The organism is Halorubrum sp. CGM5_25_10-8B, from assembly GCF_005435095.1.
Lineage (GTDB): Archaea > Halobacteriota > Halobacteria > Halobacteriales > Haloferacaceae > Halorubrum > Halorubrum ezzemoulense.
Genome location: NZ_SGTY01000010.1, coordinates 1 through 53,830 on the forward strand (window position 1 = coordinate 1; position 53,830 = coordinate 53,830).

Genomic DNA, 53,830 nt, shown 5'->3' on the forward strand with positions numbered 1-53,830 from the left:
GGCGAGGGCGGCGGGGGCGAGGGCGGCGAGACGGGCGACGAACCGGACGCGGTCGAGACGTTCTCGATCGTCACCACCGAGCCGAACGACCTCGTGGCGGACCTCCACCACCGGATGGCGGTGATACTCGACCCCGACGCGGGCGAGGAGGAGACGTGGCTCCACGGGGGCCCCGACGAGGCCGCAGCGCTGCTCGACCCGTACCCGAGCGACGACCTCACCGCGCACCCGGTGTCGACGCGGGTGAACTCGCCGAGCGTCGACGCGCCCGACCTGATCGAACCGGTGGCCAGCGACTGAACCGTACGCCAACGGCTGAGCCGGAGCGGTCCGGCTCGTCGGACCCGGCGCCCGCGACCGCTCAGGGCGCGACGAGGTCGACCACCGTCTCGTCGTCGACGACGACGTTGTACGCGCCCTCGTCCTCGTTCCAGAGGACGAGCCCGTTCTCGACGAAGACCACCGACCCGTAGTCGGCCTCGCGGAGGTCGCGGTTCAGCGCGGTCTCGCGGGTACAGACGAGGTAGTGGTCGGTCGCCTGCGAGCCGTCGCCGACACGGTAGAGCGCGTTGTCCCCCTCGCTCAGGTCGTGGCTCAGCTTCACCGCGAGCAGGTTCACCCGGTCGGTGACGTGGCGCTCGGACTCGGCCATGCGCGCGCACCGCTCCGCGCTCGCCTCGATGTCGACCCGTCGCCGCCCGTCGGGGCGGAGTATCGAGTAAGCGAACTGGACATCGACGTTGACGAACTCGCCCGGCTCGTCGGTCTCGCCGCGCGCCGTCGCCTCGTCGAGCCGGCGCTGGAAGGGCGGGACCGCGAGGTCCGGGGCCACGTCGAACGACCACCCCGGATCGCTCGGGACCGCGTCGGGCCACAGTCGGAGCGCCGGCGAGTACATTTCGGCGTCGCGTCCCGGTCCGGCGCCGTCCCCGTCGCCCGCGACGAGCGCGCGTTCGACCCGCCGGAGCCCGACCGCGGTGTTCCGGTCGGCGGGCGCGAACGCCACGAGGCTCCCGTCGGGAGCGAGCGCGTCGAGGGCGGCGTCGGCGACCGTGACCGGGTCGGCGAGCTCCGAGAGCACGTTACCGAATATCACGATGTCGAAGGGGTCGTCGGTCGCTGCGGCGGGCGATTCGCCCTCGTCGAGACCGAGGAACGCCTCGGCCGTCGCCTCGTGGAGCGTCGTCCGGAAGTTGCGGCCAGTCTCCTCCAAGAGCCGGTCGAGCACGTCGGTCGCGGCGCTCGGCTCGACGGCGTGGTACTCGACGATCGCGTCGTCGGGGAGGTAGTCGTGGAGGCCGAGCGCGGGGCTGCCCACGCCGGCTCCCACGTCGAGGACGCGGAGCGTCCGGTCGAGCAGGCCGTTCTCGGTGAGGTCGTCGAGGACGTGGCCGACCGTGGCGTAGTACGCGGGGAGGTGGTAGATCGCGTAGCCGAGCGCCGCGACGCGGTCGTACTCGACCTCGTTCTCGTAGAGGTAGTCCGTCTTCAGCTGGCGGACCCGCTCGCGGAGCTCGTCCCCGGACTCGCCGCGGTGCCAGTTGGCGCCGTACTCGCGGACGAGCAGGTCCTCAACCGCGAACGCGTACGCCTCCGGAAGTGCCTCCGGGGCCCAGCCCGGTGGGTCGACGGGCGACTCCTCGACGGGGACGAACGCCCCGTCTTCGCGCTCGCGGAGCCGGAGGTCGAACGCCTCCTCGCGGAGCGTCTCGCGGACGACCGCCGGGTGCGGCGTCCCCTCGATGTACTCGGCGATCTCCTCGGGGTCGATCGGTCTGACGTTGCGCAGGTAGTTCGCGTTGTTCCGGACCGCGGTTCTGTCGATCATGGTTTCTCGTCTGCTTCGCGTCGGCTCACTCCAGCCGGTCTCGCTCCTCGAGGTCGCCGCGGGCGCGCTCGTAGAGGGCGGCGAACGCCTCGTCGTCGGCCGCCGCGATCTCTGCCGCGGCGTCGGCCACCTCGTCCGCGCCGTCGAAGGCGCGCTGAATCTCCGCGTACACCGCGGGCGAGCCCTCGGTGACCGTGTCGGCGACCTCCTCCAGCGCGGCCGACACCGGCGTGTGGAACTCCTCGCGGACCGGGTCCGCGGCGAGCCGCCACGCGAGCACCGCGGCGTGCGCGCCCGCTTGGACCGTCTCCATCGCCGCATCGTGTTCGTCCGCGGTCGTCTCGAACACGTCGTTGCCCCCCGCCTGGACCGAGTCGGTGAGCCCGTCGACCGTCGGGCCGCCCTCGTCGACGACGACCGCGACGTTCCCCGGAACGCGCGGCGGGGCAAACAGCGGGTGGTAGCTCGCGCGTTCGAGGCCGGGGGCGTGCTCGCGCATCGCCGCGAGCGCGTCGGTCATCTCGCCGGAGACGTCGACGATCGCCCGCTCCGCGCGGGGCGCGTACGCCTCGACCGCCGCGGGGACCGCCGACATCGGCACCGCGAGGCAGACGGCGTCGTGGGCGGTGTCCCCGTCGGCGTCGACCGCTCTCGCGTCGCGGTCCGCGGCGGCGTCGGCCGCGACGGCCGGGTCGCGGTCGGCGAACGCGACGGTCGCGTCGACCGGCGCGGCGTCGGCCGAGACGGTGTCGGCGACCCAGCGACCGATCTCGCCGGCGCCGACCACGAGGAGGTCCATCGGTTACGCGAACGGAGGTGACGCGCCGGTTAAAAGGACTCGCCTCGGGGCGGGCGAGGGATCGGACGCGCCGGAGGCTTAGACGCGACGGAAGCTCGGACGCGACGGAGATTGGGGCGCGGTGGGATCCGACTCGGCAGGACTCCCGACGCGACGCTCCGGGCCGGGGGGGTCGGTCGGTCTCACCCCTCCGCGCCGAGTCGACCGATCACGCCCGCGCCGGGCGAGAGAGACCGGACCGCCGGGAGCAGCGCGAGCGCGATGGCCAGTTCCAGTCCGCCGACCGCGAGGAACGCGGGCGTGTACCCGAACGCGCCCGTGGCGCTCCCGCCGACGAGGAAACCGGCGAGGAAGCCGAGCGAGCCGAACACGTTGAACAGCCCCATCGCCGCGCCCCGCACTTCCGGCTCGACGAGGTCGGTGACGAGCGCCATCGTCGCCGGGGCCATCAGCGCGCCGCAGACGCCGACGAGGACCATCAGCGCCGCGGCGATTGGGTACGCGGGCGCCACGCCGACGCCGACCGTTGCGACGCCGTACGCGAGCGACCCGGCCACCACAGGGAGGAAGCGGCCGATCCGGTCCGAGAGCGCGCCGAATGGCGACTGGAGGAGCGCGAACGGGACGAAGAAGAGCGCGAGGGTCGCGCCCGCGCCGGCCGCTGACAGCCCGAACGTCGCCGGGTCCTGGAAGTAGTAGACGCCGACCAAAGCGAAGAAGCCCGCCGTCAGTCGGTCGACGAAGCCGAACGCGAGCGGGACGAGGAGGCCGGGCGTCGTCCGGGCGCGGGCGAGAACGTCCCGGAAGCCGCCCCCGTCGGTCTCACTCGCCGAGTCGCTCGCCCCCGAGTCGCTCGCCGCCGCGGTCGCCGCTCGGTCGTCGACCGTCGCCGCCAACAGCCCCGCCGCCGCCAGCACGACCGCCCCGGCGTACACCGGGTACAGCGCGCCGAGGCCAGCGAGCGAACCGCCGACGACGGAGCCGACCGCGGCACCGAGGCCGATGGCGAACCCGGCGGTCCCCATGTTCCGGCCGTTGCCGCCGCGAAGGTCCATCAACAGCGTGATCGACAGCGAGAACGCGCCGATAGTGAGGGCGCCCCCGACGACCCTGACGAGGAGCGCGGCCCCGAAGCCGAGCCCGAGTCCCGGCAGCGACGCGAGCGCGACGTAGGAGGCCGCGCCGCCGAGCGCGCCGGTGACGATCAGCGGAACTCGCGTCCCGAGCGCGTCCGAGAGCGCGCCCCAGACGACCGCGAACGTCACGAACGCGCCGAACTCCGCGACGAGGAACCACATCCCGGCGTCGATGCCGGCCGGGGCGCCGAGCGCGACCACGAGGTCCGGCACGCCCGGGTAGAGGAGGACCTGCGAGATCAGCACCGCGAGGACGACCGCGCCGAGCCGGCGGCGGTCGGTCGCGTCGGCCGCGGCTCCGGCGGTGTCGATCTCGGCCGCGCGGTCGCCGCCGGCCGCGGTCGCGGCGGAGGAATCGCCGTCGCTCATCTGCGGGTACGACGGGACGAACGGGCAAAAGACCGACGCTCCGCAGAGTATCGGCCGGAGAATCCCCTCACGACTCGGGTCCGGTCGGGGCCGTCACGCGCCTCAGAGTTCGGCGTCGATCGCCGCGGCGACCGTCTCGGCGGCGTACCCGCCCTCTACCGGCTCGCCGTTCACGAAGATCGTCGGCGTCCCCTCGACGCCCATCGACGAGCCCTCCGACCTGTCGTCCTGCGTAGCCGCCTCGTACGTGGAGAACTCCGCGTCGGACAACACCGCACAAGGGTCCGCGCCGGCGGTCTCGGCGGCGGCCCCGAGCGCCTCGCCGCTGTAGTTCCCCTGCGACTCGTAGGCCGCCTTCGCGAACTCGAAGAACGCCTCGTCGTCGTGACGGATCCCGACCCCGCGGGCCGCGCTGGCGACCGGGACAGCCCACCGCTCGTTGACCGGGATCGGGAAATCCCAGTGCTCGTAGCGGACCCGTCCGGGGTCGACGTACTCCTCTCGGATCGTCGGGAAGTGGTCGAGGTTGTACGTCGCGCAGTGCCCGCAGGTGAAGTCCTCGAACGCCCGGACGACCACGTCCGCGTCCGGGTCCCCGAGCGTCGGCCGGTAGTCGAGGTTGGGGTCCGTCGGCTCAGAGAGCGAGCAGTCGTACGACCCCGTGTCGAGGCTGAGTTCGCCGCCGTTTCCGTCGCCGCCTCCGCCGCCGAGACAGCCGGCGACACCGACGACGCCGGCCGTGGCCCCGGCCGCGAGCAGGGACCGCCGCGTACGTTCCATGCCTATCGCTGGGGTCGGTGCGTACTTAACCACTCCGCGACCGGACGGCGGCTCGGAGCGGAGACGCGGCGCGCGTCCGAACGTTTTTGCCGCCGCCTGTCGACGACCACGTATGAGCGACTGGGACCTCGACCTGCGGGACGCCGAGGAGAAGATGGACGAGGCGTTCGCGGCGGCCGGCGACGTCGTCCTCGGCGTGCTGGACGGCACGACCGACCCGGAGGAGTGGGTCCGCAGCGTCGACTACGGGAACACGCTGGTGCTGTCGATCGAGGGCGACCTCAACGAGCTCGCCGCCCCCTTCGCGCGCGACGTGAAGGAGATGGACGGCGAGCTGATGCACTTCCGCGGCTTCCTCGTGGTGACTCCTCCGGGCGTCAGCATCGACACGGACCGACTGGGCGACTCCGGCGGCGCCGAGGCGGAGACCGGCGAAGCGGACGACGCCGACGAAGCAGAGCCGAAAGGCGTCGAAGAGGTCTGAACGGTTTCTTTTCTCGTACGACCGCGGGAGAGGCGCCGGTTATCCCTCGCCGACCATCCGGTCCTCCTCGTCCCACTCGCGCTCGCGCAGTTCGTACTTCTGGATCTTGCCGGTCGCGGTGGTCGGGAGTTCGGCGACGAACTCCACCTCGCCCGGCGTCTTGTAGTCCGCGACGCGCTCGCGGACGAACGTCTTCAGCTCCTCGGGCGTCGCGCCCGCGTCGTCGGGGTCACCGCCCTCGGGGACGACGAAGGCCTTCGGGGTCTCGCCCCACCGCTCGTCGGGCGCGGGGATCACGGCCACGTCGGAGACGACGTCGTGCTCGAAGAGTGTGTCCTCCAGTTCGATCGAGGAGATGTTCTCCCCGCCGGAGATGATGATGTCCTTCTTGCGGTCCTGTATCGAGACGAACCCGTCCTCGTCGACGACGGCCAGATCGCCCATGTGGTAGTACCCTTCCAACCGCTCGGAGAACGCCTCATCGGTGGCCTCGGGCTTGTTCCAGTAGCGGTCCATCACTTGATTACCGCGGACGACGATCTCGCCGATCGTCTCGCCGTCCGCGGCCACGTCCTCACCGTTCTCGTCGACGACGCGTACGTCGGTGCCGAGGTAGCCGATCCCCTGCGTCTTCTTCACGGCGAAGCGGTCGTCCGAGTCCGCCTCGAAGTGGCGCTTCGCGTCGGAGGTGGTGATCAGCGGCCCCGTCTCGGTCGCGCCGTACACGTGTTTGAGATCCCAGCCGAACTCCTCCTCGACGGTGCGGATCGTCGCCTCCGGCGGCGCCGCGCCCGCGGTGGCGACCCGCACGTCGTTGTCGCCGGCCGTCGCGCCGCCGTGTTCGGCGTGGTGGTCGCCGAGCATGTTGAGGACGGTCGGCGCCGCACAGAAGTACGACACGTCCTCGCTCCGGATCCGGTCGAACGTCTCGGCGACGTCGACCCCGCGGGTACAGACGTGGCGAGCGCCGGCCCCGGTGATCGCGTAGATGTGGCCCCAGCCGTTGACGTGGAACATCGGTAGCGTCCAGAGGTACACGTCGTCGTCCGTTATTTCCTGATGGATGGAGATGAGGTACGCGTGGAGCGTCTCGGCCCGGTGGGTCCGACACACGCCCTTCGGGTCGCCGGTGGTGCCGGAGGTGTAGTTGATCGTGATCACGTCGTCCTCGTCCATTGCCGGCCGTTCGTAGGCGTCCGGGTCCGCGTCGTCGAGCGCCGCGTCGAACGACTCCCAGTCGCCTTCGACCGCGTCGGCGTCGTTCGTGAGGAACGTCTCCGTGGGCACCTCGTCGCGGATCGCCTCGACGTTCGGGGCGTACTCGGCGTCGGCGTAGATGGCGTCGACTCCGGCGTCGGAGAGCATGTACGAGAAGTCGTCCGGCGTAAGCCGGTAGTTCAGCGGGGCGTGGATCGCCCCGACCTGCATCGCGCCGTAGGCGGCCTCCAAGTGGTAGTGCGTGTTCGGGTCCAACACCGCGACCCGGTCGCCCTTCTCGATCCCGCGCGCCTGAAGCGCGGCGGAGAAGCGGTCGGCGCGGTCGCCGAGTTCGCCGTACGTGTACCGCGTCCCGTCGACCGCGAGGACGGCCTCCTCGTCGGCGTAGTGGCGTCGCGCCCGGTCCAGAAAGTCCGTCGTCAACAGCGGCTTGTACATCGTCTATCACTATCTATGATGTGTGAAATTGTTTGCGGCCGACGCAATGGAGGGGCGGTCGCGGGATCATTTTTACGCTCGGCCGCGGACCGTCGGGAAGTGATCGACGGGTCAGTCGGATCGGTGTTCAGCGATGGATATGCGGTTCTCGCGCTGCGAGTACGGATCAGGGCCATCGCGGCGCGAGCGGAGGACGGCGAAGCCGCGAGCGAGGAGTGATCGAACGTCCCCGCGGCACCGATTCGGGGGAACGCGAACGGCGCAGACGCGTGGACGAATCGCACACCGGCGGCGGGATCAGAACCCTTAACAGTCACACGCGATTGTGCTACGATAGCGGGATGGGATAGCCAGGAGATTCCGCCGGGCTCATAACCCGGAGATCGGTAGTTCAAATCTACCTCCCGCTACTTCTGGCCGACTGCCACTCTCCTAGTACCGGGTCCATTCCGGGCCGCCGCTTCGAACCCGGAAGCGATTTCCGTCGCGCTGTCGTTCCATCGCGTATGGATTACGAATCGAGCCTCGACCGCGCGATGGAGGAGGTGCCGGACCTCGGCGGCTCCGACGAGCGGCTGTCGGTACCCGACCCCGAAACGCAGAAGGACGGGGCGTTCACGCGACTGACGAACCTCTCCGCGATCGCCGACGCGCTGAGTCGCGACCCCGAACACGTCCACTCGAAGATACAGCAGGAGCTCGGGACGGCCGGGCAGTACGAGGACGGCCGCGCGCGCTACAGCGGGAACTTCCGCGAGCGCGACTTCCAGGCCGCGATCGACTCGTACATCGAGTCGTTCGTCACCTGCTCGGAGTGCGGCCTCCCCGACACGCGACTGGAGACCGAGAACCGGACGCCGATGCTCCGCTGTGAGGCCTGCGGGGCCTTCCGCCCGGTGGCGAAGCAGAACACCTCCGACACCCAGCGGCAGGAGGACGCCGTCGAGTCGGGCAACACCTACGAGCTCGAGATCGTCGGCACCGGCCGCAAGGGCGACGGGGTCGCCGAGCGCGGCGAGTACACCATCTTCGTCCCCGGCGCGCAGGAGGGCGAGACCGTGACCGCCTACATCAAGAACGTCTCCGGCAACCTCGCCTTCGCTCGCCGCGAGAGCTGAGCCGGCGCCGAAGACGCCCGTACTTCGCGTTCCGCTACCCGACTTTTTATGCGCGCGTTCGCACATCCCTGAGCCATGGCCACGCGACTTCCCGAGTCGGCCTTCGACGACCGGCTCGCCGCCGTCCGAGACCGGCTCGCCGACACCGACGCCGACGCCGCGACGTGGGTCGGCGCGACGGCGATAGAGTACCTCACCGGCTTCCACCACATCCAGACGGAGCGGCCGGTCGTCCTCGCGGTCACCGACGACCGCGTCGAGATAACCGTTCCGAGGCTGGAGGTCGAGCGCGTCGAGCCCAACCCGCGGATCGACGCCATCCACCACTACTTCGACTATCCCGGTGGCGAGCCCGTCTCGGTCGCCGTCGAGATGCTGCGCGACCTCGGCGCCGAGACGATAGCCGCCGACGCCGACGGCCCACCGGGCGTGATGGGGTACGAGGGGCCCGCGTTTTCCGACTCGGTCGACGTCAGGGCCCAAGCGTGGGTCGACCGGATGCGCTGGGCGAAGTCCGACGCGGAGGTCGACCTGATTCGCGAGTCCGCGAAGTGGGCGAACCTCGGCCACCGCTACCTCGCCGACTTCTCCGAACCGGGCGCGCACCCGGCGACCGTCTCGCAGCGCGCGTCCACGGAGGCGTCGCGCGCTATGCTCGACGCGCTCGGCGACGCCTACAGCGTCCGCGTCCGCGGCGACGGGCCGGTCCACGCGGGCTACATCTCCGGCGAGGAGACCGCGCTCCCGCACGGGCACACCCCGAACGAGCGGCTCTCCGAGGGCGACGTGCTCGTTACGGGCGCGACCGCGAACGTCGACGGCTACCGCTCGGAGTTAGAACGGACGATGTTCGTCGGCGATTACACCGACGAACAGGAGCACTACTTCGAGCTCATGCTGGAAGCGCAGACGCTCGCGATCGACGCCTTGGGTCCCGGCGTGCCGGTCGCCGAGGTCGATCGGGTCGTCTGGGACTACCTCGAGGAACAGGGCGTGACCGACCTGGCGCAACACCACGTCGGCCACAACATCGGGCTCGGCGCCCACGAGCCGCCGTACATCGACCGCGGCTGGGACGAGCGCTACGACGGCGACGACGCCGTGATGGCGCCCGGCCACGTGTACACGATCGAGCCCGGGCTGTACACCGACGAGTACGGCTACCGACACTCCGACACGGTGGTGATCACCGAGTCGGGGACCGAGCGGCTCACGAACTTCCCGCGCGACATCGACTCGAACGTCGTCTGAGGGTCGTTCAAACGCTTTGGCCGGGGTGACCGGGCCCGCTCGAGACCGTCGGGCCGGGCGAGCCGAGACTCACTCGACCCGGTCGATCACCACTCGATGACCGGTGTCTGCGGCGTGGTTGCGGCCGTAGTCGTCCGCGTCTCCCGCGATTCCGATCAGCCGTTCGAAGGGGCACTCGCGACAGACGACGTGGTACAGTTCACCGGGAGATGGTGGTTCCATACGTTGACACACGTTCCCCGGAGACGTAGTTACGCGCTGCCTACTCGCATTGAACGCGCTGCCTACTCGCATTGAACGCGCTGTTAGTCACCGGCTACCGGCGCGACTCGAACCGGTCGAGCGCGACATCCAGCATGTCCGGACTCACCGGCTGGTACTCCTCCCGCTCGTGATCGGGCAGGTACTCCCTGACCGCGTTCCACGAGTCGCGGGCGTACCGGGCGTCGAGGAGGACGCGGACGCCTCGCTCGTCCGGTCCGCGGATGACGCGGCCGACCGCCTGCCGCGCCTTTCTGACGGCGGGCACCGTCAGGGCCGTCTCGAAGCCGGACTCGAACCGGCAGTCGTAGGCGGTGATTACCGCCCGCGTCTGCGGTCGCGCCGTGTTGATGATCGGGACGCCGCAGACGACGGCCGCCGAGAGCCGGTCCCCGCGGTAGTCGACGCCCTCCGTGAGGGTGCCGCGGAGGCTCGTCACCAGCACCTTGCCGTCGCCGGCGAAGAAGTCGTCCTTCAGCGACTCCGTCTCTCGGTCGCCGGAGGACTCGTCTAAGAGGACAGGCTTGTCGAGCCGCGCCGAGAGCGACTCCGCCATCCACGTCGCCTCTGCGTAGCTCGGGGTGCCGACGAGGACGTTCCCGTCGCGGCGCGCGACCGCGGCCGTCGCGTCGAGGTGCGCGAGCCGCGTCGGGTTCTCCTCCCCCGGCGCGCCGCGGTTCTGGTGGGTGAACTTCGGCGCGTCGACCGCGAGGCTCGCGCGGTTCTCCTCGGGGAACGAGAGGCCGTACGTCCGCTCGATGACCGGGCGGCCGCGCTCGGCCAGGTGATCGAGTCCGGTCACCTCGCGGAAGAGGTCCATCGGCTCCAGCGTCGCGCTCATGAGGACGCCGCCGCCGAACTCGGCGAGCCGGTCGCCGATCGGTTCGCTCGGAAGGCAGTTGTGGAGCGCGAGGCGGGCGTTGTACGCGCGCCGCCACGAGTCCGGCGGCTCCGTCTCGTCGAACGTGCGTTCGAGCTCGATCGCGCGGAAGAAGTCGGTGTGTCCCTGGCGATACCAAGCGTTGAGGGTGCGGCCGACCCCGGGCGCGGCGCGCTGCTTGTCCTCGTCTTCGAGCGAGTCGAGGACGCGCTTGACGACCGCGCCGACCTGCTCGGCGCGCGCCCAGACGCGCTCGCCGTACCCCTCGCCGTCGGCCCACTCGGTGATCGCGTCTTCGCCCGGCTCCTCGGGGTCGCGGAGCGGGATCTCCTCGTCGTCGAGGTCGCGCATCGACGCCCGCCAGTCGGGGCGCTCGCGGTCGAGGTGCGCGGTCACGCGGCGGTCGAGCTCGCCGCGGAGGTCGGCGTAGAACTCTCGGACCGCCTCGATCTCCTCGACGGTCACGTCCGCGTCCTCCAGCTCGCCGCGGACGAGGGCGGCGTCGTCCGACTCGGCGCCCGCGCTCTCGAACGAGAGGGGCTGAACGACGCGCGTGAGCTCGTTCTCGGCGTCGCGGAGGCTCGCGTCCGCGACGGCGTCGCTCACGAGGTCCCGGACGCGCGGTTCGAGCATGTGCGCCTCGTCGCAGACGACGAACGTCGAGTCGTCGAGGAGCGCGCCGGTGAACGTCCCCGTCGTCACCGGATCGAACGCGTGATAGTAGTTGCCGATGACGACCTCGACCTCGGGGACGAGCGCGCCCATGATCGAGTGCGGACACGAGCCGTGGCCCGCCGCGAGCCGGACGAGTTCGTCGGCGTCGACGTGGCCGAGCTCGGTCACGTCGAACGGGACTGCCTCGGCGGGCTCGCCGTCCTCCGGCAGGTCGTCGAGGAAGCCGGCGTAGAACGGGCAGAACTCCACGTCGTCGTACTCCTCCGTGTCGGGGCGATACGGCGTCGGCTCGCCGTCGACGGAGAGGTAGTCGGCGTCGGGCGCGCCCGAGTCGGCGGCGGCAGTCCCGCCGGCGGGTCCCGCCGACCCCGAGTCCATGAGTCCCACCTGCTGGCTCCGCGCCTCGCTCACGAGGTTCGCGGTCGTCGTCGCGCCGCCGTCGCCGACGAGGTTCCGGGTCCGCTCGCGGAGCCCCTCGCAGCGCTCGTACACGTTCTCGCGGTCGATCCCGCCCCGGTTCTCGCGGGCGTACGGACAGACGTCGGCCTTCCCGACGAGGGTGAGACCCGAGACGGGGTCGTAGTCGCTCGGCAGGTTCTCGTTCACCGCCCGGAGATCCGTCTCGAACTGGCGCAGCTGCTGTTTGACGCTGGTGAGGACGAAGACCCGCTCGAAGTCGGAGTCGGGGTCGCGGACGCGGTCGAGCCCGGCGGTGAGCGCGAGCATCGTCTTCCCCGTCCCGCAGGCGCCTTCGAGGGCGAGGAAGCCGCCGTCCGCGGCGGCGTCGACGGCGGCGTCGATGCCGTCGGCCTGCTCGGGGTACGGTTCGGGATGGCCGAAGAGGTCGGCCCACGGGGGCGAGTCGGTCACGGAGGCGAGTTACGCACCATGCGATTTAAACGCTTCATCGCCGGACGCGGCCCGCGGTCGTCGTCGACGCGTCGCTGCCGGAAAGCGGACGCTCGGAAGGGGCTCGGCCTCACTCCACGATGTCGTGGAGGTCGGAGAGCCGGTCGATCTCCCACGTCGGCCAGACGTTCAGTTCCCAGTCGCGGCGGTGGGGACGGCGGATAAACGCGGAGTCGATCCCGGCGTTCTCGGCGGCGCGCACGTCGGACTCGTTGTCGCCGACGAACAGGGCGTTGTCCGCGTCGAGGTCGCCGAGCGCCTGCTCGATGTAGTGGGGGTTCGGCTTGCGGAGCTGGAGCGAGTGGATCGTCGGCTCGCGACCGTACGCGGCGCCGATCCGGTCGAACCCGTCGAAGTGATCGACGAGGAAGTCGACGGTTGCCTGCTGGTTCGACGAGACGATCCCCATCTGGACGTCGAGGTCCTGGAGCTCGTCGAGGTCGTCGTACGGCGTCTTGCGTCCCTGACGGGCCTCCTGCTGTTGGGCCCGCGACACCACGTCGTCGCGCGTCCGCCAGAACGACCCCGGGTCGAGGTCGTACGTCTGACAGACGGTGCCGACGCTACCGGGGGTCGCACCGATGGTCATCTGCTCTACGTCGTCCGGATCGGGCTCCTCGACGCCGCACTCCTCGAACGCGTTCCGGGTCGCATCCCGGAGCACGTCGAAGCGCGTGCGGCCCACGAGGACACCGTCGTTGTCGAACACGACGGTATCGTACGTCATAGCCCTCATTCACGGCCGGCAGGGATAAGGGTTTCAGTGGGCGTCTCGACGACGAGAATCGGCGGGGAGCCCGTCTCGACGCCCCTCCCGCCCGCGACCGACCGATTTTACCCGGCGCCGGACCCACCGACGGGCCATGCGCGTCAGCGTCATCGGTGGGAGTACGATCGGTCCGGAGACGGCGGCGGTCGCGGAGGCCCTCGGCGAGCGGCTCGCCGAGCGGGGCCACGCCGTGGTCTGCGGGGGCCTCGGCGGCGTCATGGCGGCTGTCTGTCGCGGGGCCCGGGCGGCCGACGGCGAGACGATCGGGATCCTCCCGACCGACGACCGGAGAGACGCCAACCCCCACGTCACGACGCCGATCGCGACGGGGCTCGGTCACGCGCGTAACGCCCTCGTCGTCATGAACGGGGATGCCGCGGTCGCGGTCGACGGGGCGGGGGGCACGCTCTCCGAGATCGGGCTCGCACTCGCGCAGGGCCGTCCGGTGGCCGGAATCGACACGCACGACGTGGACGGCGTCGAGGCCGTCGACTCGCCAACGGCGGCGGTCACGTACGTCGAGCGGGCCGCGGGTGCGGACTGAAGCCGGTCAGTCGTCGAACTCGACGCCGGTCACGTCGAACCTGGCACCGCCTCGCGCCCCCTCGGAGACGGTGACCTCCCACCCGTGGGCCCTGGCGACCTCGCTGACGATGTTCAGTCCGAAGCCGGTCCCGTTCGCGCCCGTCGTGTACCCCACCTCGAACACGCGGTCGCGCGCTTCCGGCGAGATGCCCGGGCCGTCGTCCGCCACGAAGAACCCCGCCGGCAGGACCGCGCCGGCGCGCGTTGTCGTGTACATCGGGGAGATGTCGCCGATAACGACGACCACGTCGTCGCCGCCGTGTTCCACGCTGTTCCGGAACAGGTTCTCCAACAGCCGCTTCAGCCGCCCGCTGTCGGCGAGGATACGCCGGTCGGTGTCGACGGTCAGCGTGGCGTCGCCGGTCGCGACGTTCGCCCAACACTCGTCGGCGAGGGCCGCCAGTTCGACCGGATCGAGGTCTTCCGGCCGCTCGCCCTGTTCCGCGAGCGTCAACAGGTCGGAGAGCAGTTCCAGCGTCCGGTCGACCGCTGACGCCGCGTCGTCGACGTGTTCGCCGCCGCCCTCCGCTTGCGCCATCGCGAGCCGACCCTGCGCGACGTTGAGCGGGCTCCGCAGGTCGTGAGAGACGCCCTGGACGAACTCCTCGAACCGGTCGCGCTGCCGCTCCGCCTCCGCGACGGCGCGGGCGGACGCGACGGCGTTCGATATCCGGTGAACGAGGACGGGCGTCCGGTCCGAATCGGGACACGCCCTCGCGACGTCGGTGGCGCCCGCGTCGAACGCCGCGGACACGGCGGGCGCGTCGAGCGTCTGGTCGGGGCAAACCAGGATCGGAAGCTCCGGGTGCCGATCGCGGGCCGTCGAAACGAGGGAGAGGCCGGTCCGTTCCGCCGGGTCGCCGACCGTGACCAGACAATCGACGGGCGAGTCCTCGATTATCTCCGCGGCCGCGTCGGCCCCCGCGACCGGCTCGACGGCGAGGCGGTCGTCCGCGCGCTCAAGCGAGTCCTTCAGCTCCGCGGCTCGGTCGGGCGTTCCCGCGGCGAGGACGACGGTGATCGAACCGCTGGGTGTGGACATCACGGAGAACCTTACCCTCAACGCCCGTCCGCTCGGCAGATAAACGTTGTTCCGACGCGCGCCGGCAGGGCCGCTCCCATCGAATGTTGGTCTTTCGCCGCTCGGCGCTCGCCGAGCCGATCGCTCGCGAGGCCGGCCCCTTCGACGAACGCTCACCGATCGAGCGTGTCGGGCCGCGGAACGGCCTAATTAGATATAATTAAATTTTTGTCGGCGGAGCGGGAGATGTTTGCCAATGAGCGAGTACACCACGATTTCGCTGCGGAAGGAGTTCGTCGCGGACGTGGAGGAGTACATCGAAGACGAACCGTTCGGCTCCGTCAAGGAGTTCGTGAAACACGTCGTTGTTCAGGAGATGGAGTCGGACGACGGGGTCTCCGAGGCGGAGGCGAAGCAGATCGCACAGAAGCTCCGCGACCTCGGGTACATGGAATGAGCGGGAGCCACCGCGGACAGGGGGCGGTCCTCGACGGCCTCGACCGCGCCGACCTCGTCCTGCTCGCGATCCCGCTCGCGTTCTGCGCCGTGTACGCGGTCGGGTCGCTCCTCGCGCAAGGGAACGCGGTTCCCGTCGCTGGCGCGTCGCTCGCGGCCGGGGCCCTCGTGGTCGACGGGCTCTTTTTCCATCCGCCGAACGAAGCGTGACGGCGATTCCCCTCCGAGGACGGTACCCAAAAAATAGCGTCTCCTGCTTCCGTGCGCCGCCCTACCAGGTGTCGTGGAACGTGTCGAACTCGATCGAGTCGAGCGGCTTCTCCCCGATCGCGGCCTCGTACTCGCCCGGCGTCAGCATCGGCTTGTGGAACCGCGGGCCGTCGTCGGTCGTGATCCGCGGGCAGCCGGTGTTGACGAACGCGTCCATGTCGAAGTTCCGGAGGCGGTCCGGCGTCACCTCGTCCATCGTGATCAGGTAGGCGTTGTCGTTGTTGTCGACGATCTCCTGGGCCTTCTCCCAGCGGCCCTGCCCGATCTTCGTACAGAAGATGACGCCCCACTTCTCGGCGTCCATCGCCTTGTGGACCGCGGCGTAGCGCTGCTTGAGGAACTGGTCGTGTTCGGCGACCGAGACAGCGTTGTTGACCGGGTCCGCGATGACGACGCGCTTGTCCGGGTGCTCCATCGCCAGCCCGACCGGGTGGAACTTCCCGCCGCCGACGTACAGCACCTGCTCGGCGTCGATGTCCGCGGAGGCGTAGTTACAGCCGAGCACCTGCCCCTCCTTCGTGAGGCGGTCGTCGCCCCGGCGGGTGTGGACCTCGTAGCCGCGCTCCTCCAGCCAGTCCGTCATCTCCTCGAACCGGTTCATGTGCTGGGCGGTCGTGACGAGGCCCACGTCGGCGTCCTCTTCGGGGGGCGCGAGTTCCTCCTCCAGCGCGTCCTCCATGATCGGGAACGGGTCGACGTTCGAGAACAGCGGGACGTAAACGATGCTGTCGGACTCCTTCATCGGCGTGTGGCCGAAGTGAACGAACACGTCCGTCCGCCGCATCAGGTACGTGTCGAGGTCGCAGGCCCCGTAGCAGGGCTGCCCCGAGAGCATGAACGTGACGTCGTCGGGTGCGACCTCGCGGAGGTCGTCCGCGACCTTCGGACCGCGGCGCTTGAGCCCCTCGGGGAACTGTAAGCCGACCTTCGAAGCGTCGCGCTCCTCGATGGCCTCCAAGATTCGGTCGAGCTCGTAGTCCCACTCGCGGTCGTGCTTGAGGGCCATCCCCGTCTTCGTCAGGTCGCCCTCGGTGGAGCCGCTCATGTCGACCGGATTGTGCGGCAGGACGGTTAAACGGCGCGTTCGACCCCGAGTTTCGTCCCAGACGTTCGTGATCGTCGGAATCCCTCGCCCCGCGCCGGGGTCGTCACGGCGTCTCGACGCGTCGCACTCGGCGTCCAAGTCGGCCGATCCTGAGACGACGAGCGGCCCGCCGAACCGACGCGCTGCCGCGGTCGACGGACCTAACAGCCGCCCTCGCTAACCCCGCACCGATGACCGAGATTCCGCTCGAACACGTTCACGTCGCCCCCGACGAGGAGTCCGGCGGCGAGCCCGCGCCCGCCGTCTTCGTCCTCCACGGGCGCGGCGCCGACGAGGAGGACCTCCTCCCGGTCGCGGCCGAACTGCCCGACGAGCTCCACGTCGTCAGCCTTCGCGCTCCCGACCCGCTTCAGGGCGGGTACACGTGGTACGAACTGGACCTCTCGGCGGGCGGGCTGGAGTCCAGCCAACCAGACGCCGACGACTTCCGGCGGAGCCTCGACCTGATCGGTGAGAGCGTCGAGCGCGCGGTCGACGCCTACGGACTCGACGCCGACCGGATCGGGCTGCTCGGGTTCAGTCAGGGCGCGATAACGAGCCTCTCGCTCCTCTTGGAGGACCCTGACCGCTACGCGTGGGTCGTCGCCCTCCACGGGTACCTCGCGGAGTCGCACGCCGACCTCGACCCGGACGGGATCGAGGGGAAGCCGGTCTTCGTCGGCGCTGGCGCCGGCGACCGGGTGATTCCCGAGTCGCGGACGACCGCGGCCGTCGAACGGTTCGAAACTCTCGACGCCGATGTCGCGAGCGGGAGCTTCCCGGGCGGCCACGGCATCGGCCCGCAAGAGCTCGATGCCGTCGTCGAGTTCGTCGCGTCTCGGACGGCGTAGCGAACCCCGAACGTCGCCGCCGAGCCCCGGCTCCGGCAGGTTCAAACCGCTCGGCCACGATGTCAGAACATGAGCGTCGAACAGGTCTCCATCGAGGACCTCGGTCGAGAGCTCGGCGAACGCATCGCCGAAACCCCGGAGTACGAGCGCTTCGAGGAGACGAGGGCCGCGGTCCAGCGAGACGAGGAGGTACAAGCGGCGATCGACGAGTTCGAGCAGCTTCGCGCGGAGTTCATGCAGGCCCGCCAGACCGGGCAGGCGACGAACGCCGAACTTCAGCGCGTTCAGGAGGCGCAGGACGAGCTCCACTCGATGCCGGTGATGAGCGAGTACCTCGACGCACAAGACGAGCTGAACGAGACCCTCGAAGCGATCAACGAAGCCATCTCGGAGCCCCTCGCGGTCGACTTCGGCGGGGAAGCCGGCGGCTGCTGTCAGGACTGACTCGCGGACTACGCCCGTCGTTCCGGCGAGCCGAACGCCCGCACCCCCGGCGACCGGCCCGCTCCTTATGACGAATACCGACGCACCACCCCCGTGATAGCCGTCGCCGGCGGCAAGGGCGGAAGCGGAAAGACGACGACCACCCTCGGGCTCGCGCGCGCACTCTCGCGGCGCGGCGCGCGGACCATCGCGGCCGACGCCGACTGGGATCTGCCGAACCTCGCGCGGCTCGCAGCGGAGACCGCGACCGACGGCGGTCCGGCCGATCCCGATCTCCCTGGCGGTCCAGGGGACGAGACGACGGTCCGCGACGCGGTCCGCGGGACCGTTCCGGTCCGTCCCGACCGCTCCGAGCCGATCGTTCTCGCCGCCCCGGACGCGCCGCGATCGGTCGACGCGTTCGGAGCGCTCGCGGCGCTCGACGGCGCGACGCCCGACGGCGCGCCGGTGTTGCTCGACTGCCCGGCGGGCGCCTCGGCGGACGCGGCCGCGCCGCTTCGGGCCGCGGACCGCGCGCTGATCGCGACGCCGCTCCGCCGCGCCGCGCTCCGTGACGCCGCGAAGACGGCGGCGATCGCTCGCCGCCTCGACTGCCCGCCGGTCGGGGCGGTCGCCGTCGGCGAGGCGAGCGTACCGGACTCGGTTGCGACGCTGCTCGGCTGTCCCGTCCTCGGTGCGGTTCCCGACGGCGGAGCCGAGCCGCTGTCCGACCCCGCGGTCCGGAGCGCGTACGACGAACTCGCTCGGCGACTCGGCGAGACGGCGGCGGCGGACGGGTGGCAGATCGCGTGAGAATCACGGACGCGGCCGACTCCGGGGCGGCGGATTTCGGTGGCGAGACCGGTCGAGAGAGCCGCCACCGACAGACCCAAACCTCCACGGGCGGCAGCGATCGTATGGAGACGCTTCCGACCGGGGTCTCGGTGCTGGACCGACAGTTCGGCGGGGGGTTCCCGAGCGGTAGCGTCGTCGTGTTGAAGGCGAACCCCGACAGCCAGTCCGAGCTCATCTTGGACCGGTTCGCCCGCGTTCGGAGGTGCCGCTACCTCACGACCGTCCGATCGGCCGGGGCGGTGGAGGCGGCGCTCAGCCGCGACGGGGACGGGGAGACGACGGTGGAGGCCACCGACGAGGTCGGCGACCTCGACGAGGCGGCGTCGCTCACGACCGATCTCCCGGAGGAGGGAACGCTGATCGTCGACTCCGTGGAGCCGCTGGAGCGCGGCGCGTCTCCGGCGGCGTACGCCGAGTTCCTCGACGGCGTGCGCGCTCGGGTCGACGACGCCGACGGCGTCGCGCTGCTCCACGCGCTCCGCGGCGGGGAGGACCCGCAGGCGCGCCGGATCACGGAACAGGTCGCGGACATCGTGTTCGACCTCCGGACGACGGTCACCGGGACCGAGATCGCGAACCGGCTCGTCGTCGCCAAGTTCCGCGGCGGCGCCGCCTTGGAGGAGCCGCTGAAGCTGAAACTCACCGACGAGGTTGCCGTCGACACGAGCCGCGACATCGCCTGACGCGGCCGATCGCTTGATTCGGCTACGACACGACGGACGCGAGAAGTGTCAGCGCGCCGACGACGGCCGAAGCGATCGCCCAGTTTCGCGCGGTGTCGAACGCTCCGTACGGCCCGCCCTTCCGCGAGAAGAGGTACGACGCGTACACGGCGAGCGGCGCCAGCGTCGGGAGCGTCGCAACCGAGACGACGGCGGTGAAGCTCGACAACAACGCGACCGCGACGGTCGTCGCGCCCGCGACCGCGGCGACGAGCGCGTCCTCGCGTGCCCGTTCGATCTCCATACCGGTGTGGGCGCGGCGTCGGGCAAAAGCGATCCGTTCGTCGGTCGGCCTGACGCTGCGGACTGAGTCACCGGAGCGAGTGGCGGCGTAGCGCGGCCGCTCGAGGCATCAGCGTCTTGAAGAAGCGAAACTCGGCAGCGACGGGGTCCGTTACTCCTCGTCGATCTCGTCGACGATCTCGTCGGCGTCGACGTCGACGTCCTCGAGCGCCTCCTCGATGTCGACATCGCCGGCGCCGGCGCCGCCCATGCCGCCCATCATGCCGCCGAGGCCACCCATGCCGCCGCCCTCGATGACCTCCTCGATCACGACGCGGTCGAGGTCGAGGCGGTCCATGAGGTCCTGCGCGATCTGCTGTTTCTGGAACATCCACTGCTGGTTCATCTGCATCGCCTGCGTCGCGGTGACGTAGAGGATGTCCTTCTCGACCTCCTCGGTCTCGACGGTCTCCTCGCCGTCCTCGTCCTCCGTGACGGTCTCCTCCTCCTCGGTCTCCGTCTCGATGCGGACCTCGGGCGCCTCCTGGAGGTACATCCCGAGCATGCCGGCGGCCTGCTCCTCGCGGTCGTCGATGGCTTCGAGGATCTCGTACTCGTACTCGAGGTCCTCGCCGGCGAGCGGGTGGTTAAAGTCGACGCGGGCGCGGCCGCCGATGATCGTCTCGAGGTGGCCCTGCTGATTGTCGATCTGGACCTGCGCGCCGGGGTAGCGGCTGTCCTCGGGGATCTTGTCGGCCTTGACGGTCTCGACCTCGTCGGGGTCGTACTCGCCGAAGGCGTCGTCGGCCGGGACGTCGACCGTTCCCTCGTCGCCGACGGCGCCGCCGATGAACGCCTCCTCGACGGAGGGGAACACGTGGCCGGCACCGAGCGCGATGATCCGGGGCTCGAAGTCGTACTCGTCGACGTCGATCTCGGCGTCCTCGGCCGTCTCCTTGTCGGTCGTGTCGATGACGCGGTCGTCGTCGGCCGTTCGGATCGTGTACGCGACGCGGACGAAGTCGCCGTCTTCGAGTCCGTCAGCGTCAGTCTCGGTCTCGGTCTCCTCGGCCTCGGCGGCCGCGTCCGCTTGCTCCTGATCGCTCATACCTGAAGGTCACCTGTTACACCCTTAAGAAGCACGGTTCGGCCCGAAGCCCGCCGACGAGCGGGCGACAGCGGCGATTCGGCGGCCGACGCGCCGGCCTACGGGTCGCGGCGGTTCGTCGCGGAGCACGGCGGCGTCCCGCGCTCCTTATGAGCGGTCCGACCGCAGTGCCGGGCATGTACGAGGTCGAGATCAAGGTACCGGCGGACCTGGACGCGACGCGAGAGCGCCTCCGCGAGGTCGGGGCCGAGCACGTCGCCGCCAAGCGACAGCGCGACACGTACTACGACGCGCCGCACCGCGAGTTCGCCGAAACGGACGAGGCGCTCCGGATCCGGCGCGAGATGCCGCTGTCGGACGGCGAGGGGTCGGCGTCCTCCGCCGACGACCCGGCGGCGACGATCACCTACAAGGGACCCCTCCTCGACGAGGCCTCGAAGACCCGCGCCGAACACGAGACGGGCGTCGACGACGGAGAGGCGCTCGCGGCGGCCCTCTCCGGGCTCGGCTTCGAGCCGGCCGCGACGGTGGAGAAGCGGCGCGAGTTCTGGGCGTACGACGGGTTCACCGTGACGCTCGACGCCGTCACCGGGCTCGACGAGTACGTCGAGATCGAACGCGCCGTCGAGTCCGAAGGCGAGGTCGACGCGGCGCGCGAGGCAGCGATCGAGGCGCTCGACCGGCTCGGCCTCGACGCCGACGACCAGGTTCGCACCTCCTACCTCGGGCTGCTGCTCGCCGGCGAGGACGACTGAGGCAGTCAGCCGTCCCCGTCCCCCGTCGGCCGCTTCTCGGAGAGGACCGTCCGCTCGAACTCGCAGACTAAGACGTCGTCGTCGCCGTCGACGATCTTGAACGCTTCCACGCGCATGGTGACGACGCCGCGCTCGCCGTCGCTCGTCTCGCGCTTGTCGGTGACCGTCGAGCGGGCGCGGATCGTGTCGCCGTGGAACACCGGGTTCGGGTGTTCGACGCCGTCGTACGAGAGGTTCGCGACGATGGTGCCGTCGGTCGTCTCCGGGATCGACATCCCGACCGCGAGCGACATCGTGTACAGTCCGTTCACCAGTCGCTCGCCGAACTCCGTCTCCGCGGCGAAGTCGGCGTCGAGGTGGAGCGGCTGCTGGTTCATCGTCATGTCGCAGAAGCGCTGGTTGTCGGCCTCGCTTATCGTCCGCCGCGTCGCGTGGTCGATCGTCTCGCCGACTTCGAACTCCTCGTAGTACAGTCCGAGCATGGGCCCCCGCTCGACCGGCGGCGTGAAATCGGTACCGCTCTCGGGGCGGCCGTCGGGTTTTATCTGCCCGCCCGCGCACCCCCGCACATGCCACGCCGAAGCCTGCTGTTCTCGCCCGGCGACAGCCCCGAACTCATGCGGAAGGCGCCGGGAACCGGCGCCGACGTGATCTGTTTCGACCTCGAGGACGCCGTCGCGCCCGGCCGGAAGGACGAGGCGAGGGCGGCGGTCCGCGAGGTGCTCGCGGACCCCGCCTTCGACCCGGACGCGGAGGTCTGCGTCCGACTCACCGCCGAGTCGCCCGCGGCCGACCTCGACGGAGTGATCGGTACCGACAGAGAGGGGGGCGGCGACGCGGTCACCCTCGACGCGGTGATGCTCCCGAAGGTCGAGGGCGCGGGTCGGGTCGAGCGCGTCGCCGAACTGTGCGCCGAGCGGGGCCGCGATCCCGCGGTGTTCGCGCTCGTCGAGACGGCGGCGGGCGTCCTCGCGGCGGAGGCGATCGCGGCGGCGGAGGCGACCGACGCGGTCGCGTTCGGCGCCGAAGACCTCGCCGCGGACGTGGGCGCGACCCGGACCGACGAGGGGACGGAGGTGCTGTACGCCCGCGAACACGTCGTCCTCGCCGCGAGCGCGGCCGGCGTCGACGCGCTCGACACGGTCTACACGGACTTCTCGGACGAGTCGGGGCTCCGGGAGGACGCCGCGTTCGCGCGCCGGCTCGGCTACGACGGGAAGCTGGCGATCCACCCGGCGCAGGTAGGCCCGATCACCGAGGCGTTCACCCCGGACCCGGACGACGTCGAGTGGGCCGCGGCGGTCCTCGACGCCCGCGACGAGGCGGAGGGGGAGGGACGCGCCGTCTTCCAGGTGGACGGCGAGATGATCGACGCGCCGCTGATCGCGCAGGCGGAGCGGATCCTCGACCGCGCGCCCGACGGGACCCGCTGAGTCGGATCGGTGGCCCGGCCGGCGTTCGGGTCGCGATCCGCCCGGCTGTCGCTGTGGACGGGGTCGACCCGCATCGCTCGATCGGCGTCGGCGGACATCGCTCGATCGGCGTCGATGCGCGTCGTTCGGACGGTGTCGGCACGCACAATTTCCGTACCGGTCGCCACAGTTAACCACCGCCCACCGAGACTGATCGTATGACTACGGAGGCGAATCCGTTCGAGAGCCTGCGGGAGCAGGTAGACGACGCCGCGGCGGTCGTCGACGCCGACTCGGGCGTCATCGAGCGCCTGAAGAACCCGGAACGGGTGTTGGAGACGAACCTGACGTTCGAGCGCGACGACGGCTCGCTGGAGACGGTGCGCGCGTACCGCGCGCAGTTCAACGGCGACCGGGGGCCGTACAAGGGCGGGATCCGCTATCACCCGGGCGTCACCCGCGACGAGGTGAAGGCGCTGTCGGGCTGGATGGCGTACAAGTGCGCCGTCGTCGACGTCCCGTACGGCGGCGGGAAGGGCGGCATCGCGATCGATCCGGCGGACTACTCCGAGTCCGAGCTGGAGCGACTCACGCGGGCGTTCGCGACGGAACTCCGGCCGCTGATCGGCGAGGACCGCGACATCCCCGCGCCGGATGTCAACACCGGCCAGCGGGAGATGAACTGGATCAAAGACACCTACGAGACCCTCGAAAACACCACCGCCCCCGGCGTCATCACGGGGAAGGCGCTCGACTCCGGCGGCAGCGAGGGTCGCGTCGAGGCGACCGGTCGCTCCGTCGCGCTGTCGGCCCGCGAGGCGTTCGACTGGCTCGACCGCGACGTCGCGGACGCGACCGTCGCGGTTCAGGGGTACGGCAACGCCGGGTCGATCGCAGCGGCGCTGCTCGACGACCTCGGCGCCGACGTGGTCGCGGTCTCCGACTCCGCCGGCGGGATCCGCGACCCCGAAGGGCTCGACCCCCGCGACGTGAAGGCGCACAAGGCCGAGACCGGGTCGGTGACGGGCTACCCCGGCGCCGACGGCCTCACGAACGACGAGCTGCTCACGCTCGACGTCGACTGCCTCGTCCCGGCCGCGCTGGAGAACGCGGTCGACGCCGAGCTCGCGGCGGACGTCGGCGCCGACCTGATCGTCGAGGCGGCGAACGGTCCGCTCACGCCCGACGCCGACGACGTGCTCGCCGACCGCGACGTCAACGTCGTCCCCGACATCCTCGCGAACGCGGGAGGCGTCACCGTATCGTACTTCGAGTGGGTCCAGAACCGACAGCGGTTCAGTTGGACCGAGGCGCGCGTCAACGAGGAACTGGAACGCGTGATCACGGAGGCCTTCGACACGCTGGTCGACACCTACGAGTCGAACGACGTCCGCAACCTCCGCACCGCGGCGTACGTCGTCGGTATCGGTCGGATCGTGGACGCGTACGATCAGGCCGGAAACTGGCCGTAACGGGACTCTTTCGCCGTTTCAGAGGGCGCTCTACTCCAGCGTCGCGTCGCGGACCTCGATGTGACCGCGGTCACCCTCCCAGACCGTGTCGTACGTCAGGTCGATGCGGCGGTCCATGTGCGGGCCGTCGACGACGTACGTCTCGAACTCGCCGCCCTCGCCGAGCGGGTGGACGCCGTACTCCTCGCGGAGCGCGAGCAGGTCGTCGAGCGCGTCCGCGTCGTACCGTCGTCCGAGCCATGATTCGTCGAGCCCGTACGCCGCCACTTGGATGATCCGGATCTCGAAGTCGGCGTCGAACATCGCCTCCGCGAGTTCGACCGGGTCCCGCTGCCACAGCGGGGCGAACAGGTCGATCCCGAGCCGGTCGCACATCCCCCGAATCCGGTCCGTCTGGAACTCGCTCTCGACGGCGCCGGCCGTGACGCCGGCGAGGTCGAGGTCGTCCGCGGCGGCGATCTCTCGGAGCGCCGCCTCCATCGGCTCCAACTCCGCGTCGCCCTGCGCGCCGGCGTCGTCGACGTCTGTGGCGCCGAAATCGTCCGGCGACACCTCGACGAGGTCGACGCCGACGCTCTCGGCCGCGAGTTCGGCGAGCTCGGTCGCCGGCGTGTGGTACATGTACGAGTCGCCAGCAGGGTGGACGGTCAGCAGCCGCGAGACGTCGAGCCCTTCCTCCAGCGCGCGGTACAGGGCCCACGAGGAGTCCTTGCCGCCGGAGAAGAGGCTCACCCAGTTGCTCATGAGCGGGAGAGGGAGTCGCGCGGATAAAGAGTCGGCGGTCGGACGGCGAGGGAGCCGCGAATCGCACGCCGCACGCGGGACCGGCCGCGGCGAACGCGCCGCCTCAGTCGGAGATGAACTCGTTGTCGCGCCAGTTGACGCCGCCGTCGCCCTCGCCGGCGCCCTGCGGGCTCTCGACGACCTCGATGCTGGCGGGACGGGGTTCACCTTCGACGATCCGGGTCGCCTCCAGTTCGCCGTCCTCCTCCGTGATCGCGGTGAGCGTCCCCTTCTCGGAGAGCGTCGCGATCTTGCGGAGCACGCGGAACATCGGGTACTGGAGCGCGGAGTTCTGGAGGACGGTCTCGCGGTCGCCCTTGAAGCAGGCGAACTCGACGAGCTCGGAGGGGATCTCCTCCTCCTCGTCGTCCATCCACTGGGGGCCGCCGGCGCGGGGCGGCTCCTCCTCCCAGACGCGGGTCTCCGTGACCGACGCCTTCAGCTGCGCCGTGGGCGTGTACTTGCTGATCGACTCGTCGTCGGACAGGGCCTTGATGATGAGTGTGTTGTTTCGACGCGTGATGTCGATGTCGTCGATCTCCTCCGGCAGATCGGGGTCTTCGTCGAAGTACGTCTCTACGTCTTCGAGTGGCAGTTCGAGCGTCGAATGGAGTCGGAACACGCGGCCTGTCATTGTTTGTGGAATGCGGTGGGGTCGAACCGGTGGTCACGGCGGCGGCGGCAACGGCCGCACCTACCGTAGCTACGCACCGTAGGTTTATATGGACTGCCCTTCGAGGTGTCAGGATCCGCGTGTACGTCGCGCCCGGACCGGAGGATCAACGGCGGGGGCGACGGCTCACTCGGCGCCCAGTTCCGCGGCGAGCTCGCCGCGCTCGTCGAGTTCGCCGAGCACGTCGCTGCCGCCGACAAACTCGCCGTCGACGAACGTCTGCGGAATCGTCTCCCACCCGCTGTGAGACTCCAGCGCCTCGCGGTACTGCGGCAGCGCGGGCAACACGTCGACCGTCTCGAACTCCTCGACGTGCTGGGAGATCAGCTCGACGGCGCGCTGGGAGTAGCCGCACTGGGGCATCAGACGGTTCCCCTTCATGAAGAGTACCACGTCGTTGTCGGCGAGGACCGTCTCGACTCGCTGTTCGATCTCTTCGGCGTCGGCGTCGGCTTCGGGACTGAACGTCATACGGCTCGATACGCGACGCCGAGGCAAATGGGTTCCGCACGGGCGGGCGACGTGACGGGCCGACCGCCGACCGGCTCGGCGCTTACTCCTCGCGGTCGACGCGCACCACGTCGACGAGCGAGTAGACCGGAACGCCGTCGATGTCGTCGTACCCCATCTTGTCGACGAGGACGACGCACGCGACCGGCTCGCCGCCCTGCTCGCGGATCGCGTCGATCGACTCCCGCATCGTCGTCCCGGAGGTGATGATGTCGTCGACGACGTAGCAGTCGCGGTTCCGGATCGCGGCGAAGTTCCGCGAGAAGCCGCCGCCGTGCTCGTCGATGTCGCCCTCATCCCACTGGTGTTTCGCGGGGGCGTACGTACCGAGGTCGGTGTCGAGCCGGTCGGCGACCGCGGTCGCGAGCGGCGCGCCCGCCTTCTCGATGCCGACGGTCAGGTCGACCGCCTCGCCCTGTTTGGCCAGCAGGTCCGCCATCGCGCTCGCCGCGAAGCCGAGGCGGGTCGAGTCGCGCCCGAGCGCCGACCAGTCGACGTGGATGTCGGCCGACGCCGCCGCGTCCGCGGCCGCCTCGTCCGTCTCGGCGCCGCCGCCGCGCTCGACCAGCCAGCTCGCCGTCTCGCGGGAGACGTTCAGTTCGTCCGCGATCTCTCCCTTCGAGAGCCCCCGCTCCGCGAGCTCGGCAGCGCTGTCGATGAGGTCGTCAACGTTCTTCATACGCGGCAAATTCGACCGCCGTTTTAATAGTCGTGTCGTCATCCGCGAACGCGGCCTCGAAGTCGTCGAGCCCGTGGACGCCGGTCACGAGATCATCGAGGAACCCGTCGGAGAGTCGCGAGAGCGACTCGACGGCCGACTCGAAGTGCCCGTACCCGGAGTTGACGCTGCCGACGAGCGCCTTGTTGTGGAGGACGAACTCCCGGTGGAGCCGGCCGCCGTCGATTTCGAACTCCCAGTCCCCCGGGACGCCGAGGAGCGCGCCGACGCCGTTGGGCGCGAGCGCCTCGATCGTCTCGAAGGCGTGGGGCGCGTAGCCGGTCGCCTCGAAGACGAGGTCCATCGGCTCGTACGCCTCGGGCACCTCCGGGATCGCGGTGTCGTTGGAGTTCACGTACGTCGCTCCGAGCGACTCGATGATCTCGATCGTCGGGTCGGGGCGCTCGCGCCGTCCGAGACAGTAGATCCGGTCGAACGACTCGTCGAGGGTCGCCACGGTCAGCAGGCCGAGCGACCCGTTCCCCAGCACGAGCGCCGACTCGGGCTCCCAGTGGAACGCCGACCGGCTGGCGTACGCGTGCTCGATCGCCTTCTCCGCGATCGAGACCGGTTCGACGAGGAAGCCCCAGTCGGCGAGCGCCGGGGGGATCTCGACGAGAAACTCGGCCGGGCTGGTGAAGTACTCCGCCATGAACCCGTGCGCCCCGACGATGCCCCGCTCGTGGTACTCGCCGTCCGGCGCCATGTCGGGCTCGCCGCGCGCGAAGTACTCGTTGGCGCCGTTCGGCGGGCGGCGGACCGTCGGGACGACGACATCGCCGACCTCGAACGGCGTGTCGTTCGGCTCCTCGATCACGCCGACGGCCTCGTGACCCAACACGAGGTGGTCCTCGCCCGCGGGCGCCCCGCCGTGCCCGCCAGCGATGACCTCGTGGTCGGTCCCGTCGACGCCGACCCGGAGCGTCCGAACCAGCGCCTCGCCGGGCGCGGGCTCCGGTCGCGGTCTCTCTGTCACGACCGGTTCGTCGGCTCCCTCGTAGACGGCAATCGCGTCCATACCACGACCCAAGCGGTCGGCCCTCAAAAGATTTCTTTTATTTCGAGTAAACACGTGTGGGGACTCCACCGTGGAGTTTTCACCCGGTCGGCCGTACTCGCTGGCGTGTGTACACTGACTCTGGCGTGGCGGACGTTCGGCGACGCCCCCGTCGCGCTCGCCGCCACCCGCGACGAGGCGCACGACCGCCCGAGCGAACCGCCGGCACTCCGAGAGGGCGACGGCGATAGCGGGCAGGGTGACGGCGGAGACGACGGCGAGGGGTTCGACGGCGGCGGCCGGTACGTGGCCCCGCGCGACGCCGAGGCCGGCGGTACGTGGATCGGCCTCTCCGAGGACGGTCTCGTCGTCGCCGTCACGAACCGCTGGCTCGACGCCGACCGCGAGGGCGACCGCTCCCGCGGGCTGCTCGTGCGCGACTGCCTGACGGCCGCCTCCGCGGAGGACGCGGTGCGGACCGTCGAGCGCGAACTCGACGAGCGCGCGTACGACGGCTTCAACCTCGTCCTCGCCGACGACCGCGCGGCGTTCCTCTTGGCGTACGACGGCGGCCTCGCCGTGACCCGGCTCGACCCGGGCGTCCACGTGATCGGCAACGTCGGCGGCGTGGTCAACGGGACGGAGCGGTTCGCGGTCCCCGAGCGACGCCGGGCGTTCGGCGAGGAGCGGGCCGACAGCACGAGGCGGATCGCGGCCGCGCTCGCCCCGGAGCCGGGGGAGTCGGGAGCGTCGTGGCTCGACTGCGCGAGCGCCGTCCTCGCGGACCACGAGTACGGCGCCTGCCTCCACGGCGACGGGTTCGGAACGCGCTCGTTCACCCGGATCCGGACCGGCGGCGACCCCGCCGTCGCGTACGCCGACGGACCGCCCTGCGAGACGCCGGCCGAGGCGGTGCCGCTCCCGGCCGACTTCGCGACGGGCCGGGCGTAGCGGGGCGGAGCGGAGCGTACCCCGGCCGCCGTGCGACTCGGTACCGAGACGGGCGGGACGTTTTTACCTCGGAGACGGACGTAGCGGTCATGCGGCTCCTCGTCTTCGGCGACCTCCACCTGAAGCCCGCGGCCGACGACTACGACCTCGCCGCGGTGTCGCCGCCGGCGGACGTCGACGCCGCGCTCGTCCTCGGCGACCTCACGCACCGCGCGGGCGACGACGATGCCGAGCTGGCCCGCCGGTTCATCGGGCGACTCGCGCCGGACGTGCCGGTCGTCTACGTCCCGGGGAACCACGACCCAGCGCCGATGCCGGGGGAAGTGGTCGACACCGCTCTCGGGGCCACCGCGGAGCACCTGAGCGCGCGGACGCTCGGGAACCTCACCGTGGTCGGGTGGGGCTGCGAGCGCCGGTCGCTCGCCCCGTCGCTCCCGCAGACCGACTTCGACGCGCTCGACCCGCGGACGGCCCCTCGCGAGGACCGGAGACACGCCGCCGACCGTCTCGCGGACGACCTGCTCGACGCGTGTCACCGCGTCGTCAGCGGAGCGGCGTCGACCGAGGAGGTCGCCGCGTCGCTGGGCATCGCGGACGAGGAGGCGGTCGCGTTCCACCGCGGAATGGCCGAAATCGAGACGACGTACGAGCGGCTTTCGGACCGCCTGCGGCGCCGTTCCGACGTGCTGCTCGCGACGCATGTGCCGCCGTTCGGTACCTCCTTCGATCGCCACCACGCGGTCGGTACGCGCGAGACGGACCGCGAGCACCTCCACACCGGGTCGATTGCGCTCGCCCTCGCAGTCCGAGACCACGACGTGTTCGCCGCGTTCAGCGGTCACTCGCACGCGTTCGGGTACGACCCCGGTGACGGCGACGGCGGTCGACCGCACCTGCTCAACCTCGGCTTCCGCGGCGTCGGCGTCGTGACTGTCGGCCCGGCGCGGGGAGAGTTCGCGTTCACGCGCTGGTGAGGCGGCGCTCGCGCGGGCTCGGGGCGGGCCGAGCGGAAGGCCAGTTTTAACCGATTCGGGAGGCGTGAGAGAGTATGAGCGCGTCTGAAATCGAGTCCGACCTGTCGGCGGACGAGCGCGCCGGTCTCGAACTCATCCGCGAGACCGGCGGCATCCACCAGAGCGACTTCTGGAAGGAACTCGATGTCTCGTCGCGGAAGGGGAGCCGCATCGCCGATGCGTTAGAGGAGTCGGGCCTGATCCAGCGGGAGGACACCGTCTACAACGGCCACAACACCTACTACCTGGAGCCCGCCCCGCGCGACCTCGACTTCTCGCTGCTTATGGCCGACGACATGCTCTCGCCGTTCATCGGCGAGGAAGAGGTCGACGCGCAGGCGGACGCCTTCTCGCAGTGGATGATGAACCTCGCGTACGAGGAGTACTGAGGCCGGCGGCGGGCGACTCTGCGCCGCCCCGCTTCGAATACGGTCCTGCCAGTTTCATCGACGTTCGCAGCCCACCGCCGCCCCGAGGGTTTTACTCGATCGGATCCGGATCGATCCCGTATGAACAGGGCCCTCCCGCTCGCACTCGGCGTCGGCGTCGTCCCCGCGCTCGGCGTGTACGCGCTGGTCTCGTCGGTCCCGACCGCGCTCGGAACCGCCGCCGTCTACGTCGGCGCGGCGTACTTCTACTTCGCGTTCGACATCTCGCTGCTCGCCGCCGCACCGCGGTTCGACGACCGCAGCGACAGGCTCGGGTACGGCGTCGGCCTCTTCGGACTGAGCGTCACCCCGATCCTGTTCGCGCAGTCCGCCGGCGGCGGCGACGCGACGGTGTTCGGCTTCGTGATCGCGTTCTTCGGCGCGGTCGCCTTCCTCACCCTCAGCGAACAGGCGCGCCGCCGTCGCGGCGGCGGAGAATGAGGCCGCGGCGGCGCTTGGCTGCGGTCAGAGGAACAGGACTCCGAACAGTGCGATCCCGACCGCCAGCGTCAGTATCAGCACGCTGCGGCCGATCCCGGACTTGATCTCGACGTCGCTGCCGACGCGTCGGACGGCCGCCTCCGGGTCGGTGACCGTCCGGACGGTCGCCGTCGTGAGCCCGACGACGGCGCGGTCGACGGCGGCGTAAAGCTCCGTGACGCCGACCACGAGCCCGCGGGTGCCGTAGAACACGGCGGGGTTGTACAGCGAGTCGACGTCCGGGACCCGCCCCAGCTTCGAGAGCGGCTTCTTGGTGAGCGCGAAGCCGATCAGGCCGAGGACGGCGAGGGCGACGCCTTCGATCAGGTGGTCGACGGTGTACGTCTTGTACACCTTCTCGACGACGGCCTCGCTCGTCACGTCGAACGGGAGGATCCCGAACAGTCCCACGTCGGCCGGGACGACCGCCGCGAGCGGCGAGGTGGGAACGAGGACGCCGTAAGCGACGCAGAGCACCGCCACCGCGCCCATCGCGACGCTCTGCCCCCGGTTGGCGTCCCGCACGTCGCCGTCGTAGCTCCCGTGGAAGAACGCGTAGTAGCCGAACTTGATGAACGACATGAACGTCCCGATCCCGCCGAGCAGGAGCAGCCATTCGAGCGTATGGAAGTCGCCGATCGGGAGCGGGCCCTTCGGGAAGGTGTAGTGGCTCCCGGAGATGATGATCCCCTTGCTGACGAAGCCGTTGAACCCGGGGAACCCCGCGATCGACAGCGCGGCGATCGTGAACGCGCCGGCGGTGACCGGCATGTCGCGGGCCAGCCCGCCCAGCTTCTTCAGGCTCTCCTCGCCGGTCCGGTAGACGACGACGCCGGCCGTCATGAAGAGCAGCCCCTTGTAGAGGATGTGGTTGAACACGTGGGCGAACGCGCCGGCCTGCGACAGGGCCGACCCGATGCCGACGCCGGCGATCATGTAGCCGACCTGCGACTGGATGTGGTACGAGAGCAGCCGCCGCATGTCGTTCTGGAACAGCGCGAACGTCGCCCCGAACACGGCCATCCCGCCGCCCATGTAGGCGATCGCGACGTGCCCGTCGGGGAACGCCCGGTACATCCCGTAGACGCCCGTCTTGGTCGTGAACACGCAGAGGAAGACGCTGGCGGCGATGTGCGGGCGCGGATACGTGTCGGGGAGCCACGCGTGGAGGCCGATGAACCCGACGTTGACGCCGATGCCGACGGCGGCGAGCGCGGCCGGGAGCCCTGCCACGATCCCCGCCGTCTCGGGGCCGCCCGGCACCGTGGCGAACAGGAAGGTCCCCTTCGCGACGTAGTTACCGAGTATCGCCGCCATCAGCAGCGTCCCGCCGAGGCCGTGGAGCAGCGCGTACCGGAAGCCGGCCCGGACCGCCTCGCCGCGGTAGTGCCAGACGAGCAGCGTGCTGGTGACGGCCATCAGCTCCCAGAAGAACAGCAGCGTGAGCCAGTCGCCGGCGAACACCGCGCCGAAGCTCGTCGCGACGTAGGAGAACGCGAACGCGGTCTGAGTGCTCTCGGCCTCGCTCGCGTACGAGTAGAGGACGGCGACGACGCCGATGATCCCGAATATCAGCCCCATGAGCCGCGAGAACTCGTCGACGTTGAGCAGGACGGCGTCGAAGCCGAGGAACGTGGCCTGGAGGTGCGCGCCCGCCGGGACGGTCCACGCCCAAGCCACCGCGACCCCGGACGCGGCGACGCCCAGCGCGTGCCCGACGCGGCGGGGCGTGAGGGCGATCAGCGCGGCGATGACGAGGAGGACCGGACCGGGCGGGAGGGCGGTGAGCGCGGCGGTCATCAGCCCATCACCCCCGGGAGCGAACCGACGACGGTCTCGATTATCCGGAGGAACACCGCCGTCCGCGGGACGACGCCGAGCAGGACCGAGAGGCTCGCGGCCGTCAGGATCGGCCCGAGCATGAACCACGTGCTCTCGGCGCCGCGCCAGCCACGAACGTCCCACCCGCCCGCCGGCGGGCCGCCGTGGTGGTCGTCGTGACCCTCGTGCGTCGCCGCCTCGTGGTCATCGCCGTGCGCTGCGGTCTCGTCAGCGCTCGCGTGCGTCGCGGCCTCGTGGCCGCCGTCGGCGCGGGGGCTCCCGCGGCCGCCGAGCGCCGCGGTCACGAGCGGCTTCTTGTCGTGCCCGTCCGGTGACTCGAAGTACGCCTGGTACACGATCGGCCAGAAGTACGCGATGTTGAGGACGCCGGACACCAGCAGCGCGCCGGCAAACACGAGGCCGCCGCCCTCCAGGGCGCCGATGACGATGTACCACTTGCTGACGAACCCGGCTATCAGCGGGATGCCGGCCATCCCCGCGGCTGCGACGGCGAACGCCGCCATCGTCAGCGGCATCCGGTCGCCGATGCCGGCCATGTCGCTGATGTCGTCCGTGTGGGTCTCGACGTGGATTGCGCCCGCACAGAAGAAGAGGGTGAGCTTCATGAACGCGTGCGCCGGGATGTGGAGCAGCCCGCCGACGAGCGCCTCGCCCTCCAGCAGCGCGAGCCCGAGGACGATGTACGACAGCTGGCTGATCGTCGAGTACGCCAGCCGCCGCTTGAGGTTGTCCTGCCGCAGTGCGATGACGCTCGCGGTCAGGAGCGTGATCGCGGCGACGACCGCGAGCGGCGCCGCCACGCCCAGCTCCGCCATCGTCTCCGTGCCGAACACGTCAAGCACGACGCGGGCGATGCCGAAGATGCCGCTCTTGACGACCGCGACCGCGTGGAGCAGCCCCGAGACCGGCGTCGGCGCGACCATCGCGTCGGGGAGCCACGAGTGGACCGGCATCAGCGCCGCCTTGACGCCGAACCCGCCGGCGAGGAGGCCGAACGCCACGCGCGCCAGCGTCGGGTCCGCGCCGGCGAGCGCCTCGATCCCGCCCGGCGTGAACGCCGTGGTGCCCGTCAGCACGTAGACGAGCGCGGTCCCGCCGAGCACGGCCACGCCGCCGCCGAAGGTGTACGTGAGGTACTTCCGGCCGGCCGCGCGGGCCTCGTCGGTCTCGTCGTGCGTGACCAGCGGGTACGTCGACACCGTCAGCAGCTCATAGAAGACGAACAGCGTGACGAGGTTCGCCCCGAACGCGACCCCGACGGCCGAGGCGAGGCTCGCGGCGAACGAGGCGAAGTAACGGGTCTGCGCGTGTTCGCTCAGTCCGCGCATGTACCCGATGGAGTAGAAGCTCGTGACGATCCACAGGAGGCTCGCGAGCAGCGCGAACAGGATCCCGAGGGGGTCCGCGCGGAGCACGAGCGAGATACCGTCGCCCAGCTCGCCGATCCGCGTGACGTAGGTGGTCCCCGAGAGGACGCCGGGGACCATGCTGGCGACGAGGGCGAACTTCGTCGCGGCGACGGTGAGGGTGACGCCCTCACGGACGTTCGGCCGCGATCGGAGCGAGAGGATGACGGGGATGGCCACGGCCGACACGAGCACGGCGAACAACGGTCGAAGGGAGGTGACGTCGGTCATTGGAGCATCAGCTCGAACACGGTCATGTCGATCAACTGGTCTATCACCGGGACGGCGGCCGCGAGTCCCACGGCGAGGACGGCGGCGACGACGACGGTCACGATCATGGCCGTCGAGACGCGCTCACCCCCGTCGGCGGCGACCGCCTCCGGCGCGATGGTTGCCTCGGCGAAGTAGAGCCGTTCGGCGAGCCGCGCGAAGTACGCCAGCGTCAGCAGCGTGCTCGCCAAGAGGACGGCGACCACCGGCCAGGACCCGGCGTTCACCGCGCCGAGGACGATGTACCACTTCCCCATGAACCCGACGGCCGGCGGAACGCCGACCATCGCGAGCGCCAGCAGCGTGAAGGCGCCGGTGGCGGCCGGCGCGCGACCGGCGATCCCGGCGTACCCGCCGACCGTCGTCGCGCCGGTCTTCCGCTCGATGATCCCGGTCGCGGCGAAGAGGCCGCCCTTCATCACCGCGTGCCCGACGAGGTGGACGGTCGCGCCGACGACCGCCAGCGGCGTCGCGATCGCGAATCCGGCGATCACGAGGCCGAACTGCGACACCGACGAGTACGCCAGCATGCGCTGAACGTCGGACTGCGCGACGGCGAGGGCGCTCCCGGCGACGATGCTGACGCAGGCGACGGCGACCAGCGCCTGGCGTGCGATCGGAACCGCCTCGAGGAAGTCGACCGTGAACACGGAGAACAACACCCGCGCCAGGGCGTACGCGGAGACCGTGGAGACGAGCGCCGAGATGAACGCGCTCACGCTGTCCGGCGAGTCCGCGTACGCGTCGGGTTGCCAGGTGTGGATCGGGAACAGCGCGACCTTCACTAAGAGTCCGGCGACGATCAGGCCGAACGCGGTTAAGACGAGCGTCGAGTCGTATCCCGCGGCGGCGAGTTTGTCGCTGAGGTCCGCCATGTTCAGCGTGCCAGTGGCGGCGAGCGCGTAGCCGACGCCGAGCAGGTACAGCGACGCGCCGATGGTTCCGATGATGAGGTATTTCAGGGCCGCGACGGCGGACCGGGCTCCGGGGCCGCTCGCGACCAGCCCGTACGCCGCGAGCCCGGTGATCTCGAGGAAGACGTACAGGTTGAACACGTCGCCGGTCACGGTCATCCCGGACAGGCCGGCGACGAGGAGCAGGAACTGCGAGTAGAACGAGTTCTCGTGGGGGCCCGCGTGACGTGCGTACGCGAGTACGCCGAGCGAGACCGCGCTGATGAGGGCGACGAGCAGGATCGTCAGTCCGTCGGCGACGAGTTCGATCCCGTAGGGGGCGACGAACCCGCCGACCGCGTACCGAACGACCCCGTCGGTCCAGACGGTCCACGCGAGCGCGCCGGCCATCGCGGCGTGCCCAAGGGCTGTCGCCGTCGCGACCGCCCAGCCGACGCGGTCGTAGCGGAGACTGGCCAGCGGCGGGACCGCGGCGCCGAGGATCGGCAGGACGACCAACAGGACGATCAGGTGGTCAATCATGGTAGAGTTCCTCCAGGGTGTGCTCGTCGAGCGTGCCGTACTCGGAGTAGACGCGCACGACCAGTGCGAGCGCCACCGCGGTCAGGCTCACGCCGACGACGATGGCGGTCAGGATGAGCACGTGCGGCAGCGGGCTCACGTACGGGCCGGCGCCCTCGGTGACGACCGGGGGATTGCCGCCTGCGCGGTACGCGAGCGTGATGAAGAACAGGAAGATCCCGGTCTGGAACACGTTCATCCCGATCACCTTCTTCACGAGGTTCCTGGATTCGATCACGGTGTACAGCCCGATCCCGAGCAGCAGGACGACCGCGTAGTAGTTGTAGTGGGTCGTGAGTAAGTCGAGTGTCATGAGGAGTCCCCCTCGGCGACGCCGTCGAAGCCGGCCGCGAGCAGGAAGAATAGCCCGATCGCGACAGCGGCGACGATGGCGCCGATGCCGAGTTCGACGAGTTCGATTGCGTACTTGATCGCGTGGCCGAACAGCGCCTCGAACTCCGCGTACTGGAGGAACTGTCCGCCGAGCGCCATCGCGCCGAGACCGATCCCGACGAACGCGAACACGCCCCCGGAGGCCAGCGCGGAGACGACGCGGACGTCGAGCCACTGACGGGTCGAGTCGATGCCGTACGCGAAGGCGAGCATCATCACCACGGACCCGGCGATGACGCCGCCTTGGAACCCGCCGCCGGGCGAGTCGGCCCCGTGGAACATGATGAACAGCGCGAACGTGAGGATGAACGGGGCGACCAACCGGACGGTGGTCATGATGATCGTCGACTCGACGTACAGCCCGGGCCCCTCGTCGTCGCCCGCCGCCGGGTCCGCGTCGCCGGTGCTCATGCCACCACCTCGCGGCGCAGTACTGACAGCGTGACGACGACGGCGCTGAAGACGACCACGCCCTCGCCGAGCGTGTCGAAGCCGCGGTACGCGGCGAGGACGGCCGTCACGGCGTTTTTGACCTCGGTCTGGGCGTACGCGTTCTCGAGGTAGTACTGGGTCACCTCGCCGCCGACGACCGCCGAGTTCGGGTCGCCGATGGCCGGGAGCGCGGGGACCGTCGCGCCGACGAGCAGGACGAACCCGGCGACGAGCGCCGCCGTCTGCCACCCGATCGACTCGAACAGGCGGTCGACGTCCGGCGAGGCGGTGTTCGACAGCGCCAGCAGGAACAGCACGGTCATGATGCCGGCGCCGACGGCCGCCTCCGTGAGCCCGACGTCGGGCGCCTGAAGCACGAGCCAGAGCACCGAGACGCCGAGGCTGTACGCCGCGAACGCCATCACCGCCGCCAGCGTGTCCTTCAGCAGGGCCGCGCCGACTGCGCAGCCGAGGACGAACACCAGCAGCACGGCTTCGATCAGCGAGAGCGTCATGGCTCGTCACCCTCGTCGGCGGTCCACGGTTCGATTCCCTGGTCCTGCGCCGCGCGGGCGACGGCGTGTGCTGCCGTCGGGTTCGTGATGAACATGAACAACAGGAGGAAGACGGACTTCGCCGTCGAGAGCCCCGACTGGAGCGCGAGCGCGGCGGCGGCGATCGCGAGGATCGCCCCCAACGTGTCGCTCTTCGAGGCGGCATGCGAACGGGTGTAGACGTCCGGCAGTCGGACGAGGCCGACCGCGGCGACGCCGCCGAAGAAGGCCCCGGCGAGCGCGAGGGCGACGATGCCCCACTCGGTCGGCGTCACAGCACACCCCCGCGCTCGACGTTGAACTTCGAGAACGCTATCGACAGGAGGAAGTTCAGCAGGGCGTACACGAGCGCCACGTCGAGGAACGTCGACTGCTGGAACGCCGCGGCCACGAGCGTGATGGCGATGACGGTGTTCGTCCCGGCGACGTTCACCGCGATGACGCGGTCGTGGGTCGTCGGCCCGTCGTACACCCGGTACAGCGCGACGACGGCGAAGAGGACGAAGGCCGCCGCGATGGCCAGCAGCGCGGTCTCGAACTCAACCATCTCGTCCCTCCCCGGCGTCGCCGCGTTCGCGCGGCGTCGGGATCCGGGCCGCCGCGCGGCCGTAGAAGACGAACCGAACCGCGCGCTCTAACCCGCCGTCGAAGAGGTCCGCGCGCGAGTCGGCGGTCAGCGAGTGGATGTCGAACGAGCGCTCGGAGACGTTGACGGTCAAGGTTCCGGGCGTGAGGGTGATGCTGTTCGCGAGCGTCGTCACCGCGCCGTCGCCCCAGACCGCGGCGCGGAGCTGAACGACCTCCGGGTCGATCGGCATGTCGGGGTGGAGGACGACGTACGCGACCTGAAGGTTCGCGACCGCGATCTCCTTGACCAGGTACGGGGCGTACACCAGCAGTCGGGCCAGCCGGCGGAGCGTCACCCCGAGCGGCGCGGAGCGGTTCGCCACGACCGGCGCGAGGACGAGGGAGACGATCGACGCCGTCACGAAGCCGGTGAAGAAGTCGAGCGGCTTCCAGGCGCTCAGCGACATGTAAAACAGGTACGAGACGACGAAGACGGAGAGGTACTTCGACAGCGACGCCGCGCGGGCGAGCACCGCCCCCTCGGTCGGTCGGTCGACCGGCGCCGTCTCGACCGGCACGTCGCCGCGGGCCAGCTCCACCGACATCGGCTGGAGCATCGACGCGGTGCCGCCGGGCTTGTACTCCGGGTCGACGACGATCCGGTCGATACCCGCCGCGGCCGCGTACTCGAGGAGCGCGTCGGCGTAGTCGCCCGGGCTGAACAGGTACCGGTCGGTTCCGACGGTGTCGGTGACGACGGTGAGCCACCCGGGGGCATCGGCCGCATCGGCGGGCGCTTCGCCGTCGGCGTCCGCCTCGGACTCGCCCGCCGCGTCCGCCTCTCGGTCCTCCCGAGCGACGACCGTCCTCTCGGCCGTCTCCTCCTCGACCCAGAGGGCGACGCGTTCCAACTGTTCGCGGGCTGTGCCGAGCTCCGTCGGGGCGTCGGGGCTGACAGCCTGCGTCCGAGCCGCGAGGACCAAGTGAATCTCGACCGGCGCCGGGGCCGTCTCGGTCGCCAAGTCGACGACGTACGAGACAGTGTCTCGGAGGCTGTCCGAGTCGCCGACGGGAACGAGTATTCGGCGGGCGTCTGTGTCTGACATGTGTGAACTGTCTCTCACGTCTTCGTGCGAAAAACGCGAGACTATCCAGTGTGGCAAAACAATGGCAAAGTCAAAACTATTTCGTTATCCCACGGTTTCGCTCTCGGATCGCCCGAGGACGCCGGCGAGTTCGTCGGCGACACGGGCGCCGAGCCCGTCCTTATCACCGACGAACTCGCGGGTGTCCCCTCGGCCGACGAGCAGCGCCCGCGTCGCCTCCTCGCCCATCACGCTCGCGTCGTTGGCGACCACGAACGAGAGCCCCACGCGGTCGCGGATGCGCTCCGCTTCCGCCACCATCGCCGCGTCGTCGCCCGACGTCTCGGCCTTGAAGCCGACGATCGGGAGGTCGGGATACGCCTCGCGCACCGAGTCGATGAGCTTCGGCGTCGGCCTGAGATCGACCGACAGCGGCGATCCGGACCGGATCTTCTCGTCGACGGCGTCGGCGGTGAAATCCGAGATGGCGGCCGCGGACACCAGCGCGTCCGCGGTCGCGGCGGTCCGCCGACAGGCGTCCATCATCTCGTCGGCGGTCTCGACGGCGACCACGTCGGCGTAGGGGACCTCGGGGCCGTCCTGAACGAGCGTCACGCGCGCACCGCGGACGTAGCACGCCCGCGCCAGGGCGCGGCCCGTTTTCCCCGACGCGCGGTTCGTCAGGATGCGGATCGGGTCGATCCGCTCCTTCGTCGCGCCCGCGGTGACGACGATATGCGCGTCCGAGAGGGTCTGGGGCGTCGTCGCGCGGGCGACCTCCGTGACGATGTCTTCCTCGGCGGCGATCTTCGCTTTCCCCTCCTCGATACGCGGGTCCGCGAAGCGGATCCCCCACGACTCCAAGCGGTCGAGGGCGTCGAGGACGCCCGGGTGGTCGTACATCGGCTCGTGCATCGCCGGGGCCATCACGACCGGTACGTCCGCGCCGAGCGCGGTCGTCGCACAGGTCGTCACGGGCGTGTCGTCGACGGCCGCGGCGATCTTCCCCGCGGTGTTGGCGGTCGCGGGCGCGAGCAGGAGCACGTCGGCCCACCCCTCCCGGCCGCATAACTCGACGTGTTCGACGCTGCCGGTGATCTCCGTGACGACCGGCTCGTCGGTCGCGAAGTCGACCGCCCACGGGTGGACGATGTTCGTCGCCGCCGGGGACATGACGGCGCGGACGCTCGCGCCGTGGCGGCGCAGTTCGTGCGCGAGTTCGACGACCTTCACCGCCGCGATGCTCCCCGAGACGCCGAGCGCGACGTTGACCCCGTCCAGCATTACCGAGACCGTTCCCCCCGCGACGGCTTATAAGATGCCGTTGCGGAGCGACCCGAGTGACCGATCGCGACGTGGTGTCCCGAGATTCATTCATAAACATGCGGTGCGGTGGCGCGTGCCTGCGAGCGGCCGCCCCCGGCGGCCGCGAGACAGGACGCGCGAGGGAGTCCGTGGTCCGGAGCGAAGCGGAGGACCACCGACAGGGCGAGAGCCCCGCTCTCGCTTACAACCGGACGTCGTCCGGTGACGAGGCTGGGGAGGCGTGAGGCGCGGTTGCTGTGCGGGCGGGGCTTTGGAGGAGTCCGCCACTGATCCGCGGTTAGCCATCTATAAATGAGCGAGTGAGCCTTCGGGAACGATCGCCTCGTGAGTGGACCCGAATTACTCTACATCGGTGTTGTAATACCCGAACAGGAAAACGACAAACCCGAATATCAGCCAGAATAGCAGGCTCGGATTCAAGAAAACGTCCGGTGAAAATTCCTCGGAGGATATAATCGTATACCAAATGGGGACGCTAATAACCAGACCGAGACTTCCGAGAAGCATAATTCTGACGTGCCCGTTCATTGTGTCAAATTCGGTTTCCGACTGCCAGTAATCCGATCTCGGGATAAACGAGCGGATCTGCGAGCGTCCTGAACTACGGGGATTAACCGCCCGCCATTTAAACCCCGAACGTCGCGCGCAGCATGTCCCGCGTCCCGGGGCCCAGTCCGACGGCCAGCACGGTAATCAACAACAGCAGCGTGTAGCGCGGCGACTCCGCCTTCATCTCGCCGTTGAACACCCAGACGACGAACGTCGCGGCCGCCAGCTTCACGAGGAGGAACGGCCACGCGTCGCCGGTGACGGCGAGGATCGAGTCGGGGAGCAGCCGCCCGGTCCAGTCGACGATGAGCGCGTTGACGACGTGTTTCGGGACGAGGTTCGCAGTGCCGGTCAGTGCGGGCATCCAGTTGAGCCCGATTACGTTCGCGACGCCGTCGACCGCGTGCCCCCAGATGATCACGACCCCCGCCGCGCCGGTCCCCTGTCGGATCGTCGGAATCTGGCGCGTCGCGAGCGCCCACGTGCCCGCGGTCGCGGCGGTCGCGACGGCGAGGGTCGGGACGAGCACCTGCGGGTAGAACGTGACGTAGCCGGTCGTGGCCGCGAGGTACGCGAGGTAGCCGACCGCGAGCGCGAGCCCCGCGGCGCCCGACCCGAACAGCGGGCGCGCGTAGTCGTCGACGGCGCCGCGCCGTTCGAGCCCGTACGCCGCGAGGACGCACGCCAGCGTGAACAGGAACACGGTGAAGTAGATGAACGGGCTGATCAACACCGCGCTCGCCGGGAACGGGATCAGCGGCTCGGCGCCGGCAGCGGTCGCCGCGACCCCCGCGTCCTCGACCGTCCGCATCGCCCCGCCGAACAGCATGAACGGGAACAGCGCGTAGAAGAACCGGAGCTCCGTCGCGATGTCGAGCCGGCGGAGGAGGAAGACGACGCCGACCAGCATCGCCAACAGGATCACGACGTAGCTCACCGTCGAGAGGGTGGTGTACCCCGGAGCGGCGACGACCTCGCCGGCGCTCCGCGCCGACTGGCACGCCGCGCTGCTGCCGAGCAGCTCCGTGGTGCCGCCCGCCTCGCGGACGGCGCACTGCGCGCCCTCGCCGTCCGCGACCACCGGTCCCCAGAAGTAGCGCCAGAGGAACCGGTCGTAGACGACGCGCGGGAAGACGACCGACCCGATCGTCAAAAGCGCCGTGACCCCCCCGACGACTGCCGCCCACGCGCGCTCCGGGGACAGGTCGAGCCCGTCCGCGACAGCTGTGCTCATGGTCACCGTTCGGAGAGGTCCCGAGTTGAGCGTTCCGGTCCCGGACGGCCGGAGGCCGGCGCGAACGGGCGACCGGTGGCCGACACGACCGAGCGGTCCCGACGACTGTCCACGCCCCGGGTCGAGTTATAACGGCGGTCCGGGCTGTTCGTAGTCGGTGCCGAGGATCACCATCGTCTGCGAGCGCGAGAATCCCTCGGTCTCCGCGATCCGTTCGAACATCAGCTCCCGGAGCCGGTCGGTGTCGGCCGCGACGACGCGGAGGATGACGTCCCACTCGCCGGTGGTGAGGTGTATCTCGCGCACGCCGTCGATTCCCCGGAGCCGTTCGAGCGCGTCCTCCTCGCGGCCCTGTTCGACTCGCAGGCCGACGAAGGCGCCGACGCCGTGACCGACCGCCTTCGGGTCGATGTCGGCGTGATACCCGCGGATGACGCCCGCCTCTTCGAGGCGGCTGACCCGGTCGTGGACGGTGGCGCTGGACATGTCGATCCGGCGTGCGACCTCCGAGAACGGGGTCCGCGCGTCCTCCTGGAGGATCCGCAGGATCGCCCGGTCCGTCTCGTCGAGTTCCATACTCCCGCTAGGAGCGGCGGAGGCTTTTGCCTTCCGGCGAGGGTTGTGCCCGGACTACGCCCCGTCCCCGTCGGCGAACGACCCCTCGCGGATCGCCGCCTCGGCGGCGTCGAGGGCCGCATCCGCGTCGAACTCGTCGGCGATCCGCTCCAGTTCGGCTGGCGTCGCGTCCGCGAGGTCGCGCGCGTGAGCGGCGACGTTCGGCACCGCGCGCAGCAGGTTGTCGATTATCGGCACGTCGGCGGTCTGCGGCGAGCGGCTTCCCGGATTGAGATCGATCACGATCTCCGTCTTTCCCATCGCGTCGAGCGCGGCGGCGCGGTCGCCGTCCTCCAGCGGGACCACGACGGCGTCGGCCGCCTCGATCCCGTCGGCGTCGACGACGCCGCGGGCGTGGTCGAGCCCGGGGATCTCGCCGTCGCCGGCGAGCCCCTTCACCTCGTCGGCGTCGTGCTCCCGGAGGTGGTCAGCGATCCGCCGGACGCGCTCGTCGGTGTGGTTGAACAGGTTCACCTCCAAGTCCGCGTCGACCGCCTCCGCGAGGTCGACCGTCTCCGCCGGCGCGAGCGCCGCGACGTTCCCGTTCACCGAGATCACGGGCCGCTCCGCGAGCAGGAGCGTCGCGGCAGCGGCGCGCGCGGCCGCGTCGGCGCTCGGGAGCGTGCGCTCGCCGAGGAGGTAGTCGAACGCCTCGCCGCGCCCCTGCGCGATCAGCCCCTGCTTCGAGGTGATCCCTTGCTCGACGCCCGCCTCGATCCGGTGGCGCGTCACGAGCGACGCGTACCGCGGGTGGTCCTCGGGGATCTCCGTCTCCGTCATACGCGAGCGAGGCGACGCGCCGATTAAAGTGGACCGTTCGCGGCCGTCGCGTGCGGTCGGCGCGTCCACACGCACAACTGTTAACATAAACCACGGCGTAGCTCGGGACGGGATGGACCGCACTGGCAAGTACACTGTCGTCGACGCGTGCAACGACCACGGGGCGATCACGCTCCGCGAGTACCCGCGCAACGGGACGCTGTACGTCGTCGAGTACGACGACCCCGACGTGGAGGCCGAGCTGTCCGCGCTCGACGCCGGCTCGGTCGTCGAACTCGACCTCAGGCGGGCGGGCCGCCGGGGCAACGCGTGGTGCGCGGAGTCCGCGCGACCGGTCGAGACGGCGTAGCGAGCGACCGGTCGGGACGGCGCAGCGCAGTCGGTCCGACTCCCTCGGTTTTTCGCGTCAGGCGACGCCGATCCGCTCGCGGTACGTGCCGTGTTCCTCCTCGAACACCGCCATTATCTCGCCCATCGTCGCGTACGCCTTCACCGCCGCGACGATCTCGGGCATGGCGTTCTCCCCGGCCTCGACGGCGTCTCGGAGGTCGTCGAGCGCGCTCTCGACCGCGTCGTCGTCGCGTTCGGCCTTCACCGATTCGAGCCGATCGAGCTGTCGCTCGCGGGTTGTCTCGTCGACCTTCAGCAGGTCCGGCCGCGTGTCCTCGTCGATCTCGTAGGCGTTGACGCCGACGACCGTCTCGTCGCCCTCGTCGACGCGCTCCTGGTACTCGTAGGCCGACTCCTGGATCTCGCGGTGGAAGTACCCCTGCTCGATCCCCCGGAGGACGCCGTCGCGTACGGAGCCGTCGCCCATCTCTTTGATCTCCTCGATGTACTCCATCGCTGCCGCCTCCGTCTCGTCGGTGAGCGACTCGACCGCGAACGAGCCCCCGAGCGGGTCGACGATGTCGGCCGCGCCGGACTCCTCGGCGATGATCTGCTGGGTCCGGAGCGCGACGCGGACCGCCTGCTCGGAGGGGAGCGCGAGCGCCTCGTCGAACGAGTTGGTGTGGAGGCTCTGCGTGCCGCCCAGCACGCCCGCGAGCGCCTGGATCGTGACGCGCGCGACGTTGTTGAGCGGCTGTTGGGCCGTCAGCGACTGCCCGGCGGTCTGGGTGTGGAACTTCAGCTGTTTCGACGCCTCGGCCTCGGCGCCGTACCACTCATCCATCACCGTCGCGTAGATCCGGCGCGCCGCGCGGAACTTCGCGACCTCCTCGAAGAGGGAGTTGTGCGAGTTGAAGAAGAAGGAGAGCTGAGGGGCGAACTCGTCGACGTCGAGCCCGCGGTCGAGGCACGCCTCGACGTAGGCGAAGCCGTCGGCGAGGGTGAAGGCGAGCTCCTGGACCGCGGTCGACCCCGCCTCGCGGATGTGGTACCCCGACACCGAGATGGGTTTGAACTTCGGCGTCTCCGCGACGGCGAACTCGATCGTGTCCGTCACCAGCTCGAGCGACGGCGCCGGCGGGACCACCCACTCCTTCTGCGCGATGAACTCCTTGAGCATGTCGTTCTGGAGGGTCCCCCGGAGCTTCTCGCGCGGGACTCCGCGCTGGTCGGCGAGCGCGACGTACATCGCGTAGATCACCGGGGCGCTCGGGTTGATAGTAAACGAGGTGGACACCTCCGCGAGGTCGATGCCGTCGAACAGCACCTCCATGTCGCGGAGCGTGTCGACCGCGACGCCCTCCTTGCCCACCTCGCCGAGCGACATCTTGTCGTCGGAGTCGATCCCCATCAGCGAGGGCATGTCGAACGCGGTCGAGAGCCCGGTCTGCCCCTCGTCTATCAGGTAGTGGAACCGCTCGTTCGTCTCCTCCGCGGTGCCGAACCCCGCGAACTGCCGCATCGTCCACGTGCGCCCGCGGTACATCGTCGGGTAGACCCCGCGGGTGTACGGCGGCTCGCCCGGGAAGCCGAGGTCCTCCTCGTAGTCGAGGTCGGCGACGTCGTCGGGCGTGTAGATGCGGTCGACCTCGCGGTTCGACACGGTCGCGAACCGCTCGCTCCGCTCCCCGTGGCGGTCGAGCGTCGGGTCGAGCGTTTCCGCCTCCCACGACGCCTTCGCCTCGCGGATCTGGGAGAGCTCCTCGTCGTCGTACATACCGCCCGTTACCCGCCGGTCGCGTATAAATATTCATTATATTTTGGAAGGACCCGGCGCCCTCCCGACCCCCCACGGATCCATTATATGGGACCGAGTCGAAGTGCCGGCTATGACAGATGCCGCCGAGCGCCCGACGCCGCCCGAAGGACTCCCGCCGAAGCTCGTTGCGGAGCTGCGCGAGTGTACGCCGGGAGAGCTCCGGAAGGCCATCGTCCACGCGCAGGAACTGCTCCACTTCCACGGGGAGGCGGAACTCCCGATCGACCCGGAGGACAACGACGACATCCTCCGCGTCACCGAGCACGACGGCTACACCGAGGTGGTGAAGCAGTTCCGCTGCGCCGACGGCTGCGACGACTGCCCACACGGGCCCTACCTCTACCACGTCACGGAGGAGCCGCATCCGGACGGGACCAGCAAGGTACACTGGTCGTTCATGGGGACGGTTCACGAGCGAGAGGTGTGAGCGAGACGAGCTACGACGTCGAGAGAGAGTCGGCCGTCAGGGGTTCAGCCCCCAGATCCCGGCCCGGACGAACACCAGCACCGGGATAATCTCCAACCGGCCGATCCACATGTTCAGGACGAACATCCCCTCGGCGGCCGGCGACATCGAGGGCCCCGTGATCCCCGTCGAGAGGCCGACGTTCCCCTGCGCGCTCGCGACCTCGAACAGCGCGTCGGCGTAGCCGAACTCCGGCCCGGCGACGTTGACGAGGACGAGGCTGCCGGCGACGAGCGCGAGGAGCCACAGCAGGGTGACGATGGCCGCCTCGCCGAACTCGCGCTCCATCGCCTCGCGGTCCAGCGTTCGGTCGCCCAGCCGCGCGGTGACGACCGCGTTCTTCGGGAGGAACACGCGTGAGAACTGCCAGACGATGCCCCGGGCGACCGTGTACCCGCGGACGATCTTGATACCGCCGACGGTCGACCCCGCCGCGCCGCCGAGCGTCATCGCGCCGACGACCAACACCTTCGCGCCGGCGACCCAGCGGCCGATCGGTGCGGACTGGAAGCCGGTACACGTGAGCGCGCTGATCCACTGGAACGTCGAGTCCCGAACGGCGTCGAGCTGCGCCCAGTCGAGGGGAGACGCGGAGAGCGGGAAGAACGATCCCGTCGAGAACGCGCTCGACGCTATCTCGGCGGACGCGACGTTCTGTACCGAGAGCACGACGACGCCCGCGCCCAGCAGCGTGAACAGCCACCTCGTCTGGAGGTCTGCGGCCAGTTCGCGCACGTTCCGGTCGCTGAGCACGACGTAGTGGACCGGGAACGCGATCGCGCCGAGCACCATGATCGGCAGCAGCGTCGCCTCAACTAGCGGGGAGCCGTACGTCGCGATCGAGTTGTCCGTGACGGAGAACCCGCCGGTCGTGAGCCCGGTCATCGCGTGGTTGAGCGCCTGCCACGCCGTCTCGCCGAGCGAGAGCGACTCGGCGTACGCGCTCTCGCTCGCCCGGATCGCGACGAACAGCGCCGCGAAGGCCAACAGCGTGTACGCCACCACGAGCTTCCAGACCGTCCGGACCGTCGAGACGACGCTCGGGTGGATCTTCCGCTCGCGCGCCTCGCTGCGGTAGAGGGCGTAGCTCCCGCTGCCGGGACGCGAGAGAATCGAGACCGTGAGGACGATGACGCCCACCCCGCCGACCCACTGGATGAACGAGCGCCACCACTGCACCGCCCGCGGCAGCGACGGCTCGTGGACGGCCATCGTCAGCCCGCTCCCGGTCCACCCGCTCATGCTCTCGAAGAAGGCGTGGAGCGGGTCGCGGAAGTACGCGAGACTGGAGAGGGTCGTCGTCCCGCCGACCCCGATCGGCTCCCACGAGGCGGTGTCCGCGGCCGCCGGAACGAACGCGTCCATCGCGGCCGCTGGCGTCGTCCACGCTGTGAGGAACAGCGGCAGGCCGCCGAAGAGGGCGACCATGAGCCAGCCGCCGGCCGCGATCACCATCCCGTGTTTCATTTTCGGCTCCGGGGCGTCGGCGAACCGCCTGTTCGCGGCGCCGCCGACGAGCGCCGTCACCCCGCCCGCGAGGAGGAAGCCGAGCGCCGCGTGGAGCTCTCCGAACCCGAGCGCGACGACCACCGTGACGGTCATCAGCCCGGCCTCCATCAAGAGGAGCGAGCCGATGTCCCGGGCGATGACGCCGAGATCGGTTGGGAATCGGTTGCCGTTCCGGTCGGGCATCTCAGTCGCGATCCTCCGCGTGCCCGAACACGTCGGTCACCTCGGCGGTCGCGCCGACGCCGGAGTACACGGTGAGCATGTCGCCTTCGTGAATGCGGGTCTCCCCGCGCGGCGTTATCGGGGCCTCCGATCTGTCGCGCTCGACGGCGACGATCAGCGTCTGGCCGCCGATGAGGTCCGCCTCGTCCGCCTCGCGGAGCGTCTTCCCGGCGATCGGGGCGTCTCCTCCCACGGTGATCTCGAACACCTCCGCCTCCTCGCCGATGTGCATGAAGTCGACGACCGACGGCCGGCTCACCGCCCGGTAGAGGTACTCCGCGATCAGGCTCTGTGGGTTCTGCATCGTGTTGACGCCGATCTGCTCGAACACGCTCATGTGCTCGGGGTTGTGGACGACCGAGACGATGTTCGGGACCGACAGCTCCTGGGCCAGCAGACAGACCATGATGTTCGTCGCGTCCTGATCCGTCGTCGATATGAGCGCGTCGGCCCGTTCGGCCCCGGCGTCTTGGAGGGTCTCCTTCGAGGTCGCGTCGTCGTTAAGGACGAGGCAGTCGTACTGCCGCGACGCCCGCTCCGCCCGTTCCTCGTCACGCTCGATGACGACGACCTCGTTGCCGCTGTCGGTCGCGAGGTCGACGAGCGGGGTCCCGATGTCGCCCGCGCCCACGACGATCACGTACATACGACACGTGTTCAAAAAGGATCGACGAAAACCTACCGTTCCCCGACACAACGGAGCGATCGGACGCCGCGCCACGAGCGGTCGCGGCGGACCGGGAGGCGGCCGACTCAGTCGGCCGCTCCCCCGCGCGGAAGCGCGACCACGGGCACGTGCGACTCAGTCACGAGTTCGAGCGAGACATCGCCCGAGAGGAACCGGAACAGGCGGTTGCCGCCGCGAGAGCGATAGCCGATCGCGCTCGCGTCGACCTCGTCGACGGCGTCGAAGATCGCACCGGCGATGTCGCGAGCGTACGCGGTGTGGTCGCCGGCGTCCGGGAACACGCGCCGGACCGCGGCGTACGACTCCTCGGCGAGTTCCTCCGACTGCTCGACGGGCGTCTTGTCCGGGACGCCCTCGCCCTTCTCGACCACGTGGAGCGCGGTCACGCGCTCCGGGTCGTACGGTTCGAGCGCCCGCGCCGTCGCCAGCGCGTCCTCCTCGTTCGCGACCGGGAGGAGGACGTGGCCGAGGAGATTCTGCCCGTCGGGATCGGCTGTACTCGTCATACGAACACCGATACTCCGGTCGGTTAAGAAGATACGCACTCCGAACCTCGGTTGGCCCGATAGCAGGCACCTCGCTAGGGACGTATCGGGACCCATTCGGGTCCGAGACGGTCCTCACCGACCGTCCACGGCCGAGATGAACACGGCCAGCACCGGGACGATCTCCAGCCGACCGACCCACATCAGGAAGATCATCAGCAGCTTCGACGTGTCCGGGAAGAACAGGTAGCTTCCGAACGGCCCGAGGCGACCGAACCCGGGGCCGATGTTTCCGATCGTCGCGAGCGACGCGCTCGTCGACTCCAACATCGTCAGCTGGACGCCGATCCGGCTCGCGTCGAGGGACAGGAACACCGCCGAGACGCCGAACAGGACGAGGTACAGGATGGTGAACGCCATGATGCCGCGGATCGCGTCCTCGTCGACGACGTTCCCGCTGAGGCGGACCGGCCGGACGACGTCGGGGTGGGCGGAGGTGAACAGCTCGCGCCGGATCGCCTTCCCGACGATCAGCCACCGTACGATCTTGACGCCGCCGCCGGTCGAGCCGGCGGAACCGCCGATGAACATCGCGAACATGAGGAGAATCTGTGCGTCGGCGTTCCACTGCGCGAAGTCGGCGGTGGCGTACCCCGTCGAGTTCAGCAGCGACGCGATCTGGAACGCCGCCTGCCGGAGCGAGTTCTCGGCGACCCCCTGGGTCGCCCCGCCGAGCTCGATCGGCGGCGCCGCGCCGCGGAACAGCAACACCGCGAGCACGGCGGTCACGACCGCGACGGCCCCGGCGTACGCGCGGAACTCCGCGTTCTTCACCATCGTCTCGACCTCGCCGCGTAGCACGTGCCAGAACAGCGCGAAGTTGACGCCGGCGACGAGCATGAAGGGGATGACGACCCACTGGACGACGGCCGAGAACGCCGCGACGCTGTCGGCCTTCGGGGAGAACCCGCCCGTCGGGAGGGTCGTAAACCCGTGCGCGATCGCGTTGAACAGGTTCATTTTCGGCGCCATCCCGGCGAGGTGGAGCCCGTACAGGATCGCGATGTACACCACGGTGAACCCGAAGTAGATGAGCCAGAGCGCCCGCGCGGTCTCGGCTATCTTCGGGGTGAGCTTCTGTAGCTCCGGCCCGGGCGCCTCCGACTCCATCAGTTGGGCGCCGTTGACGGCGACCTCGGGGAGGATCGCGATCATCAGGACGATGATCCCCATCCCGCCGAGCCACTGCGTCAGCTGCCGCCACATCAGCACGGCGTGCGAGTGCCGGTCGGTGCTGATCTCACCGAGGACGGTCGCACCGGTCGTGGTGAACCCGCTCATCGACTCGAACAGCGCGTTGGCGATCGACTCCGTGAACGCGCCGACGGACCCGGTCTGGAGACCGATCGTCGACGCGGTCCCGTAGCCGGCTATCAGGTACGGGATAGTGCCGATGACCGCCGCCGCGATCCACGCGAGCGAGACGAACAGCAGCGCCTCGCGGGGACCGAGATCCGGGTCGGGGTCGACTCGCTCGACCGCGAAGCCGAGCCCCGCGACGATCGCCATGGAGACCAGAAAGACCCAGATGTCTTCGCCGTACGCGAGCGCCACCACCAGAGGAACAAGCAGCGTGACGGCGAGGTACTTGATGCCGACGCCGAGAAGCCCGACACTCGCCTTCCAGTTGACGCCCCAAGACATGATACTCGAACGGTATGGCGGTCGCCCGTTCGCTGTATTAAACTGTCGAAGGGGGGACGACGGGAGAGCCGCCTTGACTCAGGAGGTCCAGAACGCCTTCGTGAACAACACGAGGACCGGGATGATCTCGATCCGGCCGATCCACATCAGGACGATCATCACGGCCCGCGTACTCAGCGGGAACGTCGCGAACGTCCCGTACGGGCCCGCGTCGCCGAACGCCGGGCCGATATTGAGGAACGTGGTCGCCGCGGCCCCGAGCGCCTCGAACTCGGTCACGCGCAGGTTCGCCCGCTCGGCGTCGACGACGATGACCACGGCGAGCAGGAAGAAGATCACGATGCTCAAGAGGAGGTACGCGTAGATGTCGCGGATCGCGCCCTCGTCGACCGGCTCCCCCGATATCCGGACCGGGCGAACGGACTCCGGGTGGATCGCGGTGAAGAGGTCCCGGCGGAACGACTTCAGCGCGACCAGCCACCGCAGCGACTTGATCGAGCAGGTGGTCGACCCGACCATCCCGCCGACGAACATCCCCATGAACAGCATGTGCTTCGCAGCGGGCGCCCACAGCACGTAGTCGGTGCTGGCGTACCCGGTCGTCGTCACGATGGACGCGACGTTGAACACTGCGTGGCGGATCGTCGCCTCGGCGCCGAAGGTGACGCTCGGATCGAGGAACAGCGCGCCCCCGACGATCGACGCGAACGTCGCCATCGCGCCGAGGTAGAAGTGAAACTCCTCGTTTCGCAGCAGGCGCATCGGCTCGCCGTTGATGGCGAAGTAGATGAGGACGAAACTGGTCGAGCCGATCACCATGAACGGGACGACCGCCCACTGGATCAGCGGGTGGAACGCGCCGACCGAGAGCGGCTCCGGCGAGAAGCCGGCGGTCGCGACGGACGTGAACGCGTGCGCGACCGCGTTGTACAGGTCCATCCGCGGGTCGACGGCGAGCCCGAGCAGGAAGTACACCGCGATCGCGAGGCCGGTGAGCCCGAAGTAGATCCCCCAGATAAGCTGTGCGGTCCGCGATATCTTCGGCGTGAGCTTGTTGACGTCTTGCGTCTGTGACTCCGACTCCATCAGCTGTGCCCCGCCGACGCCGATCTCGGAGAGCACCGCGGTCGCCAGGATCAGGATTCCGAGGCCGCCGAGCCATTGGATCACCTGCCGCCACATCATGACGGACCGCGAGTGGAGCGAGAAGTCGCGCAGCACCGTCGCGCCCGTCGTGGTGAGTCCGCTCATCGACTCGAACAGCGCGTTCACCGGGTGCGCGACCGTGCCGACGCCCGCGACGACGAAGGGGATCGCGCCGACGGCGGCGACGAGGAACCAGATCAGCGCCACCGCGAGGAACGCCTCCCGCGGGCCGAGGTCTCCCTCGGGGTCCCGTACCGACCGGAACGCCGCACCGAGCGCGAGCGAGGCGGCGATCGCCGCGAGGAACGGCACGGGCGGCTCGCCGTAGTAGAGGGCTATCAGCAGCGGAAACGCGAGCGGAACCGGGAGGGCGGCGAGGACGTCGCCAGTGAGTCCCACGCTCGCCCGCCAGCCGACGCGGATCGTGGTACTCACGTGGAGGCGGTCACGCCATCGAGGCGATCTGTCCGACCGAGTCGGACTCCACGAGGAGTATCACGTGGTCACCGGCCTGAAGTACGGTGTCCCCGCGCGGGGTGACCAGCTGGTGGTTGCGCGTGATCGCGCCGATAACGAACCGCGCGTCGCTCTCCGCGACGATGTCCGATATCGGTCGCCCCGTGAGCCCGCACCCCTCGGTGAGTTCAAGTTCGAGGACCTCCGCCTGGTCGTTTTCCAACACCGCGATGTTCTCCGCGACGCTCTCGTAGGTGAACCGGGTGATCTCCTCGGCGGTGACCGTCCGGGGATTGATCGCGATGTCGATGCCGATCTCCTCGAAGACGGTGACGTAGTCGGGGCTGTCGACGACGGCGATCACGCGGTCGACGCCGAGGCGCTTGGCGAGCACGGAGATGAGCAGGTTCTTCTCGTCGGAGCCGAGCGCCGTGACGACGATATCGGCCTCGTCGACGTGTTCGCGGGAGAGGAACTCGGTGTCGGTGGGGTCGTGTTCCATCACGACGGTGTCCGGGAGGTTCTCGGCGAGCCACCGCGCGCGGTCGGCGTCGCGCTCGATCAGCCGCGGCGTGAAGTCCCGCTCCTCCAGCAGCCGGGCGGTCTGATACCCGATCTCGCTGCCGCCGACGACGACGATCTCGTCGGCGTCGTCCGGCGTCGCCTCGGGCGCGATGTCGGTCGCGAACGACTGAACGCTCTCGGGGCTTCCGACCACCACCGCGCGGTCGCCGACGACGATGTCCGTGTCGCCGCGGGGGATCGTCATCTCGCCGTCGCGGAACAGCCCGACGAAGGTGAGCGACTCGAACCGGTCGGCCTCCGAGACGGTCTGTCCAGCGACGGGGCTCCCCTCGCCGATCTCGAACTCCGCCATCTGGACGAGCCCGCCGGCGAACGGGTCGACGTCGATCGCCGCCGGGAGCCCGATGACGCGGACGATGTTCTCCGCGGTCAACAGGTCCGTACACACCATGAAGTCGACGCCGAACGCGCCCTCGCTGCCCTGCCAGGTGCGGAGGAACTCGGTGCTTTTCACGCGGGCGATGGTGAACCCGTCGCCGAGCGTCTTCGCGGCCCCGCACGCGACGAGGTTCGTCTGGTCGTCGTCGGTACACGCGATGACCATGTCCGCGCGGTCGACGTCGGCGGCCGACTGGATCTCAGAGGACGTCCCGTCCCCGGCGATGGTGAGCACGTCGAGCTCGTACTTGAGCTGTTCCGCCCGGTCCGGATCGACGTCGACGACGACGACCTCGTGGTCCGACGCGAGACTCGCGGCGATGCTCGTCCCGACCTCGCCGGCCCCGATGACGACCACGTACATGGACCAACCCAGAGACCCGACCTTGAAGTTCGTTACTATCGGTGCTCGGGCGTACTCAGCGCGCCAGCGACGGGGAAGACGCCGCCAGACGGTTCGAGGCGCCGCCCTGCCGGGTGACGCCGCTCCACCGAGCGGGAGTTCTCCGCCGCGGCCGCCGCTTCAATCGTCTCCGCCGAACGACGAGGGATCCGTCCACTCGTTGCGTCCCGAGACGGTGCGCTGGGGGAACGGGATCGAGATGCCCGCCTCGTCGAAGCGCGCCTTGACGGCCTTCACGTAGTCGGCGCGCGCCTTCACGAAGTCCGCCCGCGAGGGGTCGTCGATCCAGATCCGCGACTGGAGGCCGACGTACGAGTCGGCCAGTTCGGTCAGCCGGACCGACGGCGCGGGGTCTTCGAGGATCGCGTCGCTCCTCTCGGCCTCCTCGACGATGATGTCCGTCGCCT

59 protein-coding genes and 1 tRNA gene (1 of these 60 cut by a window edge) are annotated in these 53,830 nt (G+C 69.9%); 21 read left to right on the plus strand and 39 right to left on the minus strand.

Translation table 11 applies throughout. The features are described 5' to 3' along the window. A partial coding sequence (locus tag EXE51_RS10660) for an SOS response-associated peptidase (protein WP_137692657.1) occupies nt 1-300 on the plus strand: 300 nt, incomplete at its 5' end. A 61-nt stretch (nt 301-361) separates the two neighbouring features. Here EXE51_RS10660 and EXE51_RS10665 read toward each other — a convergent pair. The 4 genes from EXE51_RS10665 to EXE51_RS10680 form a co-directional block, all read right to left on the minus strand. After that, the gene (locus EXE51_RS10665) at nt 362-1,828 is read right to left on the minus strand and encodes a small ribosomal subunit Rsm22 family protein (RefSeq protein WP_137692658.1); all 1,467 of its coding nucleotides are present in this window, start codon (nt 1,826-1,828) and stop codon (nt 362-364) included. Between the two features lie 25 nt (nt 1,829-1,853). Next, complete coding sequence (locus EXE51_RS10670) at nt 1,854-2,627, minus strand: prephenate dehydrogenase (protein ID WP_137692659.1); 774 nt, start codon at nt 2,625-2,627, stop codon at nt 1,854-1,856. Between the two features lie 182 nt (nt 2,628-2,809). Further along, on the minus strand, nt 2,810-4,132 hold the full coding sequence (locus EXE51_RS10675; protein WP_241990624.1) for an MFS transporter: 1,323 nt from the start codon (nt 4,130-4,132) through the stop codon (nt 2,810-2,812). Between the two features lie 102 nt (nt 4,133-4,234). After that, complete coding sequence (locus EXE51_RS10680; RefSeq protein ID WP_089307803.1) at nt 4,235-4,912, minus strand: thioredoxin domain-containing protein; 678 nt, start codon at nt 4,910-4,912, stop codon at nt 4,235-4,237. A 112-nt stretch (nt 4,913-5,024) separates the two neighbouring features. On the opposite strand from EXE51_RS10680, the gene EXE51_RS10685 reads away from it, so the two are divergent. Next, the gene (locus EXE51_RS10685; RefSeq protein WP_049929972.1) at nt 5,025-5,396 is read left to right on the plus strand and encodes a DUF5779 family protein; all 372 of its coding nucleotides are present in this window, start codon (nt 5,025-5,027) and stop codon (nt 5,394-5,396) included. 39 nt (nt 5,397-5,435) lie between these two features. On the opposite strand, the gene EXE51_RS10690 is transcribed toward EXE51_RS10685, so the two are convergent. Further along, complete coding sequence (locus EXE51_RS10690; RefSeq protein ID WP_137692660.1) at nt 5,436-7,052, minus strand: long-chain-fatty-acid--CoA ligase; 1,617 nt, start codon at nt 7,050-7,052, stop codon at nt 5,436-5,438. 335 nt (nt 7,053-7,387) lie between these two features. Between EXE51_RS10690 and EXE51_RS10695 the strand changes: the two genes are divergently transcribed. The 3 genes from EXE51_RS10695 to EXE51_RS10705 all read left to right on the plus strand — a co-directional run bounded on the left by EXE51_RS10695 (nt 7,388) and on the right by EXE51_RS10705 (nt 9,421). Further along, nucleotides 7,388-7,462: transfer RNA gene (locus EXE51_RS10695), tRNA-Met, on the plus strand. Between the two features lie 96 nt (nt 7,463-7,558). Then, the gene (locus tag EXE51_RS10700; protein ID WP_049929975.1) at nt 7,559-8,170 is read left to right on the plus strand and encodes a translation initiation factor IF-2 subunit beta; all 612 of its coding nucleotides are present in this window, start codon (nt 7,559-7,561) and stop codon (nt 8,168-8,170) included. A 75-nt stretch (nt 8,171-8,245) separates the two neighbouring features. Continuing rightward, nucleotides 8,246-9,421, plus strand: coding sequence for a Xaa-Pro peptidase family protein (locus EXE51_RS10705; protein ID WP_137692661.1), 1,176 nt, complete (start codon nt 8,246-8,248; stop codon nt 9,419-9,421). A gap of 69 nt (nt 9,422-9,490) precedes the next feature. On the opposite strand, the gene EXE51_RS17765 is transcribed toward EXE51_RS10705, so the two are convergent. The 3 genes from EXE51_RS17765 to EXE51_RS10715 form a co-directional block, all read right to left on the minus strand. Continuing rightward, nucleotides 9,491-9,643, minus strand: coding sequence for a hypothetical protein (locus EXE51_RS17765; protein WP_167373063.1), 153 nt, complete (start codon nt 9,641-9,643; stop codon nt 9,491-9,493). Nucleotides 9,644-9,737: 94 nt separating this feature from the next. Beyond that, nucleotides 9,738-12,107 (minus strand): ATP-dependent DNA helicase, encoded by a 2,370-nt coding sequence (locus EXE51_RS10710; protein ID WP_094552308.1) that lies wholly within the window; start codon nt 12,105-12,107, stop codon nt 9,738-9,740. A 109-nt stretch (nt 12,108-12,216) separates the two neighbouring features. Continuing rightward, nucleotides 12,217-12,873, minus strand: a complete 657-nt coding sequence (locus EXE51_RS10715; protein WP_049929980.1) for an HAD family hydrolase — start codon at nt 12,871-12,873, stop codon at nt 12,217-12,219. 136 nt (nt 12,874-13,009) lie between these two features. Between EXE51_RS10715 and EXE51_RS10720 the strand changes: the two genes are divergently transcribed. Then, entirely contained in the window at nt 13,010-13,459 is a 450-nt protein-coding gene (locus tag EXE51_RS10720; protein ID WP_086215334.1) for a TIGR00725 family protein, read from the plus strand. Nucleotides 13,460-13,465: 6 nt separating this feature from the next. Here EXE51_RS10720 and EXE51_RS10725 read toward each other — a convergent pair whose 3' ends face one another. Next, a complete protein-coding gene (locus tag EXE51_RS10725) occupies nt 13,466-14,542 on the minus strand; it encodes a HAMP domain-containing sensor histidine kinase (protein ID WP_089307808.1) in 1,077 nt (358 codons plus the stop codon). Between the two features lie 235 nt (nt 14,543-14,777). On the opposite strand from EXE51_RS10725, the gene EXE51_RS10730 reads away from it, so the two are divergent. Both EXE51_RS10730 and EXE51_RS10735 read left to right on the plus strand, forming a co-directional pair. Further along, nucleotides 14,778-14,978, plus strand: coding sequence for a hypothetical protein (locus tag EXE51_RS10730; RefSeq protein ID WP_049929984.1), 201 nt, complete (start codon nt 14,778-14,780; stop codon nt 14,976-14,978). Next, the gene (locus EXE51_RS10735; RefSeq protein WP_089307809.1) at nt 14,975-15,187 is read left to right on the plus strand and encodes a hypothetical protein; all 213 of its coding nucleotides are present in this window, start codon (nt 14,975-14,977) and stop codon (nt 15,185-15,187) included. The genes EXE51_RS10730 and EXE51_RS10735 overlap by 4 nt, the downstream gene beginning before the upstream one ends. A gap of 61 nt (nt 15,188-15,248) precedes the next feature. Here EXE51_RS10735 and dph2 read toward each other — a convergent pair whose 3' ends face one another. Continuing rightward, a complete protein-coding gene (dph2, locus tag EXE51_RS10740; protein WP_049929987.1) occupies nt 15,249-16,292 on the minus strand; it encodes a diphthamide biosynthesis enzyme Dph2 in 1,044 nt (347 codons plus the stop codon). Nucleotides 16,293-16,522: 230 nt separating this feature from the next. Between dph2 and EXE51_RS10745 the strand changes: the two genes are divergently transcribed. The 4 genes from EXE51_RS10745 (at nt 16,523) to EXE51_RS10760 (ending at nt 19,143) form a co-directional block, all read left to right on the plus strand. Then, nucleotides 16,523-17,182, plus strand: a complete 660-nt coding sequence (locus EXE51_RS10745) for an alpha/beta hydrolase (protein ID WP_094583208.1) — start codon at nt 16,523-16,525, stop codon at nt 17,180-17,182. Between the two features lie 69 nt (nt 17,183-17,251). Beyond that, nucleotides 17,252-17,626: a YlbF family regulator gene (locus EXE51_RS10750; protein ID WP_049929990.1), complete on the plus strand. Its 375-nt coding sequence runs from the start codon at nt 17,252-17,254 to the stop codon at nt 17,624-17,626. Nucleotides 17,627-17,719: 93 nt separating this feature from the next. Further along, nucleotides 17,720-18,418, plus strand: coding sequence for a P-loop NTPase (locus EXE51_RS10755; RefSeq protein ID WP_094583207.1), 699 nt, complete (start codon nt 17,720-17,722; stop codon nt 18,416-18,418). A 104-nt stretch (nt 18,419-18,522) separates the two neighbouring features. Beyond that, on the plus strand, nt 18,523-19,143 hold the full coding sequence (locus EXE51_RS10760; RefSeq protein WP_086215340.1) for a transcriptional regulator: 621 nt from the start codon (nt 18,523-18,525) through the stop codon (nt 19,141-19,143). A 22-nt stretch (nt 19,144-19,165) separates the two neighbouring features. Here EXE51_RS10760 and EXE51_RS10765 read toward each other — a convergent pair whose 3' ends face one another. Together EXE51_RS10765 and EXE51_RS10770 are read right to left on the minus strand one after the other, a co-directional pair. After that, nucleotides 19,166-19,426 carry a hypothetical protein gene (locus EXE51_RS10765; protein WP_049929993.1) on the minus strand — a complete coding sequence of 87 codons (261 nt, stop codon included), beginning with the start codon at nt 19,424-19,426 and terminating at the stop codon, nt 19,166-19,168. 150 nt (nt 19,427-19,576) lie between these two features. Beyond that, on the minus strand, nt 19,577-20,512 hold the full coding sequence (locus EXE51_RS10770; protein ID WP_049929994.1) for a peptidylprolyl isomerase: 936 nt from the start codon (nt 20,510-20,512) through the stop codon (nt 19,577-19,579). Nucleotides 20,513-20,688: 176 nt separating this feature from the next. On the opposite strand from EXE51_RS10770, the gene cyaB reads away from it, so the two are divergent. Beyond that, entirely contained in the window at nt 20,689-21,267 is a 579-nt protein-coding gene (gene cyaB / locus EXE51_RS10775) for a class IV adenylate cyclase (protein ID WP_089307811.1), read from the plus strand. A gap of 5 nt (nt 21,268-21,272) precedes the next feature. Here cyaB and EXE51_RS10780 read toward each other — a convergent pair whose 3' ends face one another. Further along, a complete protein-coding gene (locus EXE51_RS10780; protein WP_137692662.1) occupies nt 21,273-21,749 on the minus strand; it encodes a MaoC family dehydratase in 477 nt (158 codons plus the stop codon). A gap of 87 nt (nt 21,750-21,836) precedes the next feature. On the opposite strand from EXE51_RS10780, the gene EXE51_RS10785 reads away from it, so the two are divergent. Together EXE51_RS10785 and EXE51_RS10790 are read left to right on the plus strand one after the other, a co-directional pair. Further along, on the plus strand, nt 21,837-22,700 hold the full coding sequence (locus tag EXE51_RS10785; protein WP_086219502.1) for a CoA ester lyase: 864 nt from the start codon (nt 21,837-21,839) through the stop codon (nt 22,698-22,700). A 197-nt stretch (nt 22,701-22,897) separates the two neighbouring features. After that, nucleotides 22,898-24,151, plus strand: a complete 1,254-nt coding sequence (locus tag EXE51_RS10790; RefSeq protein WP_089307814.1) for a Glu/Leu/Phe/Val dehydrogenase — start codon at nt 22,898-22,900, stop codon at nt 24,149-24,151. Between the two features lie 30 nt (nt 24,152-24,181). On the opposite strand, the gene EXE51_RS10795 is transcribed toward EXE51_RS10790, so the two are convergent. The 5 genes from EXE51_RS10795 to EXE51_RS10815 all read right to left on the minus strand — a co-directional run bounded on the left by EXE51_RS10795 (nt 24,182) and on the right by EXE51_RS10815 (nt 27,853). Next, the gene (locus EXE51_RS10795) at nt 24,182-24,895 is read right to left on the minus strand and encodes a diphthine--ammonia ligase (protein WP_094495021.1); all 714 of its coding nucleotides are present in this window, start codon (nt 24,893-24,895) and stop codon (nt 24,182-24,184) included. Nucleotides 24,896-24,998: 103 nt separating this feature from the next. After that, nucleotides 24,999-25,568 carry a hypothetical protein gene (locus tag EXE51_RS10800; RefSeq protein ID WP_049930001.1) on the minus strand — a complete coding sequence of 190 codons (570 nt, stop codon included), beginning with the start codon at nt 25,566-25,568 and terminating at the stop codon, nt 24,999-25,001. 165 nt (nt 25,569-25,733) lie between these two features. Beyond that, on the minus strand, nt 25,734-26,078 hold the full coding sequence (locus tag EXE51_RS10805; protein ID WP_049930003.1) for a glutaredoxin: 345 nt from the start codon (nt 26,076-26,078) through the stop codon (nt 25,734-25,736). 82 nt (nt 26,079-26,160) lie between these two features. After that, complete coding sequence (gfcR, locus tag EXE51_RS10810; RefSeq protein WP_049930004.1) at nt 26,161-26,796, minus strand: transcriptional regulator GfcR; 636 nt, start codon at nt 26,794-26,796, stop codon at nt 26,161-26,163. Beyond that, nucleotides 26,783-27,853, minus strand: a complete 1,071-nt coding sequence (locus EXE51_RS10815) for a glucose 1-dehydrogenase (RefSeq protein ID WP_094520949.1) — start codon at nt 27,851-27,853, stop codon at nt 26,783-26,785. Before EXE51_RS10815 ends, gfcR begins: the two co-directional genes overlap by 14 nt. A gap of 105 nt (nt 27,854-27,958) precedes the next feature. On the opposite strand from EXE51_RS10815, the gene EXE51_RS10820 reads away from it, so the two are divergent. From EXE51_RS10820 to EXE51_RS10835, 4 genes are all read left to right on the plus strand, one after another. Then, the gene (locus tag EXE51_RS10820) at nt 27,959-28,783 is read left to right on the plus strand and encodes an NRDE family protein (RefSeq protein WP_049930007.1); all 825 of its coding nucleotides are present in this window, start codon (nt 27,959-27,961) and stop codon (nt 28,781-28,783) included. Between the two features lie 89 nt (nt 28,784-28,872). Further along, a complete protein-coding gene (locus EXE51_RS10825) occupies nt 28,873-29,757 on the plus strand; it encodes a metallophosphoesterase (RefSeq protein ID WP_094495023.1) in 885 nt (294 codons plus the stop codon). 74 nt (nt 29,758-29,831) lie between these two features. After that, nucleotides 29,832-30,185: a MarR family transcriptional regulator gene (locus EXE51_RS10830; protein ID WP_049930010.1), complete on the plus strand. Its 354-nt coding sequence runs from the start codon at nt 29,832-29,834 to the stop codon at nt 30,183-30,185. Nucleotides 30,186-30,305: 120 nt separating this feature from the next. Further along, nucleotides 30,306-30,665, plus strand: a complete 360-nt coding sequence (locus EXE51_RS10835; protein WP_049930011.1) for a hypothetical protein — start codon at nt 30,306-30,308, stop codon at nt 30,663-30,665. Between the two features lie 24 nt (nt 30,666-30,689). On the opposite strand, the gene EXE51_RS10840 is transcribed toward EXE51_RS10835, so the two are convergent. The 13 genes from EXE51_RS10840 to EXE51_RS10905 all read right to left on the minus strand — a co-directional run bounded on the left by EXE51_RS10840 (nt 30,690) and on the right by EXE51_RS10905 (nt 43,232). Further along, nucleotides 30,690-32,504: a Na(+)/H(+) antiporter subunit D gene (locus EXE51_RS10840; RefSeq protein ID WP_137692663.1), complete on the minus strand. Its 1,815-nt coding sequence runs from the start codon at nt 32,502-32,504 to the stop codon at nt 30,690-30,692. After that, nucleotides 32,504-34,183: a cation:proton antiporter gene (locus EXE51_RS10845; protein ID WP_049930013.1), complete on the minus strand. Its 1,680-nt coding sequence runs from the start codon at nt 34,181-34,183 to the stop codon at nt 32,504-32,506. Before EXE51_RS10845 ends, EXE51_RS10840 begins: the two co-directional genes overlap by 1 nt. Further along, nucleotides 34,180-35,658 carry a monovalent cation/H+ antiporter subunit D family protein gene (locus tag EXE51_RS10850; protein WP_089307820.1) on the minus strand — a complete coding sequence of 493 codons (1,479 nt, stop codon included), beginning with the start codon at nt 35,656-35,658 and terminating at the stop codon, nt 34,180-34,182. Before EXE51_RS10850 ends, EXE51_RS10845 begins: the two co-directional genes overlap by 4 nt. Continuing rightward, entirely contained in the window at nt 35,651-36,010 is a 360-nt protein-coding gene (locus tag EXE51_RS10855; RefSeq protein ID WP_049930017.1) for a cation:proton antiporter subunit C, read from the minus strand. The genes EXE51_RS10850 and EXE51_RS10855 overlap by 8 nt, the downstream gene beginning before the upstream one ends. Further along, entirely contained in the window at nt 36,007-36,501 is a 495-nt protein-coding gene (locus EXE51_RS10860; protein WP_049930018.1) for an MnhB domain-containing protein, read from the minus strand. Before EXE51_RS10860 ends, EXE51_RS10855 begins: the two co-directional genes overlap by 4 nt. Beyond that, nucleotides 36,498-37,037: a DUF4040 domain-containing protein gene (locus EXE51_RS10865; RefSeq protein WP_086215351.1), complete on the minus strand. Its 540-nt coding sequence runs from the start codon at nt 37,035-37,037 to the stop codon at nt 36,498-36,500. Before EXE51_RS10865 ends, EXE51_RS10860 begins: the two co-directional genes overlap by 4 nt. Then, nucleotides 37,034-37,351, minus strand: coding sequence for a monovalent cation/H(+) antiporter subunit G (mnhG, locus tag EXE51_RS10870; RefSeq protein WP_049930022.1), 318 nt, complete (start codon nt 37,349-37,351; stop codon nt 37,034-37,036). Before mnhG ends, EXE51_RS10865 begins: the two co-directional genes overlap by 4 nt. After that, nucleotides 37,348-37,623, minus strand: coding sequence for a cation:proton antiporter (locus EXE51_RS10875; protein ID WP_049930024.1), 276 nt, complete (start codon nt 37,621-37,623; stop codon nt 37,348-37,350). The genes mnhG and EXE51_RS10875 overlap by 4 nt, the downstream gene beginning before the upstream one ends. Further along, a complete protein-coding gene (locus EXE51_RS10880) occupies nt 37,616-38,749 on the minus strand; it encodes a monovalent cation/H+ antiporter subunit E (protein ID WP_137692664.1) in 1,134 nt (377 codons plus the stop codon). Before EXE51_RS10880 ends, EXE51_RS10875 begins: the two co-directional genes overlap by 8 nt. Before the next feature lie 84 nt (nt 38,750-38,833). Beyond that, the gene (coaBC, locus tag EXE51_RS10885; protein WP_049930028.1) at nt 38,834-40,012 is read right to left on the minus strand and encodes a bifunctional phosphopantothenoylcysteine decarboxylase/phosphopantothenate--cysteine ligase CoaBC; all 1,179 of its coding nucleotides are present in this window, start codon (nt 40,010-40,012) and stop codon (nt 38,834-38,836) included. Nucleotides 40,013-40,679: 667 nt separating this feature from the next. Next, nucleotides 40,680-41,837 carry a DUF63 family protein gene (locus tag EXE51_RS10895; protein WP_137692666.1) on the minus strand — a complete coding sequence of 386 codons (1,158 nt, stop codon included), beginning with the start codon at nt 41,835-41,837 and terminating at the stop codon, nt 40,680-40,682. Nucleotides 41,838-41,963: 126 nt separating this feature from the next. After that, entirely contained in the window at nt 41,964-42,413 is a 450-nt protein-coding gene (locus tag EXE51_RS10900) for an Lrp/AsnC family transcriptional regulator (protein ID WP_006113217.1), read from the minus strand. 54 nt (nt 42,414-42,467) lie between these two features. Continuing rightward, the gene (locus tag EXE51_RS10905) at nt 42,468-43,232 is read right to left on the minus strand and encodes a phosphopantothenate/pantothenate synthetase (protein WP_137692667.1); all 765 of its coding nucleotides are present in this window, start codon (nt 43,230-43,232) and stop codon (nt 42,468-42,470) included. A 112-nt stretch (nt 43,233-43,344) separates the two neighbouring features. Here EXE51_RS10905 and EXE51_RS10910 point away from each other — a divergent pair, with 112 nt between their 5' ends. Further along, nucleotides 43,345-43,581 carry a hypothetical protein gene (locus EXE51_RS10910; protein ID WP_049930038.1) on the plus strand — a complete coding sequence of 79 codons (237 nt, stop codon included), beginning with the start codon at nt 43,345-43,347 and terminating at the stop codon, nt 43,579-43,581. 57 nt (nt 43,582-43,638) lie between these two features. Here the strand turns inward: EXE51_RS10910 and EXE51_RS10915 are convergent, their stop codons facing one another. Then, a complete protein-coding gene (locus tag EXE51_RS10915) occupies nt 43,639-45,339 on the minus strand; it encodes a methylmalonyl-CoA mutase (protein ID WP_094495029.1) in 1,701 nt (566 codons plus the stop codon). A 112-nt stretch (nt 45,340-45,451) separates the two neighbouring features. Here EXE51_RS10915 and EXE51_RS10920 point away from each other — a divergent pair, with 112 nt between their 5' ends. Next, nucleotides 45,452-45,808, plus strand: coding sequence for a hypothetical protein (locus tag EXE51_RS10920; RefSeq protein ID WP_049930042.1), 357 nt, complete (start codon nt 45,452-45,454; stop codon nt 45,806-45,808). Between the two features lie 36 nt (nt 45,809-45,844). Here EXE51_RS10920 and EXE51_RS10925 read toward each other — a convergent pair whose 3' ends face one another. From EXE51_RS10925 to EXE51_RS10955, 7 genes are all read right to left on the minus strand, one after another. Then, nucleotides 45,845-47,539, minus strand: coding sequence for a potassium transporter TrkG (locus tag EXE51_RS10925; RefSeq protein ID WP_094495030.1), 1,695 nt, complete (start codon nt 47,537-47,539; stop codon nt 45,845-45,847). Between the two features lies 1 nt (nt 47,540). After that, a complete protein-coding gene (locus EXE51_RS10930; RefSeq protein WP_342764947.1) occupies nt 47,541-48,239 on the minus strand; it encodes a TrkA family potassium uptake protein in 699 nt (232 codons plus the stop codon). A gap of 92 nt (nt 48,240-48,331) precedes the next feature. Continuing rightward, nucleotides 48,332-48,772, minus strand: coding sequence for a universal stress protein (locus EXE51_RS10935; RefSeq protein WP_094552613.1), 441 nt, complete (start codon nt 48,770-48,772; stop codon nt 48,332-48,334). Between the two features lie 114 nt (nt 48,773-48,886). Then, on the minus strand, nt 48,887-50,455 hold the full coding sequence (locus EXE51_RS10940) for a TrkH family potassium uptake protein (RefSeq protein WP_094495031.1): 1,569 nt from the start codon (nt 50,453-50,455) through the stop codon (nt 48,887-48,889). 78 nt (nt 50,456-50,533) lie between these two features. Continuing rightward, nucleotides 50,534-52,036, minus strand: a complete 1,503-nt coding sequence (locus EXE51_RS10945; protein WP_089307827.1) for a TrkH family potassium uptake protein — start codon at nt 52,034-52,036, stop codon at nt 50,534-50,536. Nucleotides 52,037-52,046: 10 nt separating this feature from the next. Then, a complete protein-coding gene (trkA, locus tag EXE51_RS10950) occupies nt 52,047-53,384 on the minus strand; it encodes a Trk system potassium transporter TrkA (protein ID WP_049930049.1) in 1,338 nt (445 codons plus the stop codon). A gap of 159 nt (nt 53,385-53,543) precedes the next feature. Then, nucleotides 53,544-53,830, minus strand: the final stretch of a protein-coding gene (locus EXE51_RS10955) for a mechanosensitive ion channel family protein (RefSeq protein WP_049930051.1). 607 nt of this gene lie beyond the right edge of the window; only the last 287 of its 894 coding nucleotides appear in the window; the start codon falls outside the window, past its right edge — the gene reads right to left on this strand; its stop codon occupies nt 53,544-53,546.

Coding starts and splice junctions, on each gene's coding strand:
- EXE51_RS10705 (WP_137692661.1), top strand. CDS start 8,246: ATGGCCACGCGACTTCCCGAGTCGGCCTTCGACGACCGGCTCGCCGCC.
- EXE51_RS10805 (WP_049930003.1), bottom strand. CDS start 26,078: ATGACGTTCAGTCCCGAAGCCGACGCCGACGCCGAAGAGATCGAACAG.
- EXE51_RS10935 (WP_094552613.1), bottom strand. CDS start 48,772: ATGACGAGTACAGCCGATCCCGACGGGCAGAATCTCCTCGGCCACGTC.
- EXE51_RS10915 (WP_094495029.1), bottom strand. CDS start 45,339: ATGTACGACGACGAGGAGCTCTCCCAGATCCGCGAGGCGAAGGCGTCG.
- EXE51_RS10675 (WP_241990624.1), bottom strand. CDS start 4,132: ATGAGCGACGGCGATTCCTCCGCCGCGACCGCGGCCGGCGGCGACCGC.
- EXE51_RS10790 (WP_089307814.1), top strand. CDS start 22,898: ATGACTACGGAGGCGAATCCGTTCGAGAGCCTGCGGGAGCAGGTAGAC.
- EXE51_RS10670 (WP_137692659.1), bottom strand. CDS start 2,627: ATGGACCTCCTCGTGGTCGGCGCCGGCGAGATCGGTCGCTGGGTCGCC.
- EXE51_RS10720 (WP_086215334.1), top strand. CDS start 13,010: ATGCGCGTCAGCGTCATCGGTGGGAGTACGATCGGTCCGGAGACGGCG.
- EXE51_RS10685 (WP_049929972.1), top strand. CDS start 5,025: ATGAGCGACTGGGACCTCGACCTGCGGGACGCCGAGGAGAAGATGGAC.
- EXE51_RS10905 (WP_137692667.1), bottom strand. CDS start 43,232: ATGACGGAGACGGAGATCCCCGAGGACCACCCGCGGTACGCGTCGCTC.
- EXE51_RS10830 (WP_049930010.1), top strand. CDS start 29,832: ATGAGCGCGTCTGAAATCGAGTCCGACCTGTCGGCGGACGAGCGCGCC.
- EXE51_RS10875 (WP_049930024.1), bottom strand. CDS start 37,623: ATGGTTGAGTTCGAGACCGCGCTGCTGGCCATCGCGGCGGCCTTCGTC.
- EXE51_RS17765 (WP_167373063.1), bottom strand. CDS start 9,643: ATGGAACCACCATCTCCCGGTGAACTGTACCACGTCGTCTGTCGCGAG.
- EXE51_RS10840 (WP_137692663.1), bottom strand. CDS start 32,504: ATGACCGCCGCGCTCACCGCCCTCCCGCCCGGTCCGGTCCTCCTCGTC.
- EXE51_RS10780 (WP_137692662.1), bottom strand. CDS start 21,749: ATGCTCGGACTGTACTACGAGGAGTTCGAAGTCGGCGAGACGATCGAC.
- EXE51_RS10690 (WP_137692660.1), bottom strand. CDS start 7,052: ATGTACAAGCCGCTGTTGACGACGGACTTTCTGGACCGGGCGCGACGC.
- EXE51_RS10825 (WP_094495023.1), top strand. CDS start 28,873: ATGCGGCTCCTCGTCTTCGGCGACCTCCACCTGAAGCCCGCGGCCGAC.
- trkA (WP_049930049.1), bottom strand. CDS start 53,384: ATGTACGTGGTCGTCATCGGGGCCGGCGAGGTCGGGACGAGCATCGCC.
- EXE51_RS10665 (WP_137692658.1), bottom strand. CDS start 1,828: ATGATCGACAGAACCGCGGTCCGGAACAACGCGAACTACCTGCGCAAC.
- gfcR (WP_049930004.1), bottom strand. CDS start 26,796: ATGAAGAACGTTGACGACCTCATCGACAGCGCTGCCGAGCTCGCGGAG.
- EXE51_RS10795 (WP_094495021.1), bottom strand. CDS start 24,895: ATGAGCAACTGGGTGAGCCTCTTCTCCGGCGGCAAGGACTCCTCGTGG.
- EXE51_RS10860 (WP_049930018.1), bottom strand. CDS start 36,501: ATGAGCACCGGCGACGCGGACCCGGCGGCGGGCGACGACGAGGGGCCC.
- EXE51_RS10725 (WP_089307808.1), bottom strand. CDS start 14,542: ATGTCCACACCCAGCGGTTCGATCACCGTCGTCCTCGCCGCGGGAACG.
- EXE51_RS10700 (WP_049929975.1), top strand. CDS start 7,559: ATGGATTACGAATCGAGCCTCGACCGCGCGATGGAGGAGGTGCCGGAC.
- EXE51_RS10815 (WP_094520949.1), bottom strand. CDS start 27,853: ATGGACGCGATTGCCGTCTACGAGGGAGCCGACGAACCGGTCGTGACA.
- EXE51_RS10835 (WP_049930011.1), top strand. CDS start 30,306: ATGAACAGGGCCCTCCCGCTCGCACTCGGCGTCGGCGTCGTCCCCGCG.
- EXE51_RS10735 (WP_089307809.1), top strand. CDS start 14,975: ATGAGCGGGAGCCACCGCGGACAGGGGGCGGTCCTCGACGGCCTCGAC.
- EXE51_RS10745 (WP_094583208.1), top strand. CDS start 16,523: ATGACCGAGATTCCGCTCGAACACGTTCACGTCGCCCCCGACGAGGAG.
- EXE51_RS10855 (WP_049930017.1), bottom strand. CDS start 36,010: ATGACACTCGACTTACTCACGACCCACTACAACTACTACGCGGTCGTC.
- EXE51_RS10920 (WP_049930042.1), top strand. CDS start 45,452: ATGACAGATGCCGCCGAGCGCCCGACGCCGCCCGAAGGACTCCCGCCG.
- EXE51_RS10865 (WP_086215351.1), bottom strand. CDS start 37,037: ATGACGCTCTCGCTGATCGAAGCCGTGCTGCTGGTGTTCGTCCTCGGC.
- EXE51_RS10715 (WP_049929980.1), bottom strand. CDS start 12,873: ATGACGTACGATACCGTCGTGTTCGACAACGACGGTGTCCTCGTGGGC.
- EXE51_RS10845 (WP_049930013.1), bottom strand. CDS start 34,183: ATGACCGACGTCACCTCCCTTCGACCGTTGTTCGCCGTGCTCGTGTCG.
- EXE51_RS10895 (WP_137692666.1), bottom strand. CDS start 41,837: ATGAGCACAGCTGTCGCGGACGGGCTCGACCTGTCCCCGGAGCGCGCG.
- EXE51_RS10765 (WP_049929993.1), bottom strand. CDS start 19,426: ATGGAGATCGAACGGGCACGCGAGGACGCGCTCGTCGCCGCGGTCGCG.
- EXE51_RS10850 (WP_089307820.1), bottom strand. CDS start 35,658: ATGATTGACCACCTGATCGTCCTGTTGGTCGTCCTGCCGATCCTCGGC.
- cyaB (WP_089307811.1), top strand. CDS start 20,689: ATGTACGAGGTCGAGATCAAGGTACCGGCGGACCTGGACGCGACGCGA.
- EXE51_RS10730 (WP_049929984.1), top strand. CDS start 14,778: ATGAGCGAGTACACCACGATTTCGCTGCGGAAGGAGTTCGTCGCGGAC.
- EXE51_RS10800 (WP_049930001.1), bottom strand. CDS start 25,568: ATGACAGGCCGCGTGTTCCGACTCCATTCGACGCTCGAACTGCCACTC.
- EXE51_RS10940 (WP_094495031.1), bottom strand. CDS start 50,455: ATGTCTTGGGGCGTCAACTGGAAGGCGAGTGTCGGGCTTCTCGGCGTC.
- EXE51_RS10760 (WP_086215340.1), top strand. CDS start 18,523: ATGGAGACGCTTCCGACCGGGGTCTCGGTGCTGGACCGACAGTTCGGC.
- dph2 (WP_049929987.1), bottom strand. CDS start 16,292: ATGAGCGGCTCCACCGAGGGCGACCTGACGAAGACGGGGATGGCCCTC.
- EXE51_RS10785 (WP_086219502.1), top strand. CDS start 21,837: ATGCCACGCCGAAGCCTGCTGTTCTCGCCCGGCGACAGCCCCGAACTC.
- EXE51_RS10900 (WP_006113217.1), bottom strand. CDS start 42,413: ATGGAACTCGACGAGACGGACCGGGCGATCCTGCGGATCCTCCAGGAG.
- EXE51_RS10910 (WP_049930038.1), top strand. CDS start 43,345: ATGGACCGCACTGGCAAGTACACTGTCGTCGACGCGTGCAACGACCAC.
- EXE51_RS10680 (WP_089307803.1), bottom strand. CDS start 4,912: ATGGAACGTACGCGGCGGTCCCTGCTCGCGGCCGGGGCCACGGCCGGC.
- EXE51_RS10880 (WP_137692664.1), bottom strand. CDS start 38,749: ATGTCAGACACAGACGCCCGCCGAATACTCGTTCCCGTCGGCGACTCG.
- EXE51_RS10770 (WP_049929994.1), bottom strand. CDS start 20,512: ATGAGCGATCAGGAGCAAGCGGACGCGGCCGCCGAGGCCGAGGAGACC.
- coaBC (WP_049930028.1), bottom strand. CDS start 40,012: ATGCTGGACGGGGTCAACGTCGCGCTCGGCGTCTCGGGGAGCATCGCG.
- EXE51_RS10925 (WP_094495030.1), bottom strand. CDS start 47,539: ATGCCCGACCGGAACGGCAACCGATTCCCAACCGATCTCGGCGTCATC.
- EXE51_RS10750 (WP_049929990.1), top strand. CDS start 17,252: ATGAGCGTCGAACAGGTCTCCATCGAGGACCTCGGTCGAGAGCTCGGC.